Source organism: Leucobacter japonicus (genome assembly GCF_001273855.1).
Taxonomy (GTDB): domain Bacteria; phylum Actinomycetota; class Actinomycetes; order Actinomycetales; family Microbacteriaceae; genus Leucobacter; species Leucobacter japonicus.
Genome location: NZ_JHBX01000141.1, coordinates 167,435 through 224,435, shown reverse-complemented (window position 1 = coordinate 224,435; position 57,001 = coordinate 167,435). Strand labels below are relative to the sequence as shown.

Sequence of the window (57,001 nt, the reverse complement as noted above, 5' to 3'; positions counted from 1 at the left end):
GGATCGAGCGCGCTGGTGATGAGGTCGAGCACGAGGCTGACCACGATGAACACCGTGGCAGCGAACAGCACGGACGCCTGCACGACGGCGAAGTCGCGGCGGTCGAGACCGGTCACCATGAAGGAGCCGAGCCCGGGCACGTTGAAGATCGTCTCCACGATCACGGCGCCACCGAGCAAATAGGCGGTGATGGTGGCGAGCAGAGTCAGGATCGGGATGCCCGCGTTGCGGATCACGTGGTGCCGCACGATGTGCCACGGTGTCTCCCCGCGTGCCACCGCCGCCGCGATGTGCGGCTCGACGAGCACGTTCATCACGGCGTCTCGGGTAGTGCGGGCCGAGGCGGCGACGCAGAACACGGAGAGCACGATCGCCGGGAGCAGCAGGGCCTGGAACGTCGGGCCGAACCCGGTGCCGATGTTCGAGAACCCGCCGACCTGAATGCCGAGCGCGAGTCGCGAGAACACGAAGACCACGACACTGCCGAGCACGAACTCGGGCACGCTGATGCCGATGCCCGACACGAGGCGCCCGACCGCTCCGCCCTGCTTGGCTCCGGATCGCACCCCCGTCCACACGCCGAGTGGAATGCCGATGAGCAGCGTGATGACGAGCGCCATCACCGTCAGCAGCGAGGTCACGGGGATGCGCTTCGCGAGTTCGTCGACGACGGGATTCTGGGTGACGAACGACGTGCCGAGATCACCGGTGACGATCTGCCCGATCCAGGCGAAGTACTGGATCACGATGGGCTGATCCAACCCGTACGCCGCGGCGAGCGCCGCACGCTCCTCGGGCGAAGCGAGCGGCCCCAGAATGATGTCCTCGTAGCTGCCCGGCATGAGCCGCACGGCGGCGAAGATCAGGATGGACACGCCGAGCAGGGTGATGAGCGCGCTCACCACCCGCCCGGCGGACCAGCGAAGTGTCTGCAGCATGCGCGATTACTCGCCCGCGATCCGGTACTCCGCGATGTTGCGGAGGATGTCGCCGTAGCCCTCATTGCTCTGAATGGTGGGGCTCACGCTCGCGGTGTCGAACCCGATGATCGAGGGCCGGTGCACGAGCGGCACGATCTCGGAGTACTCGTCGGCGGTGGCGCAGAGGTCGGTGAGTACCTCGGCGCGCTCATCGGCGTCGGTGGTCTCGGCGCCGCGCTGGATGAGCTGGTTCAGATCGTCGTGCACGCCCGTGAAGCCGACGTTGAAGCCCGCCTGCTCGGGGTTCCACCACTTGGTCACCATCGACGGGTCGACGTAGCCGGCGAACCAGCCGAGCGAGAGATCGAAGTCTCCCGGCTGCGCGGTGAAGACCCGGGCGTTGTAGGTCGCCGTGTCGTACTGCTCGATCTCGACGGTGACCCCGATCTCGGCGAGCTGCTGCTGCACGAGCTGGGCGATCTGGCCCATCACGGGTTCGGACGTGTAGACGAGCAGGCTCAGCTTCGTGTCGCCGGCTCCTGACTGCTCGATGATCTGCTTGGCGTCATCGAGGCTCGCCTGCTCGGAGGGCAGGCTGTCGACCGCACACGCGCCGGGCAGGTTCGAGGGGGTGACGCCGGTGGGGCTCGTCTGCCCGGCGAACACGATGTCGGCGATGGCCTGGCGGTCGATCGCGGTGTTGATCGCGAACCGCACGTCTTGATCTTGCAGCGGCGAATCGGCGACCTGCGAGTTCACGTTGAGGTAGTAGAAGTCGCTCTGGGTCTGGTTGACGACCTTCACGTTGCTCGCGTCGCCGAGCTGCGTCAACGCGTCGATGCTCACGAAGTTCGCGAGCCCGGCGCTGCCTTCACGAAGCGCGGCCTGACGCGTCGTCTCTTGATCGACGATCTGCAGGTCGAGCGTCTGCACCGCGAGGTCGTCGCCGCCGTGCCAGTCGGGGTTCGCGGTGAACGTCCACGACTCGTCTTGCCGGTGATCGCCGACCACGTAGGGGCCGGTGCCGAGCATCGTCGTCTTCAGGTCGAGGCTGCCGTCGGTCACCTCTTGCATGGGCAGGATCGCTGCGGGCGTGTTGGCGAGTGCCGCGAGGAAGGGCGCGTACGGGCTCGACAGCTTGACCGTCACCTGGTCGTCACCGGTCGCGGTGATCGATTCGACCGGCCCCATCTGCCCCGACCACACGCTCATGCTGTCGACCTGCCGCTGCAGGCTGCCGACGACGTCGGCCGGAGTCAGCGCGCGCCCGTTGGAGAACGTGGCATCCGTGTCGATCGTGAAGACGTAGGTCGTGTCGTCGGGCTGCTCCCACGACGTGGCGAGCTGCGGCGCGATCTCGAAGTTCTCGTCGGTGGTCACGAGCGTTTCGTAGACGAGGCCCATGATGCTCCAGGAGCGCGCGGTCTGCGCGGTCGCGGGATCAAGGCCGTCAGCCTCGCTCGTGTCGTAGTCGAGCTGCACGGTGAGCTCGCCCTGAGCGGTCAGCGCGTCATCGGCGACGGCGAGGAACCCGGGTGCGGCTTCTTCCTGCTCGGTCTGGCCGGCTCCGGCCTCGGGTGCGGCGCACGAGCTGAGCACGCAGGCCAGGCCCAGTGCGAGCGCGGCGCCGGCGGCTCCCCGCGTTCGGGTACGTGAGAGTTTCATCACCGTTCTGACTCCTTCGACAACTGTGGCGAGCGCGGGCCGCTGCAGTGCGGCTGCGCCGGGACGACGCAGCGATGCGGAGCGTCCTGGGTCATCAACGTACAGACACAAATCGTTTTATGCAATCTCGTAATCGAATTGTCATCGAATGCGCATTAATCGATTTGTGCCCCGATTTCGCGCTAGTGTCGTGAGCGGATCTCAAGGAGGAAGCATGGCCGGTCGCCGCAACGTCACGATCAAGGACGTCGCCGCACGCGCGGGGGTCTCGATCACCGCGGTCTCGCACGCTCTCAATGACAAGGGCACCCTCTCTGACGAGACCCGGGCACGGGTGCAGCGGGTCGCCCTCGAGATGGGGTACCAGGCAGACGCGCTCGCTCGCGGACTCCGGCGATCCCCCATCGGCGTGATCGGCATCGTGCTGCGCCCGCTCGACGCGCTCGCGAACTACAGCCCGCCCGGCGTTGACTACTTCCTCCGTTTTTCGGGCGCGGCCGCCGTCAGCGCACTCGATCACGGGCTCAGCCTCATGCAGGTCGCCGACCTCGTAAAGGGGCCCGTCACGCCACTCGCGTTCTCGCTCGACGGCTACGTCGTCACCGACCCGGTGCGCAACGATCCCGTCGTCGAACTCCTCGAGAGCCGCAGCATCCCCTACGTGACGCTCGGCCGTGACCCCGGCAAACCCGACGCCGAGAATTGGGTCGCCTCCGATGACACCGCCGCCACGCGACTCGCGCTCGATCACCTCGCCGCGGAGGGGGCGCGCAGTGTCGCCTTCGTCGGCGGTACCGACGACAACTCATGGAACTCCGATGCCGAGGCGGCTTACCTGGCCTGGTGCGCCGAGCGGGGCGACTCCCCCCGCATCTCCCGGGTCGCCGAGGGGCTGGGTGAAGCCGGCGGGCGATCACTCGTTCCGTCGCTGCTCGTAGACGGAGCACCCGACGCGATCTACTCACTCACCGGTCGGCACGCCGCCGGCATTCAAGAGGCAATGCGCGAGCACGGGCTCATCGCTCCGACGCACTATCTGCTCGCGTGCGGCACGGATGCCGCTCAGACGCGCACGGCCGAGCCACCCATCACCGCGATCGATCTGCGACCCGAGACGCTCGCCCGCGAGACCGTCGCGCTCCTCGCACAGATCACCCGAGGGGAGCAGCCCGAGGGACGCCGACTCGTGCCGTCGGAGTTGATCGTGCGACGCTCATCACAGCGCGACGCATGAGATCCGTGCGCTAGCCGCGCGTCCCCTCGGGGCATGTCACCCCGACCGTACCCATGAGGTCCGCCACGTCTGGGTGCCGGTGATCCCCCTCGCGCAGATCGCGCTGCACGCGAGCGTGCACGTCGGTCGGCATGTCTTGACTCAGCTTGAACATCGCCGACTCGGTTTCGATATCGATCGTGAACGACACGACGCCGGCCAAGATCTTCTCGAACACATGCGTCGATTCTGTCGGATCCCATGGCTGTGCGCGCGCTCCCTCGAGCTGCGCGACGGTCCGCTCGACCACTGCAAGGTTCTCGGCCGGCTCCTCGAGCACCGTCACGCGCCCGGTGAGGTGCACGGTGGCGTAGTCGAGCGTCGGCACTGCGGGGGTGAACTCGTACGCGCTGGGCGAGACGTACGCGTGCGACGAGGCGAAGACGAGCAGCACCTGAGGCTGCTCGGCGAAGAGCTTCCAGTGCTCGTTCGCTCGCCCAATATGCCCCCACATGCGCGTGCCGACCAGCGTCTCCCCCGGCGCGACACCGGGCGGAAACACGATGGGCGTGTGTGTGGCAACTGGCGCGCCCGCGGTCGACGTGGTGACGACGGCGAAGGGGTGATCCCGCACGAACTCGGCGATCGCGCGCCCCGACGGCGCGACGTAACTGGGGTAGGTATGCATGCGGCGACTCCTTGCGGCCGGGCGCGAGCACCGGGCTCGTCCCTGAGCGTGTAACTGCGGTGTGCCAGTCAGCCTAGGGAAGTAAAACGATTTATGCCAGCCCGAGACGGCTCGATGTGATGACTCGGCCCCGACGCGTGCACCGAAGCGCGGAGATTCAGGAACTCGCGGACCGATTCGTTCAATTCGGTCCGCGATCCCCTGAATCTCCGCGGTTCAGGCAGCTGGCGCAGCCAAGCCCACACGCGCAGCCAAGCCAGCCGGCGCAGCGGGGGCGGATCGCCGCCACCCGCACCCCCTAAGCGGTGAGCACGCGCCACTCGCCGTGCTCTGCCTCGGGCGGCATGCCGTCGAAAATGCGGATGGTGCGCACATCGGGATCGGTCACCACCGTGGCGAGTGTCGCCCACCGGTCGCCGTACCCCTTCGACATGTCTGGCACGCAGGTGAGCGGCGGCTGCCCTGCGTCCGAAAGCAGCAGACGCACGAGTTCCGCCGCCGACTGTGGCACGGCGTCGGCAAGTCGCTCGCGCACCAGTGCGAGACGCTCCGATGAATCGGGCTCGTAGAGAGCCGTCTTCTGTCGAGACAGTGGCTCGGCAGCCTGGAAATGGTTGGTGCGCTGCACGGAGCCCGCGACTTCGTCAATCTCGAAGACGCCTACGGGGCTGATTTCGAGCGAGACGGCACGGGCCCCGTCGAGCAGCGTGAACGAGGACGACGACCCGATGGGGGCGGCGCGCACCAGCGCGATGGCCTCGTCGACGGTCGCGCACTCAGAGAGAACGACGCTGGAGAGCAGGTGCATGGGCACTCCGTCGGGGCCGTCGGCCTCGTGCCCGAGGATGTTGAAGTGGAGAGCGAGCCCCGCTTCGTTCACACCGATCTTCGAGAGGATCCCCTGCTCGGTCAGCCCCACATAGGTGTACACCGCACCCGACACCCGCTGCGTATGCCAGTACGGGTCGAGCTCGATGTGCCAGTCCCACGTCTGCACGCCGAGCCGGTGCCCTCCGAGCTGCGCGGTCACCGTCGAGCACTCGCTGGCCCCGTGGGTGCCGAGCGCGATGAGCTCGGTGCGGGCGTTCAGCGCGACGATGGCGGCGAACGGCACCGCGGCGGCCTCCGCGACGCCGCGAAGCTCCTCAAGCAGCTCGGGGCGCCACACCTCGACAGCGGTCACCACGCGCTCCACGCCGGAGGCTTCGAGTTCCTCGGTCACGCCGAGCGTGCGGAACAGTTCCGCATACTTGGCGTAGGCGCCGGAGAGGGTGTCTCGCAGCGCCGCCCCGCGGTGCGCCCCGCGGTCGCGGGCGGTCGCTCCGGTGACGTCGATGTGGAGACGGTCGGGTGTTGCATTCATGCGCAGTGCTTTCTGGGTGGCGGGTGTGTGTGTCGCGGTAGTCGTGCACCGCGCGGTCTGGTCAGAGGAGTGGTGGATCCGGCTAGCCGCCGAGCAGCGCATCGCGCAGGCCGCGCTGCGGCACCCAGCCGGGCCTGGGCGCGGAGGCGATGAGCAGCCGGGTGTACGGGTCCTGGGGAGCGTCCAGAATTTCCGAGACCGTGCCGCGCTCGATGATGCGGCCAGTGCGCATCACCACGACGTCGTCGGCGATGTCGCGCACCACCGAGAGGTCGTGCGTGATGAACAGGTATGAGAGCCCATGCTCGGCGCGAAGGCGCTTCAGGAGGTCGAGTACCTGTGCCTGCACGGAGACATCGAGCGCCGACACAGCCTCGTCGAGCACGATCACGCGCGGCTCTGCGGCAAGGGCGCGGGCGATGGCGACGCGCTGCTTCTGACCGCCCGAGAGCGCTGCGGGCTTGGCGTCGGCGTGGCGCTCGGTGAGGCCGACCTCGGTGAAGAGTTCGAGGAGTCGGGCGCGACGACCGGCGCGGTCGAGGTCGGGGCGATGGGCGCGCAGCATCTCGTCAATGGTCGCCGACACAGGCAGCGATCGATTGAGGGAGCCCTGCGGATCCTGGAACACCATCTGCACGAGCTTCGCCCGCTCGCGCAGGGCTCGGCGCGCGGTCGTCGGTGCGACGTCGGTGCCGTCGATGCGCACGGATCCCGCGTCTGCGGATTCGAGCCCGACGACGACGCGGGCGAGCGTGGATTTACCCGACCCCGACTCGCCGACGACTGCGAGGCAGGTGCCCGGGCGCAGCGCGCAGGAGACGTCGTCGAGCGCGGTCACGCTCGCGCGGCGTCCGAGGTGGAAGGTACGCGAGAGGTGCGCGACTTCGATGATCGGGGTGGCCGCTGGCACGACCGCCTGGGATTCAGCCGCGATGGCGCTCATGCGCAGTCCTCCGTTTCGCTCGCGGGGGTGGCGGGAGCCGGCGCGGCTGCCGCCTCGGTTGAAACCGCCGCGGCACCGGGCGCCGCAGCAGTCACCGCGGCCGGGGGCCCCGCAGGGTACAGCTGGGGGCGCGCCGACATCAGTGCACGGGTGTATTCGGTGCGAGGTTGATCCCGAATCTCGTCGGGGGTGCCGATCTCGAGGATCTCCCCGTCTTTCATCACCGCGAGCCGATCGCAGACCGCGGCGGCGAGGTCAAGATCGTGCGTCACGAAGATCATGGAAAGGCCGTGCTCGCGCCGCATCTCGTCGAGGATCGCGACCACCTCGGCCTGCGTGGTGACGTCGAGCGCCGTCGTGGGCTCATCGGCGAGCAACAGCTTCGGTTCGCCCGAGATCGCTCCTGCGATCACGACGCGCTGCAGCATGCCGCCCGAGAGCTGATGCGGGTAAGAGCGCAGCACGCGGTCAGTGTCGGTGATGCCGACCTGGCGCAGCAGATCGGCGGCTCGCTCGCGTGCCTGCGCGGCCGGAAGCGACCGGGCGTCGCTCATCCCCTCGACCAGGTATCGGCCGACGGGCAGCACGGGGTTCAGCGCGCCGTGCGGGTTCTGGGCGATCAGCGCGAGATCGTTCGCGCGGATGCGCCGCAGCGCCTCGCCCTGGGTCGCGAGCAAGTCGGTGCCGTCGATCGTGATCGATCCGCCGACCTCGGCCCCGGATGGCTCGATGCCGAGGATGCACTTCAGGGTCATGGACTTGCCCGACCCCGATTCGCCGACGAGCCCGAGCGCCTCGCCCTGCGCGAGCGCGAACGAGTTGCCGTGGAGAATTTCGGTGCGTTCCCCGGTATCGGGGTCGGTGACGGTGAGCGTGAGCGCGTCGATCTGCAGCATCAGCGCGTCCTTCCTGCGGCGCGACGGCCGCCGAGCTGCTCGCCGACGTATCCGAAGGCGGCGACGGTGATGACGATGGCGAGACCGGCGAAGATGCTCTGCTCCCAGTAGCCCTGCTGCAGCGATGCCTGCCCGTTCGAGACCATGAGGCCCCAATCGGGGGTGGGCGGCTGCACGCCGAGGCCGAGGAACGAGAGCGCGGCGAGCTCGATCATCGCGTACCCGAAGTTGATGGTCATGCCGGTGAGAATCTGGGTGCGCACGTTCGGGAGGATGTGTCGCACCGTGATGAGGAATCCGGAGATGCCCTGCAGCTGCGCCGAGGAGACGTAGGGCAGGTTGCGCTCGCGAAGGGCGACCGAGCGGATCACGCGGGCCGAGTAGGGCACGTAGCCGATGGCGAGCGCGAGCGATGCGGTGAGGATCGACGGCCCGAAGATGGCGACCGCGAGAATGGCGAGCAGCATGTTCGGGAACGCGAACAGGATGTCGAGCACGCGGCTGATGAGCGCGTCGACCTTGCCGCCGAACCAGACGGCGGTGAGGGCGAGCACCGTCGCGAGCACGGCCGTCACGACGATCACGATCGTGGGGCCGATGAGACTGGTACGGGCGCCCCAGATGATGCGCGACAGGATGTCGCGGCCCGACTGATCGGTGCCCATCAGGTGCGCGAGGCTCCAGGCCTCGTGGCGCGAGGTCACGGTGCCGGCGAACGGATCGTAAGGCGCGATGACCGGTGCGAGGATCGCCATGAGGATCACCAGCACGATGATCGCGAGGCTGACGATGCCGATCGGACCGAGGCGCCGCGCGAGGAGGCGCCAGCCCGAGGTCGGCACCGCGTTCCGCTGCTTGCGCAGCAGCTGCACGGCGACCGTGTTCTGGGCGCGGGTATTCGTCTGCGTACCCGGTTCGCGGGTCGGGGGCTGCTGAGTCATCGTGCCGACACTCCCTGGTTGAGGCGGACTCGCGGGTCGATCACGGAGTAGAGCAGATCGACGATGAGGTTGATGATGCCGAAGGCCAGCACCATGATGAGCGCGATCGCTTGCACCACGGCGAAGTCTTTCTTCTGCACCGAGTTCACGAGCAGCGAGCCGATGCCGTCGAGGGTGAAGGCGTACTCGATGACGAAGGCGCTGGCGAGGAGGCCCGCGACCTGCGTGCCGATGACCGTGGTGACGGGCAGCATCGAGTTGCGGATCGTGTGGCGCCACAGCACCAGCTGCTTGGGCACGCCGCGCGCGATCGCCATGATCACGTGCTCCGACCCCTGCTCCTCGCGCACCGCGGTTCGGGTGATCCGCGCGACCACCGCGATTCCAGGGAAGGCGAGCGCGATGGCCGGCAGCGTCAGGTGCCACAGCCTGCCGAGGAAGCCCTCACCCGACCCCGAGACGGGGAACCACCCCAGGTTCGAGCCGAACAGGAACATGAGCACGAGCGCCGCGAAGAACGTGGGAACGGCGAACCCGAGGTTCGACCCGAACACCACGAACTTCTCGAACACGCCCGACCGGGTGGCGGCGAGCACGCCGAGGCCGATCCCGAACACGATGATGAGCAGTGCTGCGAAGCCGGCGAGGAACAGCGTTGTGGGAATGCGCGATGCGACGAGGGTCGTCACGTCTTGCTGGGTCAGCAGCGAACGGCCGAGGTCTCCCTGCACGACGTCGACGAGCCAGTGCCAGTAGCGCACCAGGAAGGGATCGTCCAACCCGTACTGCGCCCGGATGGACGCGAGCACTTCCGGGCTGACGGTACGGCCCTGCACGAGGAACTGCTCCGGGCTGCCCGGCGCGAGATACATGCCGGAAAACACGATGAAGCTCGACACGACGAGCACTGCGAGCAGCGCCCCGAGCCGTTTGAGGACGTAGGTCATGGACGATCCCTTCCGGAGAGCCGCTTAGGCCGCTGCGCCGATGTCGGCGGCCCAGGGGTAGTAGAGGTACACGAACGAGGCCGGCGCGCCAGTGATGCTCTCATCCATGTACATCCGCACCGCGAGGTCGTTGATCGGCACCCACGGCTGCTGCTCCATGATCAGCGCCTCGGCCGTGACGGTGAGCTTCGCGCGCTCGGCATCATCGCTCTCCGCGATGGCTGCGTCGAGCGCGGCGTCGACCTTCGCATCTGAGAAGCCGGAGTAGTTCTGGTCGCTGCCGGTCTTCGCCACGCTGATGAGGTGCAGCAGCGGGTCGGGCGCGCTCAGGTAGTTGGTGGTCACGAAGCCGTCATACCCGGCACGCGCCTCGGGGTCGGAGAAGAACGCGCCGAACTGCGCGCTCGGCACGCCGGTCGGCTCGAGAGTGATGCCGAGTTCCTTCGCGCCGTTCGCCATCTCGTTGAGGATGTCGGCGTAGAAGCTGCGCTCACTCGGGTAGGCGATCTTGATGGGCTGGGACAGGTCGGTTTTCGCGGCTTCCAGCTCGGCCTTCGCGGCCTCGATGTCGTAGCTCAGGTCGGGCAGCTCCTGGTCGCGCAAGTCGGCGATGCCGGGCGTCGCCGCCTCGACCGCATCCCACGGCGACTGCGGCACGACTGAGCGCGACGGGGTGCCCGTGCCCTCGTAGACGGTGTCTGCGATCGCCTGGCGATCCGTAGCCCGGGTCAGGGCGCGACGCACGGCGGGATCGCCGAAGGCGCCCTCACCGGTCGAGATGATCGCCATGTCTTGCATGCCTTGGCCGTAGTACAGCGTGCCCGAGGAGCTCGACGAGAGCTGGCCGAGCGCCGGGAGCGGCACATCGTACGAGCCCTGGATCTCACCAGTGCTCAGCCCGTTCGCGATGGCGGTCGGGTCGACCACAAAGCCAATCTCGACACTCTTGGCCTTCGCAACCGAGTCGGTGTCCCAGTAGTTGTCGTTGCGCTCGAGCGTAATCGACTGCCCCTGCTTCCAGTCACCGGGGGTGAACTTCAGGGGGCCGGTGCACATGACGCCGGTGTCGGGGTTGCCGTAGTTTTCGCCGGCGGCGACGCGCTGCTCCTGCTGCACGACGACGCCAATGATGGTGCTGAGCGAGGAGGGCAGCGTGTAATCGGCACTCTTCAGCGTGATGGTGACTTGCGCGTCTCCCGTTGCGGCGACGCTCGCAATATTGGCGACTGTACCGCCGCCCCAGTAGCTCCCCTCGGCGGGGTCGATGTGGCGATTGATCGAGAAGACGACATCGTCGACCGTCATCGGGGAGCCGTCCCAGAACTGCACATCGTCGCGGATGTCGAACACCCAGGTTTTGCCATCGTCGGTCTTCGAGTCGGTGGCGAGGTTCGGCTGCACCGAGAAGTCGGGCTGCATCTCGAAGAGCGGTTCGCAGAGGTTCGAGACGATGGTGTTTTCGGGGTAGTTGAACGCTTTGACCGGGTCGAGGCTGGCGAGTTCGCCATAGGTCGAGTTCCAGGTGACGGTGTCGGCATCGCCAGCGGCCTCGGGGGTGGTCTGCAGCAGTTCGTCGGTGGCGGAGGCGGTGCCCCCGGAATCGCCGCCGCGGCTGCCGGACGCGCAGCCGGCGAGGGCGAGGCCCCCGATGGCGAGGAGGGCGATGGTCGCCCGCATCGGTGCGAGTTTCACGTTGTTCTCCGTTCGAAGTTTCATCTTTGAAGCTCCCCGACCCGGTGACCCGAGCGAAGACGCACTGGTGATCGTAGCACCCAAAACGGTTTGTTAAAAACGTTTTGGGTGTTACGATTCGATGACGCCGCGGGGCGGGCAGCGCTGCGCATCACCGCCCGGTCTCGCAGCGCGACCGACTATTCTGACGGGATGCGATCGACCGTGCGACCGACCATCAAAGACGTGGCAAAAGCTGCAGGCGTGTCACCGACGACGGTCTCCCACGCACTCAATGGCAAGGGAGTCGTGCGACAGGAGACAGCCGAGCGCATTGCCCGCGTCGCTGCCGACATCGGATACCGACCGAGCCCGATCGCTCAGGGGCTTCAGAACTCCAAGCTCGGCCTGCTCGCCCTGGTCATTCGACCGCTGCATACTCTCGACACCTTCCTTCCCGAGGGCGTCGACTACTTCCTCCGAATGGCGGGTGCCGCGTCACTCGCCGCCATGGAGCGCGGGTACAGCATGATGCTCGTCGACGACCCGACACGGCCCGACGCTCCACTCAGTGCCACCGCCGCCGATGCCTACATTGTGTCCGAGCCGTTCGAGCACGATCCCGTACTCACCATGCTCGACCAGCGCAATATCCCATTCGTCGTGATCGGCTCCGACCCGGCACGCCCCGGCCAGTTCGTCGAGCTCGCCACCCGAGATCGCGAAGAAACCCTGCTCGCTCTCGACCACCTGCACGACGCGGGTGCGCGGCGTGTGGCGCTCGTCACCGGCACCGACGGCAACTCGTGGAATCGCGAGTCGGAAGACGCCTACCGGGAGTGGTGCGCACTGCGGGGACAGCTGCCCGACATCGCAGCGTTCCCCGAATCCGATGGCGAGGGAGCAGGCGAAGCGGCGATCGAGCGGTTCTTCGGTGTGGGTGCCGCATCGCGGGCGCGTGATGCCCCCGACGCTATTTTCTGCCTCACCGGGCGCCACGCGGCGGGCCTCAACGCCGCCGCAGCTCGGCGGGGTATTCGCGTACCTGACGACCTCCTGCTCGCGGCCGGATCGGGCGCACTGCAAAATCGCATCTCGCGCCCCAGCGTGACCACGCTCGACCTGCACCCGGAGGGCATCGCGGCCCGTGCGGTCGAGGTCGCCGTGCTACTCGCAGAGGGCAAACCACTCGACATCCCCCTCGAAGTGCCGCGAGCCACCCTCGATGTCCGTGAGTCGACGATGCGCAACGCGCCGTCACCGACGGAATAGCGCTGCAGCGCCCCGCGTTGCACTCCGCATGCCCGCACCCTCACGCGCCAGCTCAGCCAGCTCAGCCGACTCCAACGCTTCTGCCGCGCGCACCACTCACGACGACCGTGACGCCGCGATCGACCGCGTGCTGGCCAGCATCAATGCTCGGGTGAAGCAACAGCACCGCGTCACTGTGCGACCGGGCGACGCGGTCTCAATTCCTCGCGGCAGTGTCACCCTCGTGTACGTCATCGAGGGCGACCTGCGCGTGCACCCGAACGGCCCGCGGACCGTAGTGCCCGATGCCGCGCTCGCCGCTCACGACGACGTGCGCCATCTTTCGATCGGCGACGCGCAACTCTTTACCGGACGCGAGGCGCACGCGCTGCGGGTCGACGAGCACGCCTTCGTACTGCTCTCATCGCTCGACTTCACCGAGGCAACCGCGCACGTGCTCGAGCTACTGCCCGACACGATTCTGGTGCGCGACCTCCCGGGCACCGAGCCCGCCGTCGCGGCCCTGGCCTCGATGCTCGGGCCAGAGGTCGGTCGACCCGCCGAGGCGTGCTCCGACCAGGCGGGATCATCGATCGTCTGCGGCATGATGGCGAACACGGTGCTCGTCTCAGTTATCCGCGCCTGGGCGATCCGCGGCTGCGCCCCTGACGGCTGGCCCTCGCGCACGAACGACCCGTTCCTCGACCGTGTGGTCGAAGCGATCCATGCCGATCCGGGTCGCGTATGGACGCTCGAGGATCTCGCCCGCACCGGCGCGATGTCGAGGTCGGTGTTCGCCGAGCGCTTCCGCATCGCCACCGGCACCTCTCCCGCGAACTACCTCACTGATGTGCGCATCCGCTCGGCGCAGCAGCTCCTCGCGGAAGGCCGCGGCGTCTCCGAAGTGTCGCGCGCGATCGGGTACACCTCCGACGACGGTTTCAGCCGCGCATTCCGCCGTCGGGTCGGGGTCACCCCGTCGGCTTGGCGATCCGGCGCACTGCGCGCCTCGCGGGCGTAACACGCAGGTACATACGACACCGGGGTCGCAGTCGCTGTGCGCTGACTGCGGCCCCGGTGTCGTATGAGCTGAGGATCACCCCCGCGTGCGGCGACCCTCCGAGATACGGTCGGAGATGCCGAACAACGCGGCCCCGACGAGCAGCGCCGCCCCGCCGATCACGAAGACCGCGACGATGCCCCACGCGTCGACCAGCAGCCCGCCGAACGCGGCCGCGATGGTGATGCCGGCCTGGAATCCGACGACGATGAGGCTGCCGCCGGCCTCGAGCAGGTCGGGCAGGCGGTTGCCGACCCAGGTGTTCGCGATGATGAGCCACGCAGCGTAGAAGAATCCCCACACGACGACTGCGCCGCCGGTCGCCCACAGCGACCCCGACGAAGCGATGATGAGCAGGATCAATCCGGCGATCAGCACCGGCGTCACGACAATGAGGGCGCGGTATCCGCGGTCGACCACGAACCCGATCACGACGTTGCCGACGAGCCCGCCGACGCCGAAGAGCGCGAGGAGCACGACGATCGTGTCGGCGCCGATGTGCGTGCCGCCCTCGCTCACACGCTCGAGCGCGAGGCGCACGTAGGTGTAGGCCAAAAAATGCCCGGAGACGACAAGCACGTTCGCGACCACGCCGAGTGCGATACCCGGGCGTCGCAACGCGGCCCCGAGCGTCGAGAGACGGGCGGCGTTCTCGGCCGGCACCGACGGCAGCAGCCAGCGCAGCACGAGCGCGAGCACGGTACTGAGCCCCGCAGCAACCCAGAATACGCTGCGCCAGTCGAGCGCCTCACTGAGCATGACGCCGAGCGGCACACCCGCCACCGTGGCGAGCGAGACGCCCGCGGAGTTGAACATGACCGCCTTGCCCAGGCGATCCGGCCCGGCGATCTTCGCGGCGACCGAGATCGACATCGACCAGAAGCCCGAGATCGCGGCCCCCAGGATGAAGCGCGCGAGAATCACGAGCAGCAGGTTCGGAGAGATGGCGACGAGCACGTTCGAGAGCGCGGCGGCGAGCGACAGCCAGACGAGCAGCGAGCGTCGGTTGAGCTTCGGGAAGATCAGGCCCACCGTCGGCGCCGCGATGAGGCCGGCGAACGCAGTGACCGCGACCATCTGACCCGCCTGCCCGGGTGTGACCCCGAGGCCGTCGGCGATACTCGTCAGCATGCCGCTCGGCACAAATTCGGCGGTCACGAGGAAGAAGCTCATCAGCATCATCGTGATCAGCGCGGGGTAATTCATGGGTCGGCGCGCAGCCTTCCCGGTCGCGGCATCGGCCGCGGGCACCGTGGGAACGGGAGCAGTTATGGTCATGGTTCCATCGTGGTCGAATCGGGTGCCGAGCGCCCGACGATCGGTCCCGACCGTCCGACGCATCGTCCGGGCGGGCGGAGGCAGAGCGCTCGGACACGGCAACGGGGACCGGCGCCGAAGCACCGATCCCCGTTGCGCGCGAACGCGAGAGCGAGATTACGCCAGTCGAGTCGACAGGTTCTCGTCGATCGACGCGAGGAACTCCTCGGTCGTCTGGTACGCCTGATCCGGGCCGACGAGCAGCGCGAGATCCTTGGTCATCTTGCCCGACTCAACGGTCTTGATGACGACGTCCTCGAGGGTGTGCGAGAACTCGATGAGCTCCTGATTGTTGTCGAGCTTGCCGCGGTGCGCGAGGCCGCGCGTCCAGGCGAAGATCGACGCGATCGGGTTCGTCGAGGTGGGCTTGCCCTGCTGGTGCTGACGGTAGTGACGGGTCACGGTGCCGTGAGCGGCCTCGGCCTCGACGACCTTGCCGTCGGGCGTCGCCAGCACGGAGGTCATGAGACCGAGCGAGCCGAAGCCCTGCGCCACGGTGTCCGACTGCACGTCGCCGTCGTAGTTCTTGCAGGCCCAGACGTAGCCGCCCTCCCACTTCATGGCCGAAGCAACCATGTCGTCGATGAGGCGGTGCTCGTAGGTGAGACCGGCAGCCTCGAACTGCTCCTTGAACTCGGTGTCGTAGATGTCCTGGAAGACATCCTTGAAGCGACCGTCGTAGGCCTTCAGGATGGTGTTCTTCGTGGAGAGGTACACCGGGTAGTTGCGGCTCAGACCGTAGTTGAGCGAGGCACGAGCGAAGTCGCGGATCGAGGCGTCGAGGTTGTACTGCACCTGCGCGATGCCGTCACCGGGCGACTGGAAGACCTCGAACTTCTGCGGCTCGGAGCCGTCGTTCGGGGTGAACTCCACGGTGAGGGTGCCCTCGCCCTGGAAACGGAAGTCGGTCGCGCGGTACTGATCGCCGAACGCGTGACGGCCGATGATGATCGGCTTGTTCCAGCCGGGTACCAGGCGCGGGATGTTCGAGATGATGATCGGCTCGCGGAAGATCACGCCGCCGAGGATGTTGCGGATCGTGCCGTTCGGGCTGCGCCACATCTTCTTGAGGCCGAACTCTTCGACGCGCGCCTCGTCGGGGGTGATGGTGGCGCACTTGACGCCGACGCCGTGCTTCTGGATCGCGTGCGCCGCATCGATGGTGACCTGGTCGTCGGTCGCGTCGCGGTGCTCCATGCCGAGGTCGTAGTACTCGAGCGTCACGTCGAGGTAGGGGTGGATCAGGCGGTCCTTGATGAACTGCCAGATGATGCGCGTCATCTCGTCGCCGTCGAGCTCGACGACCGTACCTTCAACCTTGATCTTCGCCAACACATCTCCCGTTTTCGTCGTGGTCAAACCGCGATCCATCCTACCCGAGTCGCGACGGGTATCTCGACATCGAGATAGTTTTCACGGGGGATCCCCATACGCGGATTCCGCTCACGTCGTCGGGTGATCCGCCACCCACGCACCGCCGCGCATCACCCGCTGCACCCGCACCGCTGGGTCGAGCACCACGAGGTCGGCACGCATCCCGGTCGCGAGATCACCCGAGTCGACCCAACCGACCGCGCGAGCCGGCGTCGTGGCGGTCACCCGCACCGCTTCGACCCAGCGAGCGACGCTCGGAGGTTCGAAGGTGTCGTCGGTGCCGCCGCCGCCCTCGCCGAGGAGCCACAAGCGGAAGAGCCGATCCATCGTGGCCGTGCTGCCGGCAATCGCACCGATGCCGCCCGTCTCGTCGCGCAGGCGAGCGACCCCGTCGCGCACCGCGACGTCGAGGTCTCCGAGTCGATAGTCGCCGTCACCCTGCCCGGCAGCTGCCATTGCGTCGGTGACCAGGGCCACGCGCTGCGCGCCGGCCGACATCACCACCCAACGGGCGAGTTCGGGGTCGAGGTGGGTGCCGTCGGCGACAAGCTCGAGGGTGACGCGCGGATCGTGCATGAGCGCGAGCACCGGCCCCGGCTGCCGGTGGTGCAGCGGCGGCATCGCGTTGAAGAGGTGCGTGGCCAGGGTCGCCCCGGCATCGATCGCGCGTCGCGTGCATGCCGCATCGGCGTCGGTGTGGCCGATACCGACGCGCACGCCGGCGGCGACGAACTGCTCGATCGCGTCGATCGCCCCCGGTAGCTCGGGCGCGAGGGTGACGACCGCGATCGCATTGCGGCCGTCCGTTTCGGATCGCCCGGCGTCGAGCAGGTCGGCGATCTCGGCGGGGTCGGGTGCGCGCAGCACCGCGGGATCGTGCGCGCCGGCCCGGCCCGCGCTCAGCCAAGGCCCTTCGAGGTGGATGCCGCCGAGCTCACCGCACTCGACGAGCGGCGCGAGCGCCGACACTTGGGCCAGCAGACGCTCGGGTGCCGCCGCGACGAGACTCGCCATGCTGCGCGTGGTGCCGTGCGCGAGATGCGCGGAGCGGGCTCGCCTCGCCGATGCGACCCCGGCGCCGGCGTCACTGACGGGGTAGCTCGATCCTCCCCCGCCGTGCACATGGATGTCGACGAACCCGGGCACGATGGTCGCCTGGCCGAGGTCGATGCGGTGCAGCAATCGAGCCTCGTCGTCGTCTGGCGCTCCGCTCCCCACCGCCGTCACCCGATCACCCGCCAGCCGCACCCACCCGGGCGCGTGCACCGCAGAGCCGGTGACGACGCGAGCCGCCGTGAGCAGGCAGTCGGGCGAGGTCATCGCGATCCGCCACCTGTGTATGCCGAGGAGGGCATACGGGCCTGCACGTGCTCGTAGTACTCGGTCAACGTCAGGGAGGCAGCCGCCGCTCGATCGATGATCACCGTCGCCCGCGGGTGCAGCTGCAGCGCGCTCGCCGGGCACATGCTCGCCACGGGCCCCTCGATCATGCGCGCAACGGCATCCGCCTTCTCGGGTCCCTGGGCCACGAGCACCAACTGGCGCGCGTCGAGAATCGTGCCGAGTCCCTGGGTCAGACAGTGCTCGGGCGGCTGCTCGCCATCGAAGAAGCGGGCGTTGTCGGCGAGCGTGCGCGGAGCCAGCGTCTTCACCCGGGTGCGCGAGGCGAACGACGAGGTCGGTTCGTTGAACCCAATGTGTCCGTTTGCGCCGATGCCGAGCAGTTGTACGTCGATGCCGCCGGCCTCGGCGATCGCGCGCTCGTAGGCGGCGCACGCGGCCTCCAGATCGTCAGCGCTGCCGTCGGGCACGTGCACGCGGTCAGCGGCGAGCCGCAGGGGTTCGGTGACAGTGCGGCGAATCACCGAGCGGTAGCTCTCCGGATGCTCCGGGGCGAGGCCCACGTACTCGTCGAGCGCGAACGCGGTGACGCCGCGGGTGTCGAGGCGCCCCTCGCGCACCCGTGCGGCCAGCGCGTCGTAGGTCCCGAGAGGCGACGATCCCGTCGCGACGCCGATCACGGGGTTCGACCGATTCTCGATCACGGCCACGATCAGGTCGGCGGCGCGCTCGGCGACGGCTGCCGCATCGGCTTCGATGATGACATCCACGTCGTGTCTCCCTTGCTCCCGGCACAATTTGCTCCCCGCGCATCGATCGCTCGCGCGCATCTGTGGCGCACGCGCCGACGGGGTCATAAAATGGACTAGACCAATCCTCATCGGCAAGTGTGCAGCGCTGAGGCGGCGATGTCAACCGCGCCGCATGCAGGCTCGCCGATGCCGTTCTCGGGAGACACGATGCCCAGCACGCCCAAGCACTACGCGCAGAAACTGCACCTGCTCGAGGCGCTGCGAGATGCTCGGCCGGGCGATCCGCTGCCCACCGAACGCGAACTCGCCGAGCACTGGGGCACCTCGCGCACCACGATTCGACAGGCCCTCTCCGCGCTCGAAGCCGAGGGGCGCATCGTGCGCGAGCAGGGCCGCGGCACGTTCGTCGCGCCCCCGCCGATGGTGCACGTGCGATCACTCACCTCGCTCAGCGAAGACTTCGGCGAGGAGCCGCTCGACAGTCGCGTGCTCGGTATCGTCGAGACCAGGGCGGGCGGCGATCCCGAGCGCGATATCGCGGCTGTGCTCGGCCTCGAAGCCGGCTCCCCCGTCACTCGCGTCGAGCGCGTGCGCCTGCACGAGGCGACCCCGCTCGCGCATGAGATCGCGTACCTGCCCGGAACCTACCCGGGGCTCGCGAGCGCCCTCGCCGAGCGCGGTTCGCTGTACGCGACGCTCCGCGACGAGTACGGCGTCGAACTTGCCGTCGTCGATGACGAGATCGGCACCGCGCTCGCCGGGCCCGACGATGCGGAGCGGCTCGGCGTCGCCGTGGGGCACCCGCTGCTCCTCGTCGAACGCGTGGCCCGATCTGCCGACGGGGTCGCCCGCGAGTACACACGCTCTCGCTTCCGCGGCGACCGCTTCCGGTTCGTCGCGCACGGGCAGCGCCCTTGAAACCCGCGCAGCCGCGCTGTTAGCCTGGGGCCACCCAACGACGGGCACCGGTGGCCGCGAGGCTGCCGACTCTACAACGGATCGTCCGGCACGTACCCGCCGGTGGAGGAAATCATGGCAACAGTGACGTTTGACCACGTGTCTCGCGTGTACCCGGGCGCAACACGCCCCTCGGTCGATGAGCTCGATCTCGACATCGGCGACGGAGAGTTTCTCGTGCTCGTCGGCCCGTCCGGCTGCGGCAAATCGACCACGCTCCGCATGCTCGCCGGGCTCGAGGAGATCGACTCCGGGCGCATCATCATCGGCGATCGCGACGTCTCGGAAATGCCTCCGAAGGATCGCGACATCGCGATGGTCTTCCAGAACTACGCGCTGTACCCGCACATGAGCGTCGCCGACAACATGGGCTTCGCGCTCAAGATCGCCGGCGTCTCGAAGACCGAACGCGACGAGCGCGTGCTTGAGGCGGCCCGCATGCTCGACCTCGAGGAGTACCTCGATCGTAAGCCGAAAGCGCTCTCGGGCGGCCAGCGGCAGCGCGTCGCGATGGGGCGCGCGATCGTGCGCCAGCCGCAGGTGTTTCTGATGGACGAGCCGCTGTCGAACCTCGACGCCAAGCTGCGCGTGCAGACCCGCACCCAGATCGCGTCGCTGCAGCGACGGCTCGGCGTCACCACGGTCTACGTCACGCACGATCAGACCGAGGCGCTCACCATGGGCGACCGCATCGCCGTGCTCAAGGACGGCGTGCTGCAGCAGGTCGGCACGCCCCGCGACCTCTACGCCGCACCCGACAACGTGTTCGTCGCGGGCTTCATCGGCTCGCCCGCGATGAACCTCCTCCCCGCCGAGATCTCGCGCGAATCCGCCCGAACCGGTTCGCTCAGCGTGCCGCTCTCGCCCGGCGTTCGCGAGCGCGCAACCGGATCGGGCGTGACGATCGGCATCCGTCCTGAGGACCTGACGCTCGCGCCCGCCGGCACGCCAGGCCTGTCGGTCACGATCGACCTCGTCGAAGAGCTCGGCGCCGACGGCTACCTTTACGGCCGCACCACCTCCGTCGCCGGCGGCGGATCGGGCGTCGACCCCGACGCGCTCACCTCGACCAGTTCGGGAGGCGCCACGATCGTGGCCCGCGTCGACGGCCGCGACCACCCCGCAGCCGGCGAAACCGTGACGCTCGTGCCCGCACCCGAGCGCCTGCACTTCTTCGATGCGGCGACGGGCGCGCGCGTCTCGTAGCGTTTCCTCGCCGCCGCGGCCGCGGCGCTTTCCCCTTGACGCAGAATCGGTGTCACTTTGTGTAGTTTTCGGGCTCGATTTCGCGGCCTCGACTGCAAAAAGTGACACCGATTCGCGCGGGAGGCGGAACGGGCGGGCGGAACGGGCGGGCCGGGCGCTGAATTGGGCCGGGCGGCGCATCGGCGATCGACGTTGTCCGTGCACAGCGAGCGCTTGCGCGTTCGCTCTCCACAGATTCGTCGCAGGCTGCGCCTGCGTCCTGTTCCGCTGCTCCGCCCCGCCAAGCTGGCCGCATGCGGCAGTCATCAGTGACATCGATCCCTCCCGGCGCGCACTCCGTCGGCGCTCTGCACGGCGCCGGGGTGAGCCGCGGCCGCCTCCGGTCTCCGCGCCTCGCTCGAGTGGCGACCGGGCTTGTCGTGACGCCCGACAGCGGGCTCGATCTCACCGAGTATCGCGACCGGTGCCTGGCGGTCGGCAGGTCGCTAGCCACCGGCAGATTCATTTCGCGCCGCTCCGCCGCCGCGATCCTGCGCATTCCCGCCCCGCCCCCTCCCCATCGCGAGGTCGAAGTCGGCGTATTCACCCCAGCCCGTGCTCCGCGACGCGCCGGCCTGCTCGGGCATCGTGTGCGGCCCGACATTCTCGAAACCGTATCTCGCGATGGGGTATCGATTCCGAACCCTGCAGATGTGTGGTGTCAGCTCAGCGGAGTGATCGGTTTCGAAGCTCTGGTCGTCGCCGGAGACGCCATCGTGTCGGGCACCCGCATTCTGAACAGCGGCGGGCAGCGCTCCCCCGCTCTCGCGACCCTCGATCAGCTTCGCTCAGCCCACCGTCGGCACTCCCAAGGAACCGGTGCTCCGCTCCGCGCGCGGGCGTTGGAGGCTGTCCGCACGGGCGTCGATTCTCCCCCGGAGTCCCGGCTGCGACTCATGGTCGTCGGTGCCGGCTACCCGGAACCCACCGTCGACTGCGCCGTGGCAGTGATGATCGACGGTCGACATCGCGAGTTGCATGTCGACCTGGGATACCCCGAACTGCGCATCGCAATCGAGTACGAGGGCGTGCACCACTTCACCGATCCGCGGCAGGTGCGGCTCGACCTCCGGCGCATCGAAGTGCTGCACGAGCACGGGTGGCGGGTCATCAGGGTCACCGCCGCGGATCTCCGCGATCCGAGCAACCTGCTCTCCAGAATCACGAAGGCCTTCGCCGATGCACTCGCGCGCTGAGGCACCCACCAGCCACCAGCCACCAGCCTTCAGCCTTCAGCCACCAGCCTTCAGCCACCAGCCGACCGAATCGGGGTCAAAATTGCAGTCGAAACCGCCTCACACCGCTCAAGAACTACACAAAGTGACACCGATCCCGAAAAATGAGGGCAGAAACGGCAGCGGCGGCCAAAGTTGCAGTGGAAGCACAGGCCAAAGCCGCGGTGAGTGAGCGAGCGATGCAGCGGCCCCGAACATCCGCGCGGAACAAATATCCCCGCAGGACTTGCGCAGAATTAGTTCGTTAGCTTTACTAACTGTCATGACGATCGCACTGTCGCGTTCAGGGACGCGCACCAGCCCCGCTTCCGGCCCCGCCGGGTTCTCCCCCGCGGGCGCCCAGTTCGGGGGCGCTCACCGCGCCGGGTTGGGCGCGACGCCCGGCGACGCGAAGCAGCACAATCGCACGCTCGTACTCCAGACGCTCTCGGCGGCCGGCCCGATGAGCCGCGCCGACCTCGCGCGGGCCACGGGGCTTACGAAGGTGACCGTCTCGGGTCTCGTCGCCGAGCTGCTGAGCGACGGCCTCGCGACCGAGCTCGGCGTTCAGGAGTCGCAGCGCCCCGGCAAACCCGCGATCCTGGTCGACCTTGCCCGCACCGCATTCTCGGTGCTCGCGCTCGATCTCAGCGACGATCGACGGTTCCGCGGCGCACTGCTCGACCTCGATGGCACGGTCGTCGACCGCGCCGAGACACCGCTCGACGGCGCGGTCGGCGAAGCCGCGAGCGAACGAGCGGTGCGGCTCGCGCTCGACCTGCTCGAACGCGCCTCGGTGCCGGTGCTCGGCATCGGCGTCGGCACCCCCGGCGTTGTCGATGCCGATGGGGTGGTGCGCACCGCGGCGAACTTGGGCTGGCACCAGCTCGACCTGCGCGGCGTGCTCGCCGAGCGCACCGGCATCACCACGGTGGTCATGAACGATGCCAACCTTGCCGCCCTCGCCGAGCTACGGTTCGGTGACGCGACCGACGATTTCATCGTGATCACGATTGGGCACGGTGTGGGTTCGGGCCTCGTCGTGGCGGGCCGACCGGTGGTGGGTACCCGTTTCGCCTCGGGCGAGATCGGTCAGGTCATGGTCGGCACCGACCTGGGCATCGAGGCCCCGTACGCCCGCGAGCAGGTGCTTGAGCACTGGTTGTCGGTGCCGTCGCTGACCAGTGCGCTCGCGGCCCATCCCGATCAGCGCGAAGCCGTGCTCCGCGAGGCCGGGCAGCGCCTCGGCATCGCACTCGCGCCGGTGGTCGGCGTGCTGAACCTTGCCGAGGTCGTGCTCGCGGGCCCGATCGACCTGGTCGATGGGGTGCTCGCCGAGGCGACCCTCGAGATTCTGCGCCGCCGCACCATGCCCGATTCGCACGACACTCTCGTGCTGCGCACCACCCGCCAGGGCGACGACCTCATTCTGCGAGGCGCGACGGCCGTGGTGCTCGGGGCGACGCTCGGGATCACCTAACCCGCTGACCCGCACGATGTGCGGGTGCAGTGCACCGACTCACATCCATCCATTCCGCAGTCACTCCGAAAGAAGGAACCTCCCATGAAGAGAAAGCTCACCGGCCTCACCGCTGCGGCCGTGGCTTCCGCACTCCTGTTCACCGGTTGCAGTCAGGGCGCCGGCGATTCCGGCGGCTCGGGCGCCGTCGACGGCGACGGCAAGTCGATCACTCTGTGGCTCATCGGCAGCGATACGCCTGACACGCTGCGCGACTACCTCACCGATGAGTTCCACGATCGCACGGGTGCCACGCTCAAGATCGAGGAGCAGGGCTGGGGCGACATCGTCACGAAGCTGACCACGGCCCTCCCCGACGCCAACAACACTCCTGACGTCACCGAGATCGGCAACACGCTCTCCCCGACGTTCACCAATGTGGGGGCGTTCTTGGACGTCAGCGACATGTACGACGAGCTCGGCGGCGATGATCTGCTGCCGTCGTTCGTCGAGGTGGGCCAGGTCGACGGCAAGGAGTACACGCTCCCCTATTACTTCGGGTCGCGCTACATGTTCTACCGCAAGGATGTCTGGCAGGCGGCAGGCGTCGAGGTGCCGAAGACGCTTGACGAGTTCAATACGGCCGTCACCTCGATCACTGAGAAGAATCCGAAGGGCATCGACAAGTTCTCGGGCTTCTACCTCGGCGGCCAAGACTGGCGCGACGGGATCTCATGGATCTTCGCGAACGGCGGCAACATCGCCGAGAAGCAGAGCGACGGTTCGTGGAAGGCGACGCTCGACTCCCCCGAGGCGATCACCGGTCTGGAGCAGCTGCAGCAGATCTACCGCACGGCTTCGAACGCTCCGAACGATGCGAAGGATGCGAACCAGTACCAGTACCTCAACGACTCCGATCAGGTGAAAGACGAATCGGGGGCGGTGACCGATGATCTGTCGCTCTCTGCGGCGACGATCATGGCGCCGGGCTGGGCGCACTTCTCGATCGGCGATCTCACCACGGGCAACGATGGCGAGGCGGCGCGCGAGTGGAACGACGACGTGTTCGGCACGTTCGTACTTCCCGGCAACGACGGCAAGCCAGCCCCGGTGTTCGCGGGCGGCTCGAACCTCGGTATCTCGGCGAAGTCGGATGAACCGGAGCTCGCGAAGGAGCTGCTGCGCATCGTCTACTCCGAGGACTACCAGAAGATGCTCGGCGAGAACGGCCTCGGCCCCGCGAACCAGCAGTACGCGTCGTCGCTCGGCGACGACCAGTTCGCTCAGGCGCTGATCGAATCGGCCTCGAATTCGAAGCTGACCCCCGCCGCACCGGGCTGGGCCGCGATCGAGTCGAAAAGCATCATGGAGGAGTTCTTCTCGAAGATCCGCGATGCCGATGATCTGCAGCAGCTCGCGGTCGATACGAACGCGAAGCTCGACGCGCTGCTGAATCAGAAGTAGTGCAGGATCGTCGGGCCCGGGTGCTGCGGCATTCCGGGCCCGACTCCCGCAGACCGTTCCAACTCCCCTCTCGCTTCGAAAGGCCGGTCATGGCAGACTCCACCGTCGCTCCTCGCCGACCCCGCTTCCGCATCGCGCCCTACGCACTGCTGCTCCCCGCGACGCTGATCGTATTGCTCGCGCTCGGCTACCCGGTCGTGTGGCAGGTCATCACCTCGATGCAGCACTTCGGGTTGGCGCAGCAGTTCGGCCAGCCGCCCGAGTGGGTGTGGTTCGGCAATTACGTCGAGTTGTTCTCGAACCCGACGACGTGGCTCGTGGTCGCCCGGTCGATCGTCTTCTGCCTCGTCACCGCGGGGGTCACCATGGTCGTCGGCACCGCACTGGCGCTGCTGATGCAGGTGGTTCCGACCGCGGCGCGCCTCACTCTGCAGATCTCGTTGCTGCTTGCCTGGGCGACCCCGGTGGTCGCCGCGATGACCATCTGGAATTGGATCTTCGATTGGCGCCGCGGGTTGGTGAATTGGGTGCTCGGGTCGATCGGGCTTCCGGTGCAGGGGCACAACTGGCTGCAAGATCCGCTGTCGTTCTTCGGAGTCGCCATGATCATCGTGGTGTGGATGAGCGTGCCCTTCGTCGCGTTCTCAATGTATGCGGGGCTGACGCAGGTGCCCGGCGAGGTGCTCGAGGCGGCGCAGATGGACGGCGCAAGCCCGTGGCAGCGATTCCGGTTCATCATTCTGCCGCTGGTGAAGCCGGTGCTCGGCATCGTCATGCTGTTGCAGATCATTTGGGATCTGCGGGTCTTCACCCAGATCAAACTGCTGCAAGATCGCGGTTCGATCGCGAGCCAAACCGACGTGCTCGGCACGTACATCTATCAGATCGGCATCGGATCAAGCGATTTCGCGATGGCGAGCGCGATGTCCATCTTCGTACTCCTGCTCACCATCGCGCTGAGCTGGGCCTACGTTCGCAATCTGCTGAAGGAGGATGAGGAGCGATGAGTGCACCTCGCACCACCACTATGACGGCCCCGGTCGAGGTCGTGCGGCAGCGCGGTCGTGCGCGGATCGGCCGGCCGGGGCGCACGGTGCTCACGGTCGTCGCTATCCTCGTCGCTCTCATTTGGGTGTTCCCGGTCTACTGGATGCTCAACTCGTCGCTGCTGCCCGGTGTCGTGCTCGATCAGTCGACACCGCGGTTGCTGCCCGTCGGCGGATCGTTGCGCAACTTCTTCTCGGTCGTCTCCGATGGTTCATTTCTGCGCGCTCTGGGCGTGAGTCTGACGGTTGCCGGCATCGCAGTCGCGTGCTGCCTCATCTTCGCGTTTCTCGCGGCCCTGGCCATCAGCCGGTTCCGGTTTCGCGGTCGTCGCAGCTTCGTGCTCGCCGTGCTCTTCATCCAGATGCTGCCCGCCGAGGGCATGTTCATCGCCCAGTACAAGCTGATGGGGTCACTCAATCTGCTCAACTCGGTGGTCGGGGTGAGCATCATTTACATCGCCGCGGTCGTCCCGTTCACGATCTGGATGCTGCGCGGCTTCGTCGCGGGCATTCCTGCAGAGCTGGAAGAGGCCGCCATGGTCGATGGGCTGAGCCGCACACAAGCGTTCCTGCGCATCACATTCCCGCTCCTCGCCCCCGGCCTGGTCGCCAGCGGCGTGTACGCCTTCTTGCAGGCGTGGAATGAGTTCACCGTCGCCCTGGTGATTTTGCAAGATTCAGGCACGCAGACGTTGCCCCTGTGGCTGCGCGGATTCATTCAGCAGTCGGCCTCGCGCGCGATCGATTGGGGCGAGGTCATGGCGGCATCGACGCTGGTCGCGGTGCCGGTGATCATCTTCTTCCTCATCGTGCAGGGGCGCATGACGAGCGGCCTCGTGAGCGGGGCGGTCAAGGGATGAGCGAGCTGCGACGGGCCATCCGCACCACGCTGATGCCGGGGTTCGCCGGGCTCGAGCCTCCGCGTTGGGTGTTCGACGCGATCTCGGGCGGTGTGCATTCCTGGTGCGTGTACGGCGAGAATGTGCAGGATCAGGCCCAACTCGCCGCGCTCGGCGCCGCGCTCCGTTCGGCCGCCTCCGACTTGATGATCGCGATAGATGAGGAGGGCGGCGAGGTCACGCGGCTGCACTACCGGGAGGGGTCCCCCTACCCCGGCGCGGCCGTGCTCGGTCGCATCGATGACGTCGACGTCACCGAGCGCGTCGGCGCACGGGTGGGCCGCGAGCTCCTGTCGTCGGGCTTCGCCCTGGCGCTCGGACCCGTCGCCGATGTCAACAGCGACCCACGCAACCCCGTGATCGGCACGCGCAGCTTCGGGGCAGACGCCGACCTCGTCTCCCGTCATGTGAGTGCCTGGATTCGTGGCCTGCGCGGCACGGGCGCAGCAGCCTGCGCGAAGCACTTTCCAGGGCACGGGGCGACCGCGCTCGATTCGCACCTGCAACTGCCCACCGTGCACGCCGATGCTGCGCTGCTTGCAGAGCGCGACCTCCCCGCGTTCGCGGCGGCGATCGCTGCCGGAGTCGACGCGATCATGACCTCGCACATATTGCTGCCCGAGGTCGACGCGGAGTTCCCCGCGACGTTCAGCCCGCGCATCTTGCAGGGGATCCTGCGCGAAGAACTCGGCTTCACCGGAGTGATCGTCTCTGACGCGCTCGACATGCGGGGTGCGAGTGCGGAGATCGGTATCCCCGAAGCCGCGGTGCGGGCGCTCGCCGCCGGGTGCGATCTGCTGTGCCTCGGCACCGGATCGAGCCCGGAGCTGCTGGCCGAGATCGAGGAGCGCGTGATCGCGGCCGTGAACGACGGGCGTCTCACAGCCGACCGACTGCACCGCGCGGCGGAACGCGTCGACGAACTGCGCTCACGCGCGGCTCGCGGCATCTCCGAGAGCCGCGCGGCAGACGCAGCGCTCGCATCCGCGGCGGAGCCGGCCTCGCACCTCGAGCTCGAGCGCATTGCCGCGAGCTTCGACGGCACCGAGGCGGCAGCGCACTGGGCGGCAGCGCATCCCCGCGCTCGCGTGCTGCGCGTCGAATCATCCGCGAATCAAGCGGTCGGTGCCGCCCCGTGGGGGCCACCCGCATCTCCGGGCGACATCATCGTCACCGCCGAGACCCCGATGCCGTGGAGCGATGCACTGCCGCCCGGGGCCGCTCCGGCCGATGGGGTCATCATCGTCGGCCGCGATCTGCACCGGCACGAGTTCTCGCGCGACGGCATCGCTTCGTTGCGCGACGATGGCGTGCCGACACTGACTATCGAAATGGGCTGGCCCGACCCCGAGTCGAGCGCGGATCTCGAAACCTCAGGTTCGACGCTCCGCGTGGGCGAAGCCGTGCGGCACCTGCTGGCGGGGAGCACGCGATGAACAGCACCCTCCGCGTCGGCATGGATATCGGCGGCACCAAGACCGAGGCGGTCGCGATCGACGCCGACGGCCGGGTGGTCGCCTCCGTCAGACGGTCGACCGCACCCGGCGCAGAGGCTGTACTCGCGACGGCGCAGCGGGCCGTCGACGATCTCGCGTCTGCCGTCGGCCGTCCGGCATCGGAGTTCGCCTCGATCGGCGTCGGCATCCCCGGGCAGATCAACCGCGACGCCGGCGAAGTACAGCTCGCGTACAACCTCGGCATCGAGCGCCTCGCTCTCGCGCGACGACTCAGCGATCGCGTCGGCGTGCCCGTAGCGCTCGACAACGATGTCAATGCCGCTGCGCTCGGCGCGGCGCACCTCATGGGACTCGACGGCACCGTCGTCTACGTGAACCTGGGCACCGGGCTGGCGAACGGACTCGTCATCGACCGCGTGCTGCAGCGCGGAGCCACCGGGATCTCGGGGGAGATCGGGCACCTCCCGATCGATCCGCTCGGCCGCGCATGCCCGTGCGGGCAATTCGGATGTCTGGAAACCGCGGCCAGCGGATCCGCACTGCGCACATACTGGCCGGGCGGCGGCGAGCACCCCGGCCGAGCCCTGCTCCCGGCGATCGATCGTGGGGACGCCGAGGCACAGGCGGCGTTCGAGCACCTCGTGCGCGGTACGGCGACGGCACTCCGCATGCTGGTGCTGCTGCTCGACCCGCACACCATCGTCGTCGGCGGCGGGCTGCGACTCCTCGGGAATCGGTTCTTCGATGCCGTCGAGTCCACCATTACCGAGTGGGAGGTATCGAGCCCGTTCATCGCGGAGCTGCGGATCGCTTCGAGGGTGCGCGTGTTGCCCGAGTACTCCCCCGCCGCCGCAGTCGGCGCCGCGCTCGCAGCCATCGGCGCGCCCGGCACCACGGCGCCCAGCGACACCGCACCCAGCCCCACCGCGCCCGCCGCCGCAGCACCCGCCAACGGGTCTTGCGCGACCGCCGCGAAGCGTTAGCCTTATTCCATGAGCGATCTGAGACTCGAAGAGCTTTCCGCAGCGACCATCGTCGCGGTGAACACGCTGGGCCTCAAGCGGGGCCAGGAGCAGTTCATCACTCCGGTCTCGTATGCAGCTGCCGCAGCCGTGACCCCGGCGCACACTTCATGGCAGCGTGTCGTCCTCAAAGACGACCACGTCGTGGGCTTCATTCACGGCAACTTCGACCCGGATGCGTCGCAAGAGGAGTTCCGTGCGGCTCTCTGGCGCATCAACGTCGACGCTGAAGTTCAGGGCTCCGGCGTCGGCACGTTCGCGGTCAACGCGCTCATCGAAGAGGCGCGCCGACGAGGCATCGGGCGGCTTACGGTGCTCTGGGAGCGCGGCGAAGACGGTCCGGAAGCATTCTTCTTGCATATCGGGTTCGCCCCGGTCGGTGAAACGCCCTACGGCGAGGTCATCGGCGCGATCGACCTGTAAGCGGTGCTCGGCTCCCTGAGCCGCGAAACACGAGGGGCGATCGTTTCGGTCGCCTCTTCTGTGTTGTTCGCCGGCATTTACTTCGTCACGCCCTATCTCGCCCCTGCGCCTGCGGAGGCGATCTGGGGCTTGCGCAACCTCGTTACCATCCCGATTATCGTGCTCGCCCTCGTCATGGTGCGGCAGTGGCACCTCGCGGCTGAGCTCTGGGCGCGCATCCGACGCCGCCCGGTGCTCGCACTCGGGGTGCTGGCCTGCGGCATTTTGGTCGGACTCCAGCTGTGGATCTTCACGTGGGCCCCGCTGCACGGACGCGGCCTGCAAGTGGCACTCGGGTACTTCTTGCTACCGCTCGTGCTGGTGCTCGTCGGAAAGTTCATCTATCGGGACCGTCTCGTGTGGTGGCAATGGCTCGCCGCCGGCGTCGCCGCGATCGGCGTGGTTTTCGAGATCGTGCGGGTCGGCGGCGTCTCCTGGGAGACGTTGCTCGTCTGCATCGGGTACCCGATCTACTTCGTCTTGCGTCGCTCACTCGGGTTCGCCAATCTCGGCGGCATGCTGTGGGAGTTCATCGCCGTCGCACCGTTCGCACTCTTCTTCCTGCTGCACGAACTCGTGACCGGCAACTCAATCGCAGAGAACCCGGCGCTGCTCTGGGTCGGGCCACTCTTCGGCATCGGAACCGGGTTCGCCGTGGTGCTGTACATCGCTGCCTCTCGCATGCTCACCATCAGCATGTTCGGTCTGCTGAGCTACCTCGAGCCCGCGCTGCTCGTGGTCTCGTCGCTGCTCAACGGTGAGCGCATCGACCCGTCGGAGTTTCCGCTCTACGCCGCGATCTGGGCCGCCGTGCTGGTTCTGATCATCGGTGGTCTCGCACGGGTGCTGCGCCGACCGCGAACGAGCGGCTGAAGCCGGGTACAGTTCTCGCATGAGCGAAGTGATGGAGGCGGGCTGCGCCGAACACACCCACGGGTACATCGAGCACAAGGACGAACTGCTGAAGCGTCTGCGCCGAGCCGAGGGTCAGGTGCGCGGCGTGCAGCGGATGGTGCAGGAAGACGCGTACTGCATCGACATTCTCACCCAGGTGTCGGCGGCGACGAAGGCGCTCGAACGGGTCGCGCTTGAACTGCTCGATGACCACCTCAAGCACTGCGTCGCCTCTGCCGCGGCAGAGGGCGGCGAGGTCGCTGCCGAGAAGCTGCACGAAGCGTCAGCCGCCATCGCCCGTCTCGTGCGCTGAGCGCCACCCCTCGTCTACCTCGGTGTTGCCTCGCGTTCACCGCGGCGGAGCACACTGGTACCCGGCAGCATCCGCAGCATCGAAAGGCGTCAGCATGGCAGAAGAACTCGCACCCTCGCGCGAACCGCGGTTCGAACTCGCCGGCCCCGGCGACATCGATGTGACGCCCGAGATCGACGAGCTCGATGAACTGCTGGGCGTCGAGACGGGCGAGCAGGGGCTCGAGGCGGCGTGGCGGCAGGGCTACCCATACACGGAGAAGCTGTCGCGTCGTGCCTACGAGATCGAGAAGCGACTGCTGCAGATCGAACTGCTCAAGCTGCAGGCGTGGGTCAAGGAGTCGGGCGAGAAGATCGTCATCCTCTTCGAGGGACGTGACGCCGCGGGCAAGGGTGGCGCGATCAAGCGCTTCACCGAGCACCTCAACCCGCGCGGTGCTCGAGTCGTCGCACTTGAGATCCCCACCGAACGCGAGCGCACCCAGTGGTACTTCCAGCGCTATGTGCAGCACCTTCCGTCAGCAGGCGAAATCGTCATGTTCGACCGTTCCTGGTACAACCGTGCCGGAGTCGAGCGCGTCATGGGCTATTGCACGCCACAGCAGTACCTCGAGTTCACCCGATCGGCACCCGAGTTCGAGCAGATGCTCGTGAACTCGGGCGTTCACCTGGTCAAGTTCTGGTTCTCGGTCGGCAAGGCCGAGCAGCACGAGCGCTTCATGTCGCGCTCCGAGGATCCGGTGAAGCAGTGGAAGCTTTCGCCGACCGACCTCGCGAGCCTCGACAAGTGGAACGATTACACCGAAGCGAAGGAGGCGATGTTCTTCTACACGGACACGCCTCAGGCTCCGTGGACCGTCGTCAAATCGAACGACAAGAAGCGGGCTCGACTCGAGGCCATGCGCTGGGTGCTTTCGCGTTTCGACTACCCCGACAAAGATCTCGAGGTCGTCGGAAAGCCCGACTCGCGCCTGATCGGCTCACCCGCGACGGTGTACGACGAGGGCGAGACGCCGACCGGCACCTTCCCCGTCGTCGGCGGTCGCTGAGCCGCCGATCGCTGACCCGAAGAGTCTGAGCGCCAGCCCCTTGCGCCGCCCGCAGCGTCGGGCGACCATTGAGGCATGAGCGATCCGGCATTCGATCTCGCACCCGTCAGCGCCGCACCCGAGGCTCAGGTCGAGCCCGATGGTCCTGAGCTGCTCTTCTCCCTCTTTGCGACATTTCGCGTGAGCTCGTCGCACCCCGTCGTGCTTGATGGCCGTGACGTGCCAGGTATCGTGCGCGAGCTCGAAGACGTCGCGCGTGAGCTCGACGACGAGGGCGTCGTGTTGCGCGGCTGGTACGACGTCAGTGGTGTGCGCTCCGACGCCGATCTGCTGGTCTGGCTGCAGGGCATCGCCCCTGAAGACCTGCAGTGGTCGCTGCGACAGCTGCGCCGCACGGCTCTGCTCGCTCCTCTGATTCGCACCTGGAGCGCGCTCGGCATCGTCGTCGACGATGCCGGATCCGTTGTCGAAGCATCGACGGATCCGATCGTCGACACGGCACCCCGGCAGTGGCTTTCGGTCACGACCGCCGCTGCGCACCCCGGCACGGTTCGCGCCGTGACCGGCGACGTCGCAGTGCAGGTCGCCGCAGCACACGGGGTCGGGGATGCCGATTGGATCGTGACGCACGAAGCCGACGAGCTCGCCTGGATCGTGAATCACCTGCGCGATGCGGGTGACGGCTCAGCTCGGTTGGGTGTGCTCGCCGGCCGTCTCGTCGATCCGGCGGAGATCATTGAGGTGCTGCAGTAACTGCTGCGCGCCCCGGGGACAGCGCGGGTCGGTCTAGAGACCCGAGTAGGCGTGCAGGCCCTTGAAGAAGACATTGACGATCGTGAAGTTGAAGATGACCGCCGTGTAGGCGATGATCGACAGCCAAGCCGAGCGCGTGCCGCGCCATCCGCGCGTCGCACGCGCGTGGATGAAGCCGGCGTAGAGCACCCAGATCACGAAGGTCCAGACCTCCTTGGTGTCCCAGCCCCAGTAACGGCTCCAGGCAGCTTCGGCCCAGATGGACCCGGCGATGAGCGTGAAGGTCCAGAACACGAACCCGATGATCGCGAGGCGGTAGGCCAAATCTTCGAGTCGCACCGCGCTCGGGAACGTCGACAGGAAGCGCATGGTCGGCTCGCCCCCGATCGCGTTGCGGTTCTCGCGACGCGCCTGCAGCAATTGCAGCACCGACAAGCCGAATGACAGCGTCAGGAAGCCGACGGCGAGCACGGCGACGAGAATGTGGATCACGAGCCAGTACGAATCGAGCGCGGGCTGCAGCGGCACGATCGCGACGTAGAAGTTCACCTTCGAGACGCCGAGGAAGAGGATGGTCATGCCGGTGATGAGCGCCCCGAGGAACCGGAGGTCGACGAAGAACTGGGTCACCAGGAAGATGAGCACGATGGCGCAGGTCGCCGTGAGCGCGAACTCGTACATGTTCGCCCACGGCACGCGCTCGGCGCCGATGCCGCGCATGACGGTGGCCGCGAGGTGCAGCAAGAACCCGAGCACCGTGAGCGAGAACCCGATTCGCAACGTGCGCGAGCGCCGTGCCTTCGGTTCGGTGCCGCCCGACGCCGCGCGCGCGGTGCGGGTGAGGGTCGCGACCCCGCCCGACGACTGCGCACCAGCGCTGCTCGCCGCGGCAGCCGCGGGAATCGTGAGATCGCCCGAAGCCGCAGCGCGCGCAGAGGTGCGCTCCGCAAGCGCGGCATCGCCGCTTCGGTTCGCAAGATCGACCGCGTAGAACACGAAGGCGATGGCGTAGACGATCATCGCCGAGTACAGGGCGATCGTCGAATAGTGTTCCAGCTCGGGGGTCAGCACAGTCCCTCAGGGTAGCCGATGATGCTGGGAAATCTGCACTCGGCCGTCGCGCTTCCGTACACTGTGGACTATGTCCACGGAGACACCCGGCATCTGGGCCGAGACACGGTCGCTGATCGCTGAGGCGGTTCGCTCGGTGCGCAGAGCCGGAGCCCGGCTCGTCGGCCTCGTGCTCGCCACGCAACTCGTGATCACGCTCGTCGCCCTTCCGGTGATCGCCTGGCTGTTCCGAGAGGCGTTGCGGGCGAGTGGCATGCATGGTCTCGATACGGGCGCCATCGCGTGGAACAGCGGGTTTCCGCTGACGATCGCGCTGATCGTCGTGATTTCCGTACTGGCGTTCTGGCTGCTGTCGCTGCAGTTCATCGCAATCGTGGTGGTGCTGCGATGGCCCGGAGAGTCACTCGGCATGTCGATTCGTCGCCTCGGCCGCATTGCGCGCAAGCTCGGGCACCCGCGGTCCTTCTCCCTCGTGCTCTACCTCTTTCTTCTCCTGCCGCTCAGCGGTTTCGGCTTCGTGTCGACCCTGACGCGGGGCATCGCCATTCCGCCGTTCATCTCGGGCGAACTCGCGAAGAGCCCGGCGACGAGCATCGGACTCAGTGTCGTGCTGCTTGCGCTCGCGCTACTCAACCTGCGATTGAGCCTCACCGTTCCCGCGTTCGTGCTGACGCGCGGCGGGCATGCCGCGCGCACGAGTTGGCGGGTGACCCGCGGCGTGCGCGCGGTGATCCCACTCGTCGTATCGGTCGCGGCCGTGCTCGTCATCGCCGCCGTTGCGGCGAGCGTGCTCGCAGCGATTGCGATCCTGCCCACCATGCTCACGGACGCCATCGCCCCCGATGCGTCGCCGGCGGTCGCCGCATACTCCCTCGGTGCCGCGCAGGTCGCCGGATTCGTGCTCGGCGGGTACGCGACCGCGACCGTGACGGCGGTACTCATCGCACGTCTGCGCCGCAGCGCATCACGAGCGCCTGCGGGTGTGCACCTCATCGACGACGACCCGGTGCACACGGAGACCGGCACCCCCGGGCGCAGCACGTCTGCGCGTCGACCCGCACGTGTTGTATTGGTGGTCGCACTGGTTGCCGCACTCGGGTTCGGCACCGCGGCGATCGGCACGATGCAACGGCTCTCCGAGTATCCCGACACGCTGGTGCTCGCGCATCGCGGGTTCAGCGACGGCGGGGTCGAAAACACGCTGAGCGGGCTCGATGCCGCCGCGAAGGCAGGAGCCGACCTGGTCGAGATGGACGTCATGCAGACGCGCGACGGCGAGTTCATCGCGATGCACGATCCGAAACTCGATCGCCTTGCTGGTCGACCGGAGGCAGTGAAAGACCTGACGCTCGCCGAGCTCACGACGGTCACTGTGCGCGACCAGCAGGGCCACACCGATACGATTCCCGCGTTCCGCGACTACGTCGCCCGTGCCGCCGAACTCCAGATCCCCCTGCTGATCGAAATCAAACTGGGCGGAGCAGACACCCCGGATCACGTCGACCGGCTCGTCGCAGAACTCGAAGCGGCAGACGCACTCCAGAGCAACATCTACCACTCGCTCGATGCCGCGAGCGTTACCCGCCTCAAATCGCTGCGCCCGGATCTCACGGTCGGATACACCATGCCGTTTGCCGGCGGCGGCCTGCCCGATACCTCAGCCGACTTCATCGTCGTCGAAGAGTGGACCGCCACACAGCATATGCAAGACGCCGCTTGGAACGCGGGGCTGGGGTTCATGGCTTGGACGATTAACGACGAATCGAGCATGCGCGAACACCTGCGCCGCGATACGGACGGGATCATCACCGACCACCCCGACACCGCCCTCGATGCGCGCGCGGGAATGCAGCAGGAAACCGGTCTCGCCGATGTGCTGCTCGACGCGCTGCACCGCTTCGTCACCGTGGTGTGACGCAGCGGTGCAGCGACCGGCTCAGCGGGGTGACGAGTCGACCAGCACCTCGCGTTCAAGCCGCGCGTACCCCGTCTCCATGCCGTCGGCCATCCCTGTCGCGAGCACCGTCTCGCGCACCTGTCCATCGGGATAGGTGATGACGTATGCGAGCAGCGTGCCCCCGTCAACCGGGGTGAGCGTCATCTCGTTGAGCGTCTCCGCGCTCGAGGTGCCGTCAGGGTCGGCCGGCGAGATCATGCGCTCCGTAGTCACGAGACGATGCGGAGCCGCCGACTCGACGACGACCCCCGCGAACCCGAAACGCTCGCCGCTGTCGTCGTTCTGCCACTCCGTGCGCAACTGCGCACCGACCTCGGCACCGAATTCGCATACCGGCATGCTCCAGCCGTCGGGCCCGAGCTGCCAGCGCTGCAGCAGCGACGGGTCAGTGTGCGCCTGCCAGACCTGCTCGACAGTGCCGCGGATGATGCGCGACACACGAGCCTGCGCATCTCCCAGCAGTTGCACCTCGGTCGCGCGCCCGGCGGCGAACGACTGGAGATCCTCCACAACCTCGTCGATTTGCCCCATCGCGGCTCGCATGCCCTCTTCCATGCCCATGGCTTTGAGCTGCTCGAGCTCTTCGAGCGAGCCGAAGTACGTGGTCGTGGTGAGACGCGAACCCAGCGCGGTCTCGGTGAACCCGAAGACCATGCGCATGCTCGGCAGTTCCGTGTTCGGCGTGCCGTCATCGTGCGCGAAGCCGTCGCGCACCTCGAAGGAGTGCGGCGCATCGACGGCGACCCAGTGCCAGTACCCTGCGCTGCGCTCGCCCTCGGGGCCGGTCATCACGTAGTTGCTCACGCCACCCGGCGCCGCATCGTGGCGCAGGAACGTCGACGGGTACTGCGGCGGACCCCAGAAGCGTTCGATCTGGCGGGGGTCGGTGTATGCGTCCCAGAGTCGACGCACGGGGACGGTGAAATCGGCGACCACCGACAGCGTGAACGCCTCAGGGTCGGTGGTGACGGAGGTGATGGGCATGATGCGCCTTTCTGCGTGGGGTCAGGGATGTTCGGCGAGAAAAGCATCGAGGCGGTCGATGCGTGCGCGCCAAATCTGCTCGAAGTGGCCGAGGAGCTCTTGCGCCCGTCGGATGGTTTCTGGGTTGCCTCTGATGATGCGCTCCCGTCCTTTGGGGGTGCGGGCGACCAGGTCGGCCGCTTCGAGTACCGCGACATGCTTTTGCACCGCAGCGAACGACATGTCGTAGTCGGCGGCAAGATCTGAGATGGACGCTTCTGCCGTGAGCGTGCGACGCACGATGTCGCGTCGCGTCGCGTCTGCCAGGGCCCGGAAGATGCGGTTCACCTGCTCATCAGTGAGCTCGCTGTGCCCCGCCGTGTCGGGCGCGGGGTCGAGCGATGTCTGGGGTGAGAATTGTGCAACCATTTGGTTGTACGTTAATCCACGCGAACTCCTACGTCAAGCAACGATCGCGATAAACGCCGGGTCGACTACTCGACGGGTGCGGTCGGTGCCGGATCGCCATTCGCCGCAGACACCCGGCGCTTGGCGCGCCAGTGCGAGAACGCGCGGATCGCTTCGATCAGAATCGGAATGCCCGGGATGAGCACGAGCACGATGATGAAGATTTCGCTGTACTGCTGCACGAACGGAATGCGGCCGAGGAAGTACCCGATCAGCGTCACGCCGACACCCCACAGGAGTGCCCCGATTGCGTTGTAGGCCACGAACTGGCGGTAGCGCATGTTGCCCACACCCGCGGCTGCCGGCACGAACGCACGGAAGATCGGCAGGAAGCGAGCGATGATGACCGCCTTCGGACCGTGCTTCTCGAAGAACGCGTGCGTGCGCTGCACGTTCTCGGGGTTGAAGAGTCGACTCTTCTCGCGCTTGAAGATCGCCGGGCCGAGTTTGCGCCCGATCATGAACCCCATCTGATCGCCCGCGAACGCACACAGGAAGAGCACGAAACAGGTGATCCAGATCGGCACGTCGATGATGCCCGTGGCGCTGAAGAGACCGACGGTGAAGAGCAGCGAATCACCAGGCAGAAACCCGAGCACGAGCACTCCGGTTTCGAGAAACACGAAGAGGCAGGCGAGCACGAGGGCGATCCACCCACCGGCGCTCAGCAGGGTCTCGGGGTCGAGCCAGTCGATGCCGAAGAGTGCGGGGACGGTCGCGATCGAGGTGAGGGCGGTGGTCGTCAAGGTCACTGGTGAGGCTCGGCTTTCGTGGAATGGAACGCGGGCACGACGCCTCTAGTATGCCTCGCCTGCCTGAATGGACGACGGGACCACGGCGGTGATGCACCGCTGCCCCCGTTCGCTGAGCGAGCCGGGGGCAGCGGGAGTGCGGGCAGGGCGTCAGGCACGCTCCGCCATTTCCACAACGTTTTGCAGCAGGAGTGCGCGGGTCATCGGCCCGACCCCGCCCGGGTTCGGCGACACCCACCCGGCAACCTCGGCGACGGCGGGATCGACATCGCCGACCACGCGGCTCTTGCCGGTCTCGGGGTCGACCTTGCGCGAGACACCGACATCGAGCACGATTGCGCCAGGCTGCACATCGGCCGCTTGCACGATGCCCTCGACACCCGCGGCCGCAACGATGACGTCGGCCTGCCGCAGCAGTGCCCCGAGATCACGCGTACCCGTGTGCGTCAGCGTCACCGTCGCATTCACCGCACGCCGGGTGAGCAGCGGGCCGATCGGCCGACCGACCGTCACCCCGCGCCCGACGACGACGACGTGCTTGCCTGCCCACGAGATGCCATTGCGCTCGACGAGCTCGATGACGCCCCGAGGCGTGCAGGGCAGCGGGGAGTCGATCGGACCGTTCGCGTTGAGCACGAGTCGCCCGAGGTTCGTCGGGTGCAGACCATCGGCGTCCTTCTCAGGATCGATGCGCTCGAGAATGCGATCGGTGTCGATGTGCTTCGGCAGGGGAAGCTGCACGATGTAGCCGGTGCACTCGGGGTTGGCGTTCAGCTCATCGAGCACCGCCTCGAGTTCCTCCTGCGTCACCGAGTCGGGGAGCTCTCGCTTGATCGACGCGATGCCGACCTCGGCGCAGTCGCGGTGCTTTCCGGCGACATACCACTGCGATCCCGGATCTGCTCCGACGAGCACAGTCGCGAGACCGGGCACGATGCCGCGCTCGCGCAGCGCGCTGACGCGCTCCGTGAGTTCGGACTTGATCGCTGCGGCCGCCGCCTTCCCGTCGAGAAGTTCAGCTGCCACGGTTTACCACTCCTCGAGGCCGGGGTACAGCGGGAACGCGTCGGCGAGCGACTTCACGCGCGCGGAAAGCTCGGCGACGTCGCCCGACTGCTGCAGCGTCTGCGCGATGATGTCGGCCACCTGTGCGAACTCGGCGTCGCCGAACCCGCGGGTCGCGAGCGCAGGCGTGCCGATGCGCAGCCCCGATGTGACCATCGGCGGGCGCGGGTCGAACGGCACCGAGTTGCGGTTCACGGTGATGCCCACGGCGTGCAGGGCGTCTTCAGCCTGCTGGCCGTCGAGCGCCGAGTTGCGCAGGTCGGCGAGCACGAGGTGCACGTCGGTGCCGCCGGTCAGCACGTCGACACCCGCGGCCTTCGACGCCTCGGTCGTGAGCGCCTCGGCGAGCAGCTTCGCGCCCGAGAGGGTGCGCACCTGACGCTCGGCGAACTCTTCGGATGCCGCGAGCTTGAACGCGGTCGCCTTCGCGGCGATCACGTGCATGAGCGGCCCGCCCTGCTGCCCCGGGAACACGTTGGAGTTGAGCTTCTTGTAGAGGTCGAGCTCATTGGTGAGGATGAACCCGGAGCGCGGGCCACCGATCGTCTTGTGCACGGTCGACGAGACGACGTGCGCGTGCGGCACCGGGTTCGGGTGGAGGCCCGCTGCGACGAGGCCGGCGAAGTGCGCCATATCGACCCAGAGCGTCGCCCCGACCTCGTCGGCGATCTCGCGGAACGCGGCGAAATCGAGCGTGCGGGGGTAGGCCGACCAGCCGGCGATGATCACCTTGGGGCGGTGCTCGCGGGCCTTCTCGCGCACCACGTCCATGTCGACGAGGAACGTCTCGGGGTCGACGCCGTACGACACGACGTTGTACAGCTTGCCCGAGAAGTTGAGCTTCATGCCGTGGGTGAGATGACCACCGTGCGCGAGCTCGAGGCCGAGAATGGTGTCGCCGGGCTCGGCGATGGCCGAGAGCACGGCAGCGTTCGCCGACGCGCCGGAGTGCGGCTGCACGTTCGCGTATGCCGCACCGAAGAGCGACTTGGCGCGCTCACGGGCGAGCTCTTCGGCGACGTCGACGAACTCGCATCCGCCGTAGTAGCGGCGGCCGGGGTAGCCCTCGGCGTACTTGTTCGTGAGCACTGAGCCCTGGGACTCGAGCACGGCGCGGGGCACGAAGTTCTCGCTGGCGATCATCTCGAGCGTCGAGCGCTGGCGGCCGAGCTCATTCTTGAGAACTTCGGCGATCTCGGGGTCGACGACCTCGAGCGGCTCGTTGAAGAAAGCGGACTGGGGGGACATGCAGGCTCCTCGGTGTCATCGGCGCGCGGGCGCGCCATCGTTTTCCGGATACGACCCAGGCGAGCGGCCGTCCCTTGCAAGCAATGTGTCGTTTCCCGATGGTGACCATCTGTACGCCAGTCACGACGGCATCAGCTTAGCAACCGAGACGCGGCGACAGCACCCTGTCTGATCCGGGGCAACGCGCCGCCGCGCCACAACGCGAGGGGCGCATCGGGCGACACGGCGATCCAGTACTCTGACAGTCGTGACTGCGCTTGCCGATTCCCCCGCGACCTCTGACACCCAGTGGGTGCTGACCCTCTCCTGCATCGACGGCCCGGGCATCGTGCACGCCATCAGCGGCGCGATCGTCGCGGCCGGCGGCAACATCGCGGAGAGTCAGCAGTTCGCGTCGGCCGACACCAGTCGATTCTTCATGCGCCTGCAGGTCGAAGCCGTCGCCCAGCCCGAAACCTTCGATGCCCGGTTTGCCGACGCGCTCGCTCCGGTGACGTCGCGGTACAACATGTCGTGGCGACTCGAGCGGGCGGATCGCCCGGTGCGCACGTTGATCCTCGCGTCGACCGCAACGCACTGCATTAATGATCTGCTCTACCGCCGCCGCGCAGGGCAGCTCGCCATCGATGTTCCGCTCGTGCTGTCGAACCACGACACGGTGCGCGACATTGCCGAGTTCTACGACGTACCCTTCGAGCACCGCGCCATCGCCGGAGCCGAAGACAAAGCGGCGTTCGAGGCTCGGGTGCTCGAAGCGGTCGAAGAGCTCGACATCGAACTCGTCGTGCTCGCGCGCTACATGCAGATTCTTTCGCCCGAGCTCTGCGCCGCCCTCGCGGGCCGCGCCATCAACATCCACCACTCATTCCTGCCCGGGTTCAAGGGCGCCAACCCCTACAAGCAGGCGCACCAGCGCGGCGTGAAGCTCATCGGCGCGACAGCGCACTTCGTCACGACCGACCTCGACGAGGGCCCGATCATCGAGCAAGACACGATTCGCGTCGACCACGGGTACACCGTGCGCTCGCTCACCCAGCTCGGGCAAGACGTCGAGGCGCGCGTGCTGCGCCACGCGGTGCGATCGTTCACGGAGAACCGCGTGCTGGTCGACGGCGACCGCACCATCATCTTCTAAACGTCATCGTCCGGTCGCTCGCCGTCAGCACGTTCGGCGCCGGTGTGCGCCCCGTCGATGTGCGGGGCGAGCAGTGCGGTGGGCAGCGCCGCGTACTCGGCGCGGAGCCCTGCGAGCATGGCCCGGAGCCCGATGTCGAAGGCGTCGTCGGCGTTGCTGATCCCCTCTGCGGCGAGCGCACCGCGCCGGGCACGAAAGGCACCGGAGAAGTGGGGTACGTCGCTGCGCGCACCCGGGTCGAGCATGTCGTCGTCTGCCGCGAGATCGAGGGCGGCGCCGAGAATGAAGCATTCGAACGCCACGATCACGGAGAGCACGCGGGCTTCCGGCCACCCTGCGGCGACGAGCGCGTGGATGACGGTGTCGTACATGTGCGCGGTCGCTGAGTCGGGCGCGAGCGTCTGGGTCGCGAGGAGCGCGATCGTCGGCGGGTGCGAGGCGAACGCGAGGCGGTAGCCGAGCGCCCAGGCCTCGAGCGCTTGGTCCCAGGGCATCACTGCGAACGGCTCGGTGGGGATGCGTTCGCTGACGAGATCTCGCACCCCGGCAATGAGTTCGTTCTGGCCGGCGACATGGTTGTACAGCGACGACGGGCGCACGCCGAGCTCTTTGGCGATCGCGCGCATGCCTGCGCCGTCCACACCGTGGGCATCGATGAGCGCGAGCCCGGTTTCGAGAATCAGCCGCCGTGAAAGCACGCGCTGCTTCGGGCGCCCGGCGCGCCGAGCACCGCGTTCGCTCGTTTCCGTCGGCATAGTCACTCCCTCGTGTACGTCGCTCTGGCGTGATCCGCACATCCGTACTATTCTCGACCCGCCGGTAAACGAACCCCGTTCGTTTACACTGTAGACCCACCGCACGCGCAACCGCATCGGTTGCCGAGCGCCGCACCCCCAGCAGCAAGGACGCAGCATGAGCGAGACCACCGTATTCGTGAACGGCACCGTGATCGTCGACGCGGCGCGAGCCGTGACGAGCCACGCCGTCGCGTTTTCATCGGGCCGCGTCGCTGCGCTCGGCGCCGACGCGGAGCGCCTGGCGGATCAGCCCGACACGAGCGTCATCGATCTCGCGGGCGGCACGCTCGCCCCGGGCATCGGCGACGGTCATGCGCACCCGCTGCTCGGCGGAGTCGAGGCGCTGGGGCCGCAGGTGCGCGATGCCGGGGATCTCGCCGGCATCCTCGCCGCAGTCGCCGAGTGGAAGGCCGCGAACCCCGACGCCGAATGGATCATCGGAGCGAGCTACGACGCCACCTTCGCCGATGGCGGGCTCTTCGATGCGCGCTGGCTCGACGAAGTGACCGGCGATACGCCCACCATTCTGCGCGCGTGGGATTACCACACGGCCTGGGTCAACAGCGCCGCGCTCGCCGCAGGCGGCATCACGGCAGACACTCCGGATCCCGCGCTCGGACGCATCGTGCGCCGCGCCGATGGCAGCCCCCTCGGCACCCTGCAGGAGGCCGCCGCGAACGATTTTCTCGCCGAGGTCGTGCCGGCGTTCGCAGAGGCGCAGCGGCTCGACGCGATCGAGCGCGCCACCCGCGGTTATGCGGAGCAGGGCACCACATGGATCCAGGATGCCTGGGTGGAGCCCGCCGACCTCGAGCTCTACCTCGTCGCAGCCGCGCAGCAGCGCCTGCACACCCGCGTCAACCTGGCGTTCCGAGCTGACCCGGCGCGCTGGCGCGATCAGGTCGCCGAGTTCGTCGCGGGCCGCACCCGAGTGCGCGCGCTCGAGCACCCGCGACTGAGCGGCGAGACGGTCAAGTTCTTCGTCGACGGCGTGATCGAGAGCCACACGGCCGCGTTGATCGACCCGTACGCCGACCGCCCCGACGAGCGCGGCCTGCCGAACTGGACCGACGCCGAGCTGAACGAGGCCGTCGTCGCCTTCGACGCCGCCGGGTTCCAGCTGCACCTGCACGCCATCGGCGACGCGGCGAACCGCAGCGCCCTCGACGCGCTCGCAGCGGCCCGCGACGCGAACCCGCCGCGCGAACGGCACGACGTCATCGCGCACGTGGCACTGCTCGATCCGGCCGACGTGGCACGCTTCGCCGAGCTCGGCGTCATCGCGAACTTCGAGCCCTACTGGGCGCAGTGCGACGCGGTCATGCGCGACCTCACGATTCCGCACCTCGGCCACCCGCGCGAGGACTGGCAGTACCTCATCGGTTCGGTGCACCGCAGCGGCGCGACCATCAGCTTCGGCAGTGATTGGCCCGTGACGACGCGCGACTGGCGCCCAGCGCTCTCGACCGCGATCACCCGACACAGCCACCTCGAGCCCGGCGCCGAGGCGTGGTTGCCCAAAGAACGCCTCACCCCGGGCGATGCGCTCGCCGCCTACACCTCGGGCATCGCGCGACAGGCGCTCGCCCCGCAGCGCGGCACCCTCGAAGTCGGCCGCGTCGCCGACGCCGCGTGGCTGTCGGCGAACCCGCTCTCGCTCGCCCCCGAGGCGATCGCCGATCTCGCGGTCCACGGCACCTGGCTGGCCGGCGAGGCGACGTTCCGAAGCCCCACGCACCCCTGACCCACCCCGACTGCAGTTCCGTCATCGCACGAATCAAAGGAGACATCGTGAGCGACACCACCCAACCGCATCTCAAGCGGGCACTCGGCCTCACCGGCCTGACCCTGTTCGGGGTCACCTACATGACCGTCATCACCGTGTTCACGACGTACGGCATCGTGAACCAGGTCACCGACGGCCACCTCCCCTCGGCCTACATCGTGGCGGTTGTCACGATGCTGTTCACGGCGGCGAGCTACGGCGCGATGGTGAAGCGGTACCCGGTTGCCGGATCCGCCTACACCTACTCGCAGCAGTCGTTCGGCGGCGCAGCCGGCTTCTTGACCGGCTGGGTCATGCTGCTCGACTATCTGTTCATCCCGATGATCAACTTCATGCTCATCGGCATCTACCTGAACACCCAGTTCCCCGCGGTGCCGATCTGGGTATTCACGCTCGTCGCGCTGCTGCTCGTACTGGTGTTCAACATCCTCGGCATCACGCTCGTGAACAAGATCAACTTCGCGATCATCGCGCTGTCGGTCGTGCTCGTCGTCGTCTTCGTCGCGCTCGCGTTCAAGCAGTACTTCGGCGGCGACCAGTCGGTCGGCCTGATCGACCCGTTCACCTTCGGCGAGGGCGGCATCGGCGCCGTCGCCTCGGGTGCGGCGATCCTCGCCCTCTCGTTCCTCGGGTTCGACGCAGTGTCGACGCTCTCCGAAGAAGCGAAGCAGCCTCGCCGCGACATTCCCCGCGCGATCGTGCTGTCGACGCTGCTCGGCGGCTTCTTCTTCATCCTCGTCTCGTGGGCCGGCGCCCTCGCGTTCGCACCCGACTGGGCGACGCTCAGCGATGCGCAGATCGACGCGGCCGGCACCACCGTCATGGACAGCTTCGGCGTCAGCTGGTTCACCTCGTTCTTCGTCGCGATCTACGTGGTCGGCGCGTTCGGCTCGGGCATGACCGGCCAGGTCTCGGTGTCGCGCATCCTCTACGCGATGGGCCGCGACGGCATGCTGCCGAAGCCGCTCTCACGCCTGCACCAGCGCTTCGGTACCCCCGTGGTCGCCGCCTGCATCGTGTCGATCTTCGCCCTGTCGGCGCTCTTCCTGTCGCTCGACACCGTCGCCTTCATGATCAGCTTCGGCGCGCTCGCCGCGTTCGCCATGGTCAACCTGTCGGTGATCCGCACCTACCTGTTCCCGAAGAACGGCGAGCGGCCGCAGGGCGCGTGGGCCTGGATTCGCTACGGCCTCTTCCCGCTCATCGGCTTCGCGCTGACAATCTGGCTGTGGACTTCGCTGCAGCCGCTCACCTGGCTGGTCGGCGCGATCTGGCTGGCCGTCGGCGTGGTCATCATCGCGATCGTCACCGGCGGGTTCCGTCGCGCGGTGCCGATGATGGACTTCTCGGAGAGCGACCCCAGCACCCAGCAGATCGATCAGCTGGCCGAGGACTACCCCCTGGAGCCGCGCGCGTAGCGCGTCCGGCCCGGCATCCCATCGGCGCCGCCCGCGCCGGCCGCTTCTGCATCTCCGCCGAGCCCCTCCTTTCTCGCCGATCCCCTTCGAACTGCGCACGCAGAACGCAGGGGCTCGGCAAGATCGGAGGGGCTCGGCGATTTCCGCGGCGCGGGCAGGGCACGGGCGCGAGCCGACAGCAAGCGCGCCGCTAGCGTGCCGCCAGCTCGCGCTGCTCGGCACGGAGGCCCGCGAGCATCACCCGCAGACCCGCGTCGAACGCCTGATCGGCCGGGCCGTCGCCGGTCGCGGCGGCGCGCACATCGCGTTCCCGATAGGCGGCGGTGAACCCGGGCACGTCCGTACGGTCGCCTGGGCTGAGCATGTCTGGGGCGGCCGCGGCGTCGAGCGCAGACCCCAGAATGAACGATTCGAGCGCGACGAGCCGGTTGAGCGCATCGACTCGATTCCAGCCCGCCTCCGTGAGCAGCGCGATGACGCGCTCGTACGACGGGAAGGCATCGGAGGCCGGGTCGTAGGGCATCACGGCGAGCAGCGCGATCGACGGCGGGTGCGCGGCGAAGGCGTCGCGATAGGAGCGCGCCCAGTGCGCAAGCGCGACATCCCACACCTCGGTTTCGAGCGCGGCGGTCGAGATGCGGCTCGCCACATCCTCGCGAATGCCGCGGAACACGTCTTCCTTGTTGGCGACGTGGTTGTAGAGCGCCGACGGCCGCACCCCGAGTTCGCGGGCGATGTCGCGCATGCCGAAACCGTCGGAACCGTGCGCGTCGAGCAGTTCGAGCGCGGTGGAGACGATCCTGCGCCTCGAGAGCACCTGTTCGCTCGGCCGACCGACCCGCCTGCGCGGTGTTTCGCTCACGCTCGCGCTCCCTCCGTTGGTAGCGAGCGCGGCCATTCTCAGATTTCGACTCGCGCTCGAAACATTCTCCGCTTATCCTAATCACGTCAAAAAGAACATTGTTCATTTTGGACGCGCGTCCCGAAGATGGAACGCGCGCACCACTCCCGGCATCCGCCGCTGTATTTCAGGAGCACCAGTGAGCCAAGCAACCGGCGCGCACCTCAAGCGCACCCTCGGCGTCGTCACACTCACCCTTTTCGGGTTGTCGTACATGGCGGTGGGCACCGTCTTCACCACGTACGGCATCGTCAACCAGCTCACCGAGGGCCACCTCGTCGATTCCTACATCGTCGCGCTCGTCGTGATGCTGTTCACGGCGGGCAGCTACGCCGCGATGGTGCGGCGGTACCCGGTTGCCGGATCCGCCTACACCTATTCGCAGCAGGCCTTCGGCGGCGCCACCGGGTTCCTCACCGGCTGGGTGCTCATGCTCGACTACCTGTTCATCCCGATGATCAACTTCCTGATCCTCGGCCTGTACGTGGGCACGCAGTTCCCGAGCGTGCCGAGCTGGATCTTCACGCTTGCCGCACTCATCGGCGTCTTCGTCTTCAACGTGCTCGGCATCTCGCTCGTCGGCAAGATCAACACGGTCATCGTCGTCGTCTCGGTTGCGGCCGTGTTCGTCTTCGCGATCCTCGCCATCAAGGCCGCCATCAACGACCCGAACGCCCCCTCACTGCTCGAACCGTTCATCCCGGGCGCCGTCGGCTACAGCCCGATCTTCACGGGTGCCGCAGTACTCGCGCTGTCGTTCCTCGGCTTCGACGCGGTCTCCACGCTCTCTGAAGAGGCCAAGAACCCGCGCCGCGACATCCCCCGCGCCATCATGCTGACCACCATCATCGGCGGCCTGATCTTCATCGTCATCTCGTACGTCGGCGCCCGCGCCTACTACCTCTCCGACTGGAGCACCGCGTCTGACGACCTGCTGAACGCCGCGGGCGCCGTACTCTTCGGCCACGTCGGCGGCGACGTGCTGGCCGCGATCTTCGTGATCATCACGGTCGCCGGCTGCTTCGGTTCGGGCCTGGCCGGCCAGGTCGCCGTGTCGCGCATCCTCTACTCGATGGGCCGCGACGGCATCCTGCCGAAGCCCCTGGGCATTCTCTCGAAGCGCTTCGGCACCCCGATCGTCGCTGCGACCACGGTGTCGGTCGTCGCCCTCGCGAGCCTCTTCGTCAGCCTCGACCAGGCCGCCTTCATGATCAGCTTCGGCGCACTCGCGGCGTTCGCGATGGTGAACCTCTCTGTGATCCGTACGTACCTCTTCCCGAAGGGTGGCCGCACCGAGCCCGTCAGCGCGTGGGGCTGGATTCGCTACGGCGTGCTCCCTCTCATCGGCTTCGGCCTCACCATCTGGCTGTGGACCTCGCTCGAGGGCCTCACCTGGATCGTCGGCGGCATCTGGCTCGCTCTCGGCGTCATCATCCTCGCGCTCAAGACCGGCTTCTTCCGCAAGCCGGTGCCGAAGCTGAACTTCTCCGAAGAGGTGCCGTCGACCGAGGCGATCGACGCCCTCTCGGCCGAGTTCCCGCTCGACCAGGCGGCAGCCCCTGAGCAGGGTTCGCAGCGATGACCACGACGCTTTTCACGAACGCCGTCGTCTTCACGGCCGACCCCACGCCCGAACAGCCCGAGCCCGTCGCCGAGGCGTTCGCCGTCACAGACGGCCGCTTCGTCGCCGTCGGGTCGCTCGATGACGTGCGCACGGTCATCGGCGCGGTCGCAGACGGTGCCGGATCACCCAGCGTCACCGAAGTCGACCTCGCGGGTGCGTTCGTCGCTCCCGGCGTCATCGACTCGCACACTCATCTCGTCGGCTTCGGCGATTCGCTGGCCCGCGTGCAGCTGCGCGACTGCGCCTCGCTCGCCGAGATGCAGGAGCGCCTGGTCGCCGCGCGTGCGGCCGCACCGGATGCACCCCGCGTGCTCGGCAGCGGCTGGCTCTTCGACGCGATCGCCGAGGGCCGCCCCACCGCGGCGATGCTCGACGCGGTGCTGCCCGACGTGCCCGTGTACCTCGATGCCAACGACTTCCACTCGGTGTGGGTCAACTCGGCCGCGCTCGCCGAGCTCGGCATCGACGCGTCGACCCCGAACCCGGTCGGCGGCGAGGTCGTGCGCGACGCTACCGGGCAGGCCACGGGCCTGCTGCTCGAGACCGCAGGAACGCAGTACGCGTGGGCGTTCCTGGGCGCGCAGTCGACGCCGGAAGATGTTGTTGCCGCGCTCGATCGGGCGTTCGCGACCTACCTGGAGACCGGTGTGACCGGCGCCACCGAGATGTCGCTGAACGCGTCCGAGGTCGCCGCGCTGCGCACGATCATCGCGCGCGATGGTCGCCTGCCGTTCCCGATCACCGCGCACTGGATCCTCGAGCCCACCGGCGATACGGCGCAGGATGTCGCGGGCGCGGCGGCCATCACGGCGCTCCGCGACGAGATCGCCGCGGGCCCCGAGTCCGAGTGGCTGCGCATCGCCGGGGTGAAGTTCATCATGGACGGCGTCATCGACGCCTGCACCGCCACGATGATCTCGCCCTACGCCGACGGGTCGAATGCCGAGCCGATTTGGACCGCGGATCGCATCATGCCGGTGGCCGAAGCCGCCGACCGCGACGGGCTGCAGATCGCGATGCACGCGATCGGGGATCGCACGAGCCAGATCGCGCTCGACGTCGTGGAGCACTGCGTGCGTGCGAACGGCCCCCGCCCGCGCCGCCACCGCATCGAACACTTGGAGAGCGTCGCCGACGACACGATCGTGCGCATGGGCGAGCTCGGCGTCGTCGCGTCGATGCAGCCGGTGCACTGCGACCCGGCCGTGCTCGACAACTGGAAGGCGCAGCTCGGCGACGAGCGTCAGGAGCTCGGCTTCCCCTGGCAGAAGTTCCGCGCCGCGGGCGTCGCCATGACGCTCGGTACCGACGCGCCGACCGCGCCGCACGAGGCGCTGCCGAACCTCTACATCGCGCTCACCGGGGCGTCGGTGCTCGCTCCCGAGCGTGATCCGTACCACCCCGAGCGTGCGTTCACCCCGGCCGAGGCGCTGACCGCGCTCACCGCCGGCGGCGCCTTCGCGGGCGAGATGGACGGCACGACCGGTCGCATCCGCCCGGGTCTGAGCGCCGACTTCATGGTGCTCGGAGTGAATCCGCTCGAGGCGGAGCCGACCGCGCTGCTCGACTCGCGCGTGCAGCGCACATACGTGCGCGGCGAGGAGCGCTTCCGCGCGGCGTAGCCGATCGCTGCGTTAGGTGCGCCCAGCTCGGGCGCGCCTAGCGCAGGTGCTCGACGTCGCCGGCCGACACCGTGAGCTCGCCACCGGTCGGCAGATCGACGACGAGCGAACCGTCGTCGGCGAGGCGGCGAGCGCGGCCGTCGACGATCTGCCCGCCCGGCAGGTGCACCCGCACCTCGGTGCCGAGCGTCAGGGAGTGCCGATCGACGCGTGCCCGGGCCGCACCGGGGTCGGTCGCGGCGAGGTCCACGAGGCGGAGGAGCTCGGCGGTGTAGTCGGCGAGGACTCGGTCGGCCAGATCCTGCCCCGCCGCATCGGCGAGACTCTCCGCACCGCCCACGTCGGCACCGCACGCCAAGAGCGACCCGGCTCGTTCGGTCGGTAGATCCCACTCCTCGATGAGCAGGTTGATGCCGGTGCCGACGATCACGGTGTGCCCGCGCTCACCCGGCACTCCGGGCAGCAGCTCGCACAGAATGCCGCACAGCTTTTTCCCGGGCCGGCCCGCGATCGCGTCTTCCTCGTCGCGCACGTGCACATCGTTCGGCCATTTCACGCCCACCCGCTTCGCCTCGCCGCCGTCGCGGGCGGCAGCCGCGGTGAAGTGGGGCTGCAGGGCCGTCACGAACGCCGACCCCACGAGCAACGGCAGCCAGCTCGGCTCGAGGCCCTCAGCCGCGAACCCGCGCACCAGCAGCGATGCCGCCAGCGAGGTGTCAGGCGGGGTCACCCAGCCGCGATCAAGACGCCCGCGACCCGCAGTCTGATCGCTGGTGACCAGCAGCGTGCCGTGGGGCAGCCCGGGAGATTCGCCGACGAGATCGCGCAACTCGGCGTTCGTCGACGGCGAGGTGTCGCGCCAGATCACTTCCGGCAGCAGGTTGCGTGTGCGCATCAGCTCCATGACCGTTACGCTACCGGGTTGAAAACGATAGACCGGACCCCCTGCGGCGCAATACACTCCGAGTGTGGAGCACTTGCGAATGGATCCTCGTCGTCATCTCGGGCGTTGGCTCGCGAGCCTGCTCATCGGAGCGGCCTGGATGCTCGTCGCCGGCGCATCAGCCAGTGCGGTCGCGCCGGGCCCGCTCGGCGACGACTACGTGACCGACAGCGCCAACGTGCTCACCGCGAGCGAAGAGAGCGCGGCGAACGCCCGGCTCGCCGCGGCTCAGCAAGAAACCGGGCTCGACCTCTACGTCGTCTTCGTCGATCAGTTCACCGACCCGACCGATCGGATCGCCTGGGCCGACGAGACCGCGGAGTTCAACGGATTGGGTGATGCGCAATACCTGCTCGCCGTGTCGACCGAGGGCCGTCAGTACTACCTGTCATCACCGAACGGCGGGTCACTGAGCAATGGTGCGCTGGATCGCATCGAAGAGAACGTGCTGCCCGAGCTGCGTGCGAATGATTTCGCGGGAGCGGTGACGGCCGCGGCCGAGCAACTCGAAAAGGAACATGCGGCTCCGGGGCGCAACACCGCAATCGCGGTGGGCGTCGGGGCAGGCGTCGTCGTCATCGGCGGCACGGCATTCGGCGTCAATCGTGCGGCGCGCAAGCGCCGGGTGCAGCAGTCGGTGGAGCAAGACCTGACGCAACTCGACCGTACGTCGGGCGCCGCACTCATCGCGGCCGACGATGCGGTGAAGACGAGCGCGCAAGAGCTCGACTTCGCGCGTGCGCAGTTCGGAGACGCCGCCGTCATCGACTTCTCGACGGCGATCGAGACGGCGCGGGGTCAGCTACTCGAAGCGTTCACGTTGCGCCAACAGCTCGACGACGCGACCCCTGATACCGAGGCGCAGCGACGGGAGTGGCTGCATCGCATCATCGAACTCTGCGAAAGCGTCGACGAGACGCTCGATGCCCAAGCCGAGTCGTTCGAGCGCCTGCGCGCCATCGAGCAGAACGCCCCGGCCGCGCTGGCTGCGCTCACCGAACGCCGGGCGCGGGCCGCAGGAGCGAGCACGACCGCCGCCGCAGAGATCGCGCGACTTTCGGCCGCGTATGCCGCCGACGAGCTCGGTGCGCTTGCGGGCGGCCCGCAACAGGCGGACTCGCTGCTCGCCTTCGCCGCCGAACGTGAGGCAACGGTCTCGGGGGCGCTCGCCGCAGCAGCACCCGACACCGGCGCCGCGTCGATCGCGATCCGTGAGGGTGAGGCCGCCGTCGCTCAGGCCGAGGGGCTGCACCAGGCGATCGCCGCGCACGGCACCGAGCTCACCGGCATCGAAGCCCGTTGCGCGGAGCTCATCGCCGAGCTCGAGAGCGATGTCGCCGGCGCACGCAGCCTGCAGGATCCTGACGGCAGCGTCGGCGCCGCGATCGCCGCCACCGAACAGCAGATCGCGCAGGCCCGTACCGACCTGTCGGGTACCGAGCGCCGCCCATCGCGCGCGGTCCAGGCCCTCGAGGCGGCGAACACGCACATCGACGGCGTCGTCGCGTCCGCACAAGAGGCCGCGCGCGCCCGGCAACTGCTCGACGCGCAGCTCGCTCAGGCCGGCGACCAGGTGCGCCAGGCGGAGGCGTACATCGACGCTCGTCGCGGGGCCGTCGGCGCCACGGCGCGCACACGCGCAGCCGAGGCACGGGCGGCGCTGTCGCGCGCGGAAGCGGCGCGCGTCGCCAACCCGCAGGGCGCACTGGCCGAAACGCAGCGCGCGACCCAGCTGGCGTCAGAGGCCTTAGGGTCCGCTCAGGCCGACGTCTCCGGTTTCGGCAACGGCGGATACGGCGGATACGGCGGTGCTGCCGGCGGCACACGAGGCGGCAACAGCTCCGCCGGCGACATCGCCATCGGCGCGATCCTCGGCGGCATCTTCGGCCACGGCGGTGGCGGCGGCTACTCCGGATACGGCGGCTCAGGCGGGGGCAGTTCGTGGGGCGGCGGATCATCCCGGCGCTCCGGAGGCTCCTCGTGGGGCGGCTCGTCACGCCGCTCAGGCGGCTCCAGTCGTTCCGGCCGCAGCGGAGGCGGTCGCTTCTAACCCGGCTCCCTGACTTTCCGAATCTCCGGCAGTTCCACAGTCCCCATCCCTACACTCGATCCAACCGTTCATCCGAAAGGACCCCATCATGGCGAAGCAATCCATCCTCGGGCGCATCACCACTCTCGTTCGCGCGAACATCAACTCGCTCCTCGACTCCGCTGAGGATCCGGAGAAGATGATCGACCAGCTGATCCGCGATTACTCGAACAACATCTCTGATGCCGAGTCGGCGATCGCAGAAACGATCGGCAACCTGCGCCTCATCGAGCAGGACTACGACGAAGACGTGCGCACCGCCGCCGAGTGGAACCGCAAGGCGATCGCCGCCAGCACGAAGGCAGACGAACTGCGCGCCGCCGGCAACAGCGTCGACGCCGACAAGTTCGACAACCTCGCCAAGGTGGCGCTGCAGCGTCAGATCACGGAAGAGAACGAGGCGCGCGCCGCCGAGCCGACCATCGCCTCGCAGCGCGAGGTCACCGAAAAGCTCAAGGCCGGCCTGAACGGCATGAAAGACAAGCTGCAGCAGCTGCAGTCGAAGCGCGCCGAGCTGGTCGCGCGCTCGAAGACGGCTGACGCGCAGAACCGTGTCGCCGATGCCGTGAAGTCGATCGACGTGCTCGATCCGACCAGCGATCTCGGCCGCTTCGAGGAGAAGATCCGCCGTCAGGAGGCGCTCGCGCGCGGCAAGCAGGAGATCGCGGCGTCGACGCTCGACGCGCAGTTCAACGAGCTCGAGAACTTCGAGGCCGTCACCGAGGTCGAGGCGCGTCTCGCCGCCCTCAAGTCGGGCACGCCTCAGCAGGCCATCGGCCAGTAATCGAGCGGGTCGGCCCGTCGCCGACCGCCTGCGCGTCTCGCAGGGTTCGACAGCGGAGCGAGTCGACACCGGTCGGCTCGCTCCGCTGCGTCACCGGCCAGTCGCGCTCGCTCAGCAGCGTCGCACCGCCGACCGTTTCACTGCTTGACCGTTTCACCGTTTGAACGCACACCACCGACACAACCGAGGAGCACCGTGGGATTCTGGGGACGCCGCGATCGCGAAGCCGAGCAGCAGCAGGAGGCCACCGACGCCGATCTGTCACGGCGCGCACGCAGCGCTATCGTCGCCGCCGACGAACGCATTCGCGCGACGGGCGACGAGCTCGCCTTCGCCACGGCCGAACTCGGCGATGACGCCACCTCCGAGCTGCGCGTCGGCCTCGCGTCCGTGCGGGAGCACCTCGCCGAAGCCTTCCAGCTGCACCAGCTGAACCACGACCACATTCCCGATACCCCCGAAGAGACACGGACGCGCAATGCGCGCATCGTGCAGCTCTGCGAATGGGCGGAGGCAGTACTCGACGAGCGCACCTCCGCGCTGCAGGCGCGCGTCGAGCGGGCCCGACGAGCACCGGAGATGGTGCAGCGCGTGCGCGACGACGTCGCCGCACTCACCGCCCGCGTGCCCGACGCACAGCAGGCTGCGGCACGACTCGCCGAACGCTACAGTCCCACCGCCCTGCAGCGCGTGCGATTGAGTTCGGAAGACGTCGAGCAGTTGCTCGATTTCGCGCTCCACTCCGCAGATCTGTCGGATCGCCGCCGCGCAGCCGGCGCGCTCGCCGATGCGAACCTCGCGCTCGAGACCGCCACCGAGACCGTGCGTCGTGCCTCGTCGATTCTCGACGGGGTCGATGGCTTCGAAATCGAAGCGCTGCGCGCGCAGAACACCCTGGCCGACGTGGTCGAGGATTCGCGCGGAGATATTTCTACCGCTCGCACCGAAGCGAGCAATGCCGCGGTGACTGCGGCGATCGATCGACTCGAATCCGCACTCGCCGAGGTGGCGAACGGGCGGCAACGCGATCCGTTCGCCGACCTCACGCTCGTCTCGAGCGCGAACGCGGCGCTCGACGCTGCCCGCGCTCGCGCTGCGAAACCCGTGCCCTCATCGGCGCAGGTGCAGCACGGCATCGCGGCTGCCGATCACGCCATCGGTATCGCATCGAGCCTCATCGAGGGCCACCGCGGCTGGATCGGCGCCGACGCTCGCACCCGGCTCGCCGAGGCGCGGCGTCACCGTAGCGAGATCGCGGTCATGCACGACACCGAAGACACCCGCGAAGACGCGCTCCGGCTCGCCCGACGCGCATCTGAACTCGCCGATGAAGCGCTCCGCTTCGCGCAGCGTGACATCGACTCCTCCCGACCCGACAACGACGACTGGGGCTGGGGCGGCGGCGGTCGCGGCGGACGCGGCGGCTGGGGCAGCGGACGCGACAGCGGCGGCGGCATGCTCGGGCCAGTCATCGGCGGCGTGATTCTCGGCGGCTTGCTCGGCGACATCTTCGACTGACCCTCGCTTCGTAGCATTCCGACCAAGGAATTTCGATTCCGTTGGAGAGGTTCGCGGGGCTGCGGCATGTCCCCCGCGCTAGGCTGGCATGCGTGACTGCAGAGAACATCGCACCCGCGACGACCGCCGACCGCATCGCCGATCATCGCCGCAAGTACCAGGAAGCCGTGGGCGATCGCGACGCCGCGGCCGCCGCCAAGCAGCACGCGCGCGGCAAGATGACAGCCCGCGAGCGCATCGCCGCGCTGCTCGACGCCGGCTCGTTCGTCGAGTTCGACAAGTTCGTGAAGCACCGTTCGCACGGCTTCGGCATGGAGCACACGCACCCGTTCGGCGACTCCGTCGTCACCGGCGCGGGCACCATCCACGGTCGCCAGGTCGTTGTCTACTCGCAAGACTTCACCACGTTCGGCGGTTCACTCGGCGAAGTCGCCGGCGAGAAGATCGTCAAGGCGATGGAATTCGCCCTCAAGACCGGCGCCCCCGTGCTCGGCATTCTCGACTCGGGCGGGGCCCGCATTCAGGAGGGCGTCGTCGCCCTGTCGAAGTACGCGAACATCTTCCGCCTGAACACGATGTGCTCGGGCGTCATTCCGCAGATCTCCATCGTGATGGGACCGTCAGCGGGCGGCGCCGTCTACTCGCCCGCGCTCACCGACTTCGTGATCATGGTCGACAAGACCAGCCACATGTTCGTCACCGGCCCCGACGTCATCAAGACCGTCACCGGTGAAGAGGTCGGGTTCGAGGAGCTCGGCGGTGCCCTCACGCACAACAAGACCAGCGGCGTATCGCACTACCTCGCGAGCGACGAGCACGACGCGCTCGATTACGCTCGGGCGCTCATCAGCTACCTGCCCGACAACAATCTCGCCGAGGCGCCGATCTACGACACGGAGACCGCGCTCGAGATTACCGACGCCGACCGTCGTCTCAACACGCTGATTCCCGACAGCCAGAATCAGCCCTACGACATGCAGGTCGTCATCGAGGCGATTCTCGATGGTGGCGACTTCCTCGAGGTGCAGCCACTCTTTGCCCCGAACATGCTCATCGGTTTCGGCCGCGTCGAGGGCCGCACCGTCGGCATCGTCGCCAACCAGCCGGCGCAGATGGCGGGCACTCTGAACATCGACGCCAGCGAGAAGGCCGCACGCTTCGTGCGCTTCTGCGATGCGTTCTCGATCCCGATCCTCACGCTCGTCGACGTGCCGGGCTACCTCCCGGGCACCGACCAGGAGCTCCAGGGCGTCATCCGCCGCGGCGCGAAACTGCTCTACGCGTACGCGGAGGCGACGGTGCCGCTCGTCACCATCATCACCCGTAAGGCCTACGGCGGAGCGTACATCGTGATGGGCTCGAAGCAGATGGGCGCCGACTTCAACATCGCGTGGCCCACCGCCGAGATCGCCGTCATGGGTGGTTCGGGTGCCGTCAACATTCTCTACCGCAAGGAACTGGCCGCAGCTGCGGAACGCGGTGACGACGTCGAGGCCCTGCGTGCAGAACTGACCGCGAAGTACACCGCCGATGTGACGTCGCCGTTCCTCGCGGCCGAGCGCGGCGAACTCGACAACGTGCTCGAGCCCGCCGGTTCGCGACTCGCCGTCATCAAGGCGCTGCGCGGCCTGCGCGGCAAGCGCACCGAACAGCCCGCCAAGAAGCACGGCAACATCCCGCTGTAAGCGAGCACCCATGGCCAAGCACGCAGCACTCTCAGATGTTCCCGCGGACGACGCTCCGGTGGACGGCGCCTCGGCGATCCTGCCCCCGGATGCGGCCGCACGCGACGCCGCCAAGCGCGACGAGCTCGCCGACGACGATCTGCTGCACGGCAGCGATATCCGCTTCGTCACCCGGCAGGTCAGCGATGCCGAGCGCGCCGCGATCGTCGCGGTACTCACCCAGGTGCGCGGCGAAGAATCTCAGCAGGTCAAGCGAGTATCGCGCCGCGATCGCGAGCCGTGGTCGCGCTCCCAGCGCGTTCCCGAGGGCATCTTCGATCTGCTCGCCGAGGGCTGAACTGCGGCTCTCCGTGCCCCTGTAGGGTGACGAGTATGCCCCGTACCGCCGCCGACGCCGAGAGCGACCTGCGCGCGCTGCTCGCTCGGCCGGTCGCCGCCCCCATCGACTACGTGCCCCAGGGCGCGCCAGGGGCACGACCGTTGCGGCGATCCGCCGTGCTCGTACTTCTGGGCACGCTCGACCGCGCGCCCGCCGCTCACGGCGCCACGACCGTGCCCGCCGAACTCGACGTGCTGCTGACCCGCCGCGCCGACAGTATG

Annotated in this window: 51 protein-coding genes and 1 riboswitch (2 of these 52 cut by a window edge); of the genes, 29 read left to right on the top strand and 22 right to left on the bottom strand. The window is 68.0% G+C overall.

Features of this window, described 5'->3' with window-relative positions:
- Together AMS67_RS14120 and AMS67_RS14115 are read right to left on the bottom strand one after the other, a co-directional pair.
- Window positions 1-938 carry the 5' portion of an ABC transporter permease gene (locus AMS67_RS14120; RefSeq protein ID WP_053387934.1) on the bottom strand. 34 nt of this gene lie to the left of the window's left edge, so only the first 938 of its 972 coding nucleotides appear in the window; it begins with the start codon at window positions 936-938; its stop codon lies off the left edge, out of view.
- Window positions 939-944: 6 nt separating this feature from the next.
- The gene (locus tag AMS67_RS14115; RefSeq protein ID WP_241488095.1) at window positions 945-2,585 is read right to left on the bottom strand and encodes an ABC transporter substrate-binding protein; all 1,641 of its coding nucleotides are present in this window, start codon (window positions 2,583-2,585) and stop codon (window positions 945-947) included.
- Window positions 2,586-2,799: 214 nt separating this feature from the next.
- Here AMS67_RS14115 and AMS67_RS14110 point away from each other — a divergent pair, with 214 nt between their 5' ends.
- Window positions 2,800-3,819, top strand: coding sequence for a LacI family DNA-binding transcriptional regulator (locus AMS67_RS14110; RefSeq protein WP_053387932.1), 1,020 nt, complete (start codon window positions 2,800-2,802; stop codon window positions 3,817-3,819).
- A gap of 10 nt (window positions 3,820-3,829) precedes the next feature.
- Here the strand turns inward: AMS67_RS14110 and AMS67_RS14105 are convergent, their stop codons facing one another.
- The 7 genes from AMS67_RS14105 to AMS67_RS14075 all read right to left on the bottom strand — a co-directional run bounded on the left by AMS67_RS14105 (window position 3,830) and on the right by AMS67_RS14075 (window position 11,268).
- Window positions 3,830-4,486 (bottom strand): FMN-binding negative transcriptional regulator, encoded by a 657-nt coding sequence (locus AMS67_RS14105; protein ID WP_053387931.1) that lies wholly within the window; start codon window positions 4,484-4,486, stop codon window positions 3,830-3,832.
- Window positions 4,487-4,784: 298 nt separating this feature from the next.
- Entirely contained in the window at window positions 4,785-5,849 is a 1,065-nt protein-coding gene (locus tag AMS67_RS14100) for a C45 family autoproteolytic acyltransferase/hydrolase (RefSeq protein ID WP_053387930.1), read from the bottom strand.
- Between the two features lie 82 nt (window positions 5,850-5,931).
- Window positions 5,932-6,792 carry an ABC transporter ATP-binding protein gene (locus tag AMS67_RS14095; protein ID WP_053387929.1) on the bottom strand — a complete coding sequence of 287 codons (861 nt, stop codon included), beginning with the start codon at window positions 6,790-6,792 and terminating at the stop codon, window positions 5,932-5,934.
- Entirely contained in the window at window positions 6,789-7,688 is a 900-nt protein-coding gene (locus tag AMS67_RS14090) for an ABC transporter ATP-binding protein (RefSeq protein ID WP_053387928.1), read from the bottom strand. Before AMS67_RS14090 ends, AMS67_RS14095 begins: the two co-directional genes overlap by 4 nt.
- Window positions 7,688-8,629, bottom strand: a complete 942-nt coding sequence (locus AMS67_RS14085) for an ABC transporter permease (RefSeq protein ID WP_053352514.1) — start codon at window positions 8,627-8,629, stop codon at window positions 7,688-7,690. Before AMS67_RS14085 ends, AMS67_RS14090 begins: the two co-directional genes overlap by 1 nt.
- Window positions 8,626-9,576, bottom strand: a complete 951-nt coding sequence (locus tag AMS67_RS14080) for an ABC transporter permease (protein ID WP_053387927.1) — start codon at window positions 9,574-9,576, stop codon at window positions 8,626-8,628. Before AMS67_RS14080 ends, AMS67_RS14085 begins: the two co-directional genes overlap by 4 nt.
- Before the next feature lie 24 nt (window positions 9,577-9,600).
- A complete protein-coding gene (locus AMS67_RS14075) occupies window positions 9,601-11,268 on the bottom strand; it encodes an ABC transporter substrate-binding protein (RefSeq protein WP_241488094.1) in 1,668 nt (555 codons plus the stop codon).
- 192 nt (window positions 11,269-11,460) lie between these two features.
- Between AMS67_RS14075 and AMS67_RS14070 the strand changes: the two genes are divergently transcribed.
- Together AMS67_RS14070 and AMS67_RS14065 are read left to right on the top strand one after the other, a co-directional pair.
- Window positions 11,461-12,519 carry a LacI family DNA-binding transcriptional regulator gene (locus AMS67_RS14070; RefSeq protein ID WP_053387970.1) on the top strand — a complete coding sequence of 353 codons (1,059 nt, stop codon included), beginning with the start codon at window positions 11,461-11,463 and terminating at the stop codon, window positions 12,517-12,519.
- Between the two features lie 28 nt (window positions 12,520-12,547).
- Complete coding sequence (locus AMS67_RS14065) at window positions 12,548-13,519, top strand: AraC family transcriptional regulator (protein ID WP_053387925.1); 972 nt, start codon at window positions 12,548-12,550, stop codon at window positions 13,517-13,519.
- Window positions 13,520-13,594: 75 nt separating this feature from the next.
- Here AMS67_RS14065 and AMS67_RS14060 read toward each other — a convergent pair whose 3' ends face one another.
- The 4 genes from AMS67_RS14060 to nagB all read right to left on the bottom strand — a co-directional run bounded on the left by AMS67_RS14060 (window position 13,595) and on the right by nagB (window position 18,360).
- Complete coding sequence (locus tag AMS67_RS14060; protein WP_053387969.1) at window positions 13,595-14,836, bottom strand: MFS transporter; 1,242 nt, start codon at window positions 14,834-14,836, stop codon at window positions 13,595-13,597.
- A gap of 156 nt (window positions 14,837-14,992) precedes the next feature.
- Entirely contained in the window at window positions 14,993-16,207 is a 1,215-nt protein-coding gene (locus AMS67_RS14055) for an NADP-dependent isocitrate dehydrogenase (protein ID WP_053352637.1), read from the bottom strand.
- 111 nt (window positions 16,208-16,318) lie between these two features.
- Complete coding sequence (locus AMS67_RS14050) at window positions 16,319-17,569, bottom strand: N-acetylglucosamine-6-phosphate deacetylase (protein ID WP_053387924.1); 1,251 nt, start codon at window positions 17,567-17,569, stop codon at window positions 16,319-16,321.
- Window positions 17,566-18,360, bottom strand: coding sequence for a glucosamine-6-phosphate deaminase (gene nagB / locus AMS67_RS14045; protein ID WP_053387923.1), 795 nt, complete (start codon window positions 18,358-18,360; stop codon window positions 17,566-17,568). The genes AMS67_RS14050 and nagB overlap by 4 nt, the downstream gene beginning before the upstream one ends.
- Before the next feature lie 189 nt (window positions 18,361-18,549).
- On the opposite strand from nagB, the gene AMS67_RS14040 reads away from it, so the two are divergent.
- From AMS67_RS14040 to AMS67_RS13975, 14 genes are all read left to right on the top strand, one after another.
- Window positions 18,550-19,260, top strand: coding sequence for a GntR family transcriptional regulator (locus tag AMS67_RS14040; protein WP_053387968.1), 711 nt, complete (start codon window positions 18,550-18,552; stop codon window positions 19,258-19,260).
- Between the two features lie 114 nt (window positions 19,261-19,374).
- Entirely contained in the window at window positions 19,375-20,505 is a 1,131-nt protein-coding gene (locus AMS67_RS14035) for an ABC transporter ATP-binding protein (protein WP_053387922.1), read from the top strand.
- Between the two features lie 293 nt (window positions 20,506-20,798).
- Window positions 20,799-21,740, top strand: a complete 942-nt coding sequence (locus AMS67_RS14030; RefSeq protein ID WP_156316685.1) for an endonuclease domain-containing protein — start codon at window positions 20,799-20,801, stop codon at window positions 21,738-21,740.
- A 301-nt stretch (window positions 21,741-22,041) separates the two neighbouring features.
- Window positions 22,042-23,238 carry an ROK family transcriptional regulator gene (locus AMS67_RS14025; protein WP_082305528.1) on the top strand — a complete coding sequence of 399 codons (1,197 nt, stop codon included), beginning with the start codon at window positions 22,042-22,044 and terminating at the stop codon, window positions 23,236-23,238.
- Window positions 23,239-23,322: 84 nt separating this feature from the next.
- Window positions 23,323-24,681: an extracellular solute-binding protein gene (locus AMS67_RS14020; RefSeq protein WP_053387920.1), complete on the top strand. Its 1,359-nt coding sequence runs from the start codon at window positions 23,323-23,325 to the stop codon at window positions 24,679-24,681.
- 89 nt (window positions 24,682-24,770) lie between these two features.
- Window positions 24,771-25,688: a carbohydrate ABC transporter permease gene (locus AMS67_RS14015; protein ID WP_053387919.1), complete on the top strand. Its 918-nt coding sequence runs from the start codon at window positions 24,771-24,773 to the stop codon at window positions 25,686-25,688.
- Window positions 25,685-26,587 (top strand): carbohydrate ABC transporter permease, encoded by a 903-nt coding sequence (locus AMS67_RS14010; RefSeq protein WP_053352527.1) that lies wholly within the window; start codon window positions 25,685-25,687, stop codon window positions 26,585-26,587. Before AMS67_RS14015 ends, AMS67_RS14010 begins: the two co-directional genes overlap by 4 nt.
- Window positions 26,584-28,062, top strand: coding sequence for a glycoside hydrolase family 3 protein (locus AMS67_RS14005; RefSeq protein WP_053387918.1), 1,479 nt, complete (start codon window positions 26,584-26,586; stop codon window positions 28,060-28,062). Before AMS67_RS14010 ends, AMS67_RS14005 begins: the two co-directional genes overlap by 4 nt.
- On the top strand, window positions 28,059-29,066 hold the full coding sequence (locus tag AMS67_RS14000) for an ROK family protein (protein ID WP_075201399.1): 1,008 nt from the start codon (window positions 28,059-28,061) through the stop codon (window positions 29,064-29,066). Before AMS67_RS14005 ends, AMS67_RS14000 begins: the two co-directional genes overlap by 4 nt.
- Before the next feature lie 9 nt (window positions 29,067-29,075).
- Window positions 29,076-29,528: a GNAT family N-acetyltransferase gene (locus AMS67_RS13995; protein ID WP_053387917.1), complete on the top strand. Its 453-nt coding sequence runs from the start codon at window positions 29,076-29,078 to the stop codon at window positions 29,526-29,528.
- A 3-nt stretch (window positions 29,529-29,531) separates the two neighbouring features.
- On the top strand, window positions 29,532-30,440 hold the full coding sequence (rarD, locus tag AMS67_RS13990) for an EamA family transporter RarD (RefSeq protein WP_053387916.1): 909 nt from the start codon (window positions 29,532-29,534) through the stop codon (window positions 30,438-30,440).
- 19 nt (window positions 30,441-30,459) lie between these two features.
- Entirely contained in the window at window positions 30,460-30,774 is a 315-nt protein-coding gene (locus AMS67_RS13985; protein WP_082305527.1) for a metal-sensitive transcriptional regulator, read from the top strand.
- Window positions 30,775-30,868: 94 nt separating this feature from the next.
- Window positions 30,869-31,822, top strand: a complete 954-nt coding sequence (gene ppk2, locus AMS67_RS13980) for a polyphosphate kinase 2 (protein WP_053387915.1) — start codon at window positions 30,869-30,871, stop codon at window positions 31,820-31,822.
- Between the two features lie 75 nt (window positions 31,823-31,897).
- Window positions 31,898-32,575, top strand: a complete 678-nt coding sequence (locus tag AMS67_RS13975; protein ID WP_053387914.1) for a chlorite dismutase family protein — start codon at window positions 31,898-31,900, stop codon at window positions 32,573-32,575.
- 33 nt (window positions 32,576-32,608) lie between these two features.
- On the opposite strand, the gene ccsB is transcribed toward AMS67_RS13975, so the two are convergent.
- On the bottom strand, window positions 32,609-33,595 hold the full coding sequence (ccsB, locus tag AMS67_RS13970; RefSeq protein ID WP_053387966.1) for a c-type cytochrome biogenesis protein CcsB: 987 nt from the start codon (window positions 33,593-33,595) through the stop codon (window positions 32,609-32,611).
- A 121-nt stretch (window positions 33,596-33,716) separates the two neighbouring features.
- Between ccsB and AMS67_RS13965 the strand changes: the two genes are divergently transcribed.
- Window positions 33,717-35,561 carry a glycerophosphodiester phosphodiesterase family protein gene (locus AMS67_RS13965; RefSeq protein ID WP_053387913.1) on the top strand — a complete coding sequence of 615 codons (1,845 nt, stop codon included), beginning with the start codon at window positions 33,717-33,719 and terminating at the stop codon, window positions 35,559-35,561.
- Window positions 35,562-35,582: 21 nt separating this feature from the next.
- Here AMS67_RS13965 and AMS67_RS13960 read toward each other — a convergent pair whose 3' ends face one another.
- The 5 genes from AMS67_RS13960 to glyA all read right to left on the bottom strand — a co-directional run bounded on the left by AMS67_RS13960 (window position 35,583) and on the right by glyA (window position 40,099).
- Window positions 35,583-36,587: an SRPBCC family protein gene (locus AMS67_RS13960; protein ID WP_053387912.1), complete on the bottom strand. Its 1,005-nt coding sequence runs from the start codon at window positions 36,585-36,587 to the stop codon at window positions 35,583-35,585.
- A 21-nt stretch (window positions 36,588-36,608) separates the two neighbouring features.
- A complete protein-coding gene (locus AMS67_RS13955; protein WP_053387911.1) occupies window positions 36,609-36,995 on the bottom strand; it encodes an ArsR/SmtB family transcription factor in 387 nt (128 codons plus the stop codon).
- 65 nt (window positions 36,996-37,060) lie between these two features.
- Window positions 37,061-37,786, bottom strand: coding sequence for a DedA family protein (locus AMS67_RS13950; protein ID WP_053387910.1), 726 nt, complete (start codon window positions 37,784-37,786; stop codon window positions 37,061-37,063).
- A 150-nt stretch (window positions 37,787-37,936) separates the two neighbouring features.
- Window positions 37,937-38,812 carry a bifunctional methylenetetrahydrofolate dehydrogenase/methenyltetrahydrofolate cyclohydrolase gene (locus AMS67_RS13945; RefSeq protein WP_053352537.1) on the bottom strand — a complete coding sequence of 292 codons (876 nt, stop codon included), beginning with the start codon at window positions 38,810-38,812 and terminating at the stop codon, window positions 37,937-37,939.
- 3 nt (window positions 38,813-38,815) lie between these two features.
- Window positions 38,816-40,099, bottom strand: a complete 1,284-nt coding sequence (gene glyA, locus AMS67_RS13940) for a serine hydroxymethyltransferase (protein WP_053387909.1) — start codon at window positions 40,097-40,099, stop codon at window positions 38,816-38,818.
- 46 nt (window positions 40,100-40,145) lie between these two features.
- A riboswitch (ZMP/ZTP riboswitch) is annotated at window positions 40,146-40,233 on the bottom strand.
- 113 nt (window positions 40,234-40,346) lie between these two features.
- On the opposite strand from glyA, the gene purU reads away from it, so the two are divergent.
- Window positions 40,347-41,234: a formyltetrahydrofolate deformylase gene (purU, locus tag AMS67_RS13935; RefSeq protein WP_053387908.1), complete on the top strand. Its 888-nt coding sequence runs from the start codon at window positions 40,347-40,349 to the stop codon at window positions 41,232-41,234.
- Here purU and AMS67_RS13930 read toward each other — a convergent pair.
- Window positions 41,231-41,989 carry a TetR/AcrR family transcriptional regulator gene (locus tag AMS67_RS13930; RefSeq protein WP_075201398.1) on the bottom strand — a complete coding sequence of 253 codons (759 nt, stop codon included), beginning with the start codon at window positions 41,987-41,989 and terminating at the stop codon, window positions 41,231-41,233. The two genes, purU and AMS67_RS13930, sit on opposite strands and share 4 nt — an antisense overlap.
- A 157-nt stretch (window positions 41,990-42,146) precedes the next feature.
- Between AMS67_RS13930 and AMS67_RS13925 the strand changes: the two genes are divergently transcribed.
- The gene (locus AMS67_RS13925) at window positions 42,147-43,775 is read left to right on the top strand and encodes an amidohydrolase (protein ID WP_053387907.1); all 1,629 of its coding nucleotides are present in this window, start codon (window positions 42,147-42,149) and stop codon (window positions 43,773-43,775) included.
- Between the two features lie 47 nt (window positions 43,776-43,822).
- Window positions 43,823-45,235: an APC family permease gene (locus AMS67_RS13920; RefSeq protein WP_053387906.1), complete on the top strand. Its 1,413-nt coding sequence runs from the start codon at window positions 43,823-43,825 to the stop codon at window positions 45,233-45,235.
- Between the two features lie 190 nt (window positions 45,236-45,425).
- Here AMS67_RS13920 and AMS67_RS13915 read toward each other — a convergent pair whose 3' ends face one another.
- A complete protein-coding gene (locus AMS67_RS13915; RefSeq protein ID WP_241488093.1) occupies window positions 45,426-46,097 on the bottom strand; it encodes a TetR/AcrR family transcriptional regulator C-terminal domain-containing protein in 672 nt (223 codons plus the stop codon).
- A gap of 178 nt (window positions 46,098-46,275) precedes the next feature.
- Here AMS67_RS13915 and AMS67_RS13910 point away from each other — a divergent pair, with 178 nt between their 5' ends.
- Window positions 46,276-47,718 (top strand): APC family permease, encoded by a 1,443-nt coding sequence (locus AMS67_RS13910; protein ID WP_053387904.1) that lies wholly within the window; start codon window positions 46,276-46,278, stop codon window positions 47,716-47,718.
- A complete protein-coding gene (locus AMS67_RS13905; RefSeq protein WP_053387903.1) occupies window positions 47,715-49,382 on the top strand; it encodes an amidohydrolase in 1,668 nt (555 codons plus the stop codon). Before AMS67_RS13910 ends, AMS67_RS13905 begins: the two co-directional genes overlap by 4 nt.
- 37 nt (window positions 49,383-49,419) lie before the next feature.
- Here the strand turns inward: AMS67_RS13905 and AMS67_RS13900 are convergent, their stop codons facing one another.
- Complete coding sequence (locus AMS67_RS13900; protein WP_241488092.1) at window positions 49,420-50,277, bottom strand: biotin--[acetyl-CoA-carboxylase] ligase; 858 nt, start codon at window positions 50,275-50,277, stop codon at window positions 49,420-49,422.
- A 73-nt stretch (window positions 50,278-50,350) separates the two neighbouring features.
- On the opposite strand from AMS67_RS13900, the gene AMS67_RS13895 reads away from it, so the two are divergent.
- The 6 genes from AMS67_RS13895 to AMS67_RS13870 all read left to right on the top strand — a co-directional run.
- Entirely contained in the window at window positions 50,351-52,375 is a 2,025-nt protein-coding gene (locus AMS67_RS13895) for a TPM domain-containing protein (protein WP_156316684.1), read from the top strand.
- Window positions 52,376-52,463: 88 nt separating this feature from the next.
- Window positions 52,464-53,198, top strand: a complete 735-nt coding sequence (locus AMS67_RS13890; RefSeq protein WP_053352547.1) for a PspA/IM30 family protein — start codon at window positions 52,464-52,466, stop codon at window positions 53,196-53,198.
- Window positions 53,199-53,393: 195 nt separating this feature from the next.
- Entirely contained in the window at window positions 53,394-54,716 is a 1,323-nt protein-coding gene (locus tag AMS67_RS13885) for a coiled-coil domain-containing protein (RefSeq protein WP_053387900.1), read from the top strand.
- Window positions 54,717-54,808: 92 nt separating this feature from the next.
- Window positions 54,809-56,401 (top strand): acyl-CoA carboxylase subunit beta, encoded by a 1,593-nt coding sequence (locus AMS67_RS13880; RefSeq protein WP_053352549.1) that lies wholly within the window; start codon window positions 54,809-54,811, stop codon window positions 56,399-56,401.
- A gap of 10 nt (window positions 56,402-56,411) precedes the next feature.
- A complete protein-coding gene (locus AMS67_RS13875; RefSeq protein ID WP_241488091.1) occupies window positions 56,412-56,738 on the top strand; it encodes a hypothetical protein in 327 nt (108 codons plus the stop codon).
- Window positions 56,739-56,773: 35 nt separating this feature from the next.
- Window positions 56,774-57,001 carry the beginning of an NUDIX hydrolase gene (locus AMS67_RS13870; protein WP_053387899.1) on the top strand. Its footprint extends 465 nt past the window's final position, so only the first 228 of its 693 coding nucleotides appear in the window; it begins with the start codon at window positions 56,774-56,776; its stop codon lies off the right edge, out of view.

What these genes read in the sequence shown, in the direction of transcription:
- AMS67_RS13960 (WP_053387912.1), bottom strand. Translation starts at nt 36,587, where the DNA reads ATGCCCATCACCTCCGTCACCACCGACCCTGAGGCGTTCACGCTGTCG.
- AMS67_RS14020 (WP_053387920.1), top strand. Translation starts at nt 23,323, where the DNA reads ATGAAGAGAAAGCTCACCGGCCTCACCGCTGCGGCCGTGGCTTCCGCA.
- AMS67_RS14065 (WP_053387925.1), top strand. Translation starts at nt 12,548, where the DNA reads ATGCCCGCACCCTCACGCGCCAGCTCAGCCAGCTCAGCCGACTCCAAC.
- AMS67_RS13875 (WP_241488091.1), top strand. Translation starts at nt 56,412, where the DNA reads ATGGCCAAGCACGCAGCACTCTCAGATGTTCCCGCGGACGACGCTCCG.
- AMS67_RS14005 (WP_053387918.1), top strand. Translation starts at nt 26,584, where the DNA reads ATGAGCGAGCTGCGACGGGCCATCCGCACCACGCTGATGCCGGGGTTC.
- AMS67_RS14105 (WP_053387931.1), bottom strand. Translation starts at nt 4,486, where the DNA reads ATGCATACCTACCCCAGTTACGTCGCGCCGTCGGGGCGCGCGATCGCC.
- AMS67_RS14070 (WP_053387970.1), top strand. Translation starts at nt 11,461, where the DNA reads ATGCGATCGACCGTGCGACCGACCATCAAAGACGTGGCAAAAGCTGCA.
- AMS67_RS14035 (WP_053387922.1), top strand. Translation starts at nt 19,375, where the DNA reads ATGGCAACAGTGACGTTTGACCACGTGTCTCGCGTGTACCCGGGCGCA.
- AMS67_RS14015 (WP_053387919.1), top strand. Translation starts at nt 24,771, where the DNA reads ATGGCAGACTCCACCGTCGCTCCTCGCCGACCCCGCTTCCGCATCGCG.
- AMS67_RS14085 (WP_053352514.1), bottom strand. Translation starts at nt 8,629, where the DNA reads ATGACTCAGCAGCCCCCGACCCGCGAACCGGGTACGCAGACGAATACC.
- AMS67_RS14000 (WP_075201399.1), top strand. Translation starts at nt 28,059, where the DNA reads ATGAACAGCACCCTCCGCGTCGGCATGGATATCGGCGGCACCAAGACC.
- ccsB (WP_053387966.1), bottom strand. Translation starts at nt 33,595, where the DNA reads ATGATCGTCTACGCCATCGCCTTCGTGTTCTACGCGGTCGATCTTGCG.
- AMS67_RS13925 (WP_053387907.1), top strand. Translation starts at nt 42,147, where the DNA reads ATGAGCGAGACCACCGTATTCGTGAACGGCACCGTGATCGTCGACGCG.
- AMS67_RS14100 (WP_053387930.1), bottom strand. Translation starts at nt 5,849, where the DNA reads ATGAATGCAACACCCGACCGTCTCCACATCGACGTCACCGGAGCGACC.
- AMS67_RS14040 (WP_053387968.1), top strand. Translation starts at nt 18,550, where the DNA reads ATGCCCAGCACGCCCAAGCACTACGCGCAGAAACTGCACCTGCTCGAG.
- AMS67_RS13905 (WP_053387903.1), top strand. Translation starts at nt 47,715, where the DNA reads ATGACCACGACGCTTTTCACGAACGCCGTCGTCTTCACGGCCGACCCC.
- AMS67_RS13930 (WP_075201398.1), bottom strand. Translation starts at nt 41,989, where the DNA reads ATGCCGACGGAAACGAGCGAACGCGGTGCTCGGCGCGCCGGGCGCCCG.
- AMS67_RS14050 (WP_053387924.1), bottom strand. Translation starts at nt 17,569, where the DNA reads ATGACCTCGCCCGACTGCCTGCTCACGGCGGCTCGCGTCGTCACCGGC.
- AMS67_RS13890 (WP_053352547.1), top strand. Translation starts at nt 52,464, where the DNA reads ATGGCGAAGCAATCCATCCTCGGGCGCATCACCACTCTCGTTCGCGCG.
- glyA (WP_053387909.1), bottom strand. Translation starts at nt 40,099, where the DNA reads ATGTCCCCCCAGTCCGCTTTCTTCAACGAGCCGCTCGAGGTCGTCGAC.
- AMS67_RS13985 (WP_082305527.1), top strand. Translation starts at nt 30,460, where the DNA reads ATGAGCGAAGTGATGGAGGCGGGCTGCGCCGAACACACCCACGGGTAC.
- AMS67_RS14060 (WP_053387969.1), bottom strand. Translation starts at nt 14,836, where the DNA reads ATGACCATAACTGCTCCCGTTCCCACGGTGCCCGCGGCCGATGCCGCG.
- AMS67_RS13955 (WP_053387911.1), bottom strand. Translation starts at nt 36,995, where the DNA reads ATGGTTGCACAATTCTCACCCCAGACATCGCTCGACCCCGCGCCCGAC.
- AMS67_RS14110 (WP_053387932.1), top strand. Translation starts at nt 2,800, where the DNA reads ATGGCCGGTCGCCGCAACGTCACGATCAAGGACGTCGCCGCACGCGCG.
- AMS67_RS13900 (WP_241488092.1), bottom strand. Translation starts at nt 50,277, where the DNA reads ATGCGCACACGCAACCTGCTGCCGGAAGTGATCTGGCGCGACACCTCG.
- AMS67_RS13975 (WP_053387914.1), top strand. Translation starts at nt 31,898, where the DNA reads ATGAGCGATCCGGCATTCGATCTCGCACCCGTCAGCGCCGCACCCGAG.
- AMS67_RS14095 (WP_053387929.1), bottom strand. Translation starts at nt 6,792, where the DNA reads ATGAGCGCCATCGCGGCTGAATCCCAGGCGGTCGTGCCAGCGGCCACC.
- AMS67_RS14030 (WP_156316685.1), top strand. Translation starts at nt 20,799, where the DNA reads ATGCGGCAGTCATCAGTGACATCGATCCCTCCCGGCGCGCACTCCGTC.
- AMS67_RS13995 (WP_053387917.1), top strand. Translation starts at nt 29,076, where the DNA reads ATGAGCGATCTGAGACTCGAAGAGCTTTCCGCAGCGACCATCGTCGCG.
- AMS67_RS14080 (WP_053387927.1), bottom strand. Translation starts at nt 9,576, where the DNA reads ATGACCTACGTCCTCAAACGGCTCGGGGCGCTGCTCGCAGTGCTCGTC.
- AMS67_RS14025 (WP_082305528.1), top strand. Translation starts at nt 22,042, where the DNA reads ATGACGATCGCACTGTCGCGTTCAGGGACGCGCACCAGCCCCGCTTCC.
- AMS67_RS14090 (WP_053387928.1), bottom strand. Translation starts at nt 7,688, where the DNA reads ATGCTGCAGATCGACGCGCTCACGCTCACCGTCACCGACCCCGATACC.
- AMS67_RS14010 (WP_053352527.1), top strand. Translation starts at nt 25,685, where the DNA reads ATGAGTGCACCTCGCACCACCACTATGACGGCCCCGGTCGAGGTCGTG.
- AMS67_RS14115 (WP_241488095.1), bottom strand. Translation starts at nt 2,585, where the DNA reads ATGAAACTCTCACGTACCCGAACGCGGGGAGCCGCCGGCGCCGCGCTC.
- ppk2 (WP_053387915.1), top strand. Translation starts at nt 30,869, where the DNA reads ATGGCAGAAGAACTCGCACCCTCGCGCGAACCGCGGTTCGAACTCGCC.
- AMS67_RS13965 (WP_053387913.1), top strand. Translation starts at nt 33,717, where the DNA reads ATGTCCACGGAGACACCCGGCATCTGGGCCGAGACACGGTCGCTGATC.